The organism is Burkholderia sp. L27(2015), assembly GCF_009765705.1.
In the GTDB taxonomy this organism is placed as follows: Bacteria; Pseudomonadota; Gammaproteobacteria; order Burkholderiales; family Burkholderiaceae; genus LMUX01.
Map to the genome: position 1 here is coordinate 973,156 of NZ_LMUX01000016.1, position 57,315 is coordinate 1,030,470.

General features: G+C 60.7%; 53 protein-coding genes and 1 tRNA gene (1 of these 54 only partly in view). 35 read left to right on the plus strand and 19 right to left on the minus strand.

Translation table 11 applies throughout. The features are described from left to right. Positions 1-31: 31 nt before the first annotated feature. Both gspE and gspF read left to right on the plus strand, forming a co-directional pair. On the plus strand, positions 32-1,501 hold the full coding sequence (gspE, locus tag GSQ77_RS12325) for a type II secretion system ATPase GspE (RefSeq protein WP_158902991.1): 1,470 nt from the start codon (positions 32-34) through the stop codon (positions 1,499-1,501). Positions 1,502-1,503: 2 nt separating this feature from the next. Then, positions 1,504-2,724, plus strand: a complete 1,221-nt coding sequence (gene gspF / locus GSQ77_RS12330; protein WP_158902367.1) for a type II secretion system inner membrane protein GspF — start codon at positions 1,504-1,506, stop codon at positions 2,722-2,724. A gap of 89 nt (positions 2,725-2,813) precedes the next feature. On the opposite strand, the gene GSQ77_RS12335 is transcribed toward gspF, so the two are convergent. Further along, positions 2,814-3,344, minus strand: a complete 531-nt coding sequence (locus GSQ77_RS12335; protein ID WP_158902369.1) for a general secretion pathway protein GspC — start codon at positions 3,342-3,344, stop codon at positions 2,814-2,816. A 165-nt stretch (positions 3,345-3,509) separates the two neighbouring features. Between GSQ77_RS12335 and gspG the strand changes: the two genes are divergently transcribed. The 8 genes from gspG (at position 3,510) to gspN (ending at position 9,818) form a co-directional block, all read left to right on the plus strand. Further along, the gene (gene gspG / locus GSQ77_RS12340; protein WP_301951153.1) at positions 3,510-3,986 is read left to right on the plus strand and encodes a type II secretion system major pseudopilin GspG; all 477 of its coding nucleotides are present in this window, start codon (positions 3,510-3,512) and stop codon (positions 3,984-3,986) included. Between the two features lie 9 nt (positions 3,987-3,995). Continuing rightward, the gene (locus GSQ77_RS12345; protein WP_158902373.1) at positions 3,996-4,502 is read left to right on the plus strand and encodes a GspH/FimT family pseudopilin; all 507 of its coding nucleotides are present in this window, start codon (positions 3,996-3,998) and stop codon (positions 4,500-4,502) included. A 1-nt stretch (position 4,503) separates the two neighbouring features. Then, positions 4,504-4,941 (plus strand): type II secretion system minor pseudopilin GspI, encoded by a 438-nt coding sequence (gene gspI / locus GSQ77_RS12350; protein ID WP_158902375.1) that lies wholly within the window; start codon positions 4,504-4,506, stop codon positions 4,939-4,941. Next, complete coding sequence (locus GSQ77_RS12355; protein WP_158902377.1) at positions 4,931-5,677, plus strand: type II secretion system protein J; 747 nt, start codon at positions 4,931-4,933, stop codon at positions 5,675-5,677. The genes gspI and GSQ77_RS12355 overlap by 11 nt, the downstream gene beginning before the upstream one ends. A 70-nt stretch (positions 5,678-5,747) precedes the next feature. Continuing rightward, entirely contained in the window at positions 5,748-6,911 is a 1,164-nt protein-coding gene (gspK, locus tag GSQ77_RS12360; RefSeq protein ID WP_158902379.1) for a type II secretion system minor pseudopilin GspK, read from the plus strand. A gap of 9 nt (positions 6,912-6,920) precedes the next feature. Then, a complete protein-coding gene (gene gspL / locus GSQ77_RS12365; RefSeq protein ID WP_254067564.1) occupies positions 6,921-8,519 on the plus strand; it encodes a type II secretion system protein GspL in 1,599 nt (532 codons plus the stop codon). Next, the gene (gene gspM, locus GSQ77_RS12370) at positions 8,516-9,004 is read left to right on the plus strand and encodes a type II secretion system protein GspM (protein ID WP_158902381.1); all 489 of its coding nucleotides are present in this window, start codon (positions 8,516-8,518) and stop codon (positions 9,002-9,004) included. Before gspL ends, gspM begins: the two co-directional genes overlap by 4 nt. Before the next feature lie 10 nt (positions 9,005-9,014). After that, positions 9,015-9,818: a type II secretion system protein N gene (gene gspN, locus GSQ77_RS12375; RefSeq protein ID WP_158902384.1), complete on the plus strand. Its 804-nt coding sequence runs from the start codon at positions 9,015-9,017 to the stop codon at positions 9,816-9,818. Positions 9,819-10,018: 200 nt separating this feature from the next. On the opposite strand, the gene GSQ77_RS12380 is transcribed toward gspN, so the two are convergent. After that, positions 10,019-10,411, minus strand: coding sequence for a M24 family metallopeptidase (locus GSQ77_RS12380; protein WP_254067565.1), 393 nt, complete (start codon positions 10,409-10,411; stop codon positions 10,019-10,021). Positions 10,412-10,618: 207 nt separating this feature from the next. On the opposite strand from GSQ77_RS12380, the gene GSQ77_RS12385 reads away from it, so the two are divergent. Next, on the plus strand, positions 10,619-11,635 hold the full coding sequence (locus tag GSQ77_RS12385) for a hypothetical protein (RefSeq protein ID WP_158902386.1): 1,017 nt from the start codon (positions 10,619-10,621) through the stop codon (positions 11,633-11,635). Positions 11,636-11,919: 284 nt separating this feature from the next. Further along, a complete protein-coding gene (locus tag GSQ77_RS29470) occupies positions 11,920-12,261 on the plus strand; it encodes a hypothetical protein (protein ID WP_254067566.1) in 342 nt (113 codons plus the stop codon). A gap of 213 nt (positions 12,262-12,474) precedes the next feature. Here GSQ77_RS29470 and GSQ77_RS12395 read toward each other — a convergent pair. The 5 genes from GSQ77_RS12395 to imuA all read right to left on the minus strand — a co-directional run bounded on the left by GSQ77_RS12395 (position 12,475) and on the right by imuA (position 18,556). Beyond that, a tRNA-Met gene (locus GSQ77_RS12395) sits at positions 12,475-12,551 on the minus strand. A gap of 54 nt (positions 12,552-12,605) precedes the next feature. Beyond that, on the minus strand, positions 12,606-13,064 hold the full coding sequence (locus GSQ77_RS12400) for a PH domain-containing protein (protein WP_158902388.1): 459 nt from the start codon (positions 13,062-13,064) through the stop codon (positions 12,606-12,608). A gap of 121 nt (positions 13,065-13,185) precedes the next feature. Then, entirely contained in the window at positions 13,186-16,398 is a 3,213-nt protein-coding gene (locus GSQ77_RS12405; protein WP_158902390.1) for an error-prone DNA polymerase, read from the minus strand. 6 nt (positions 16,399-16,404) lie between these two features. After that, entirely contained in the window at positions 16,405-17,919 is a 1,515-nt protein-coding gene (locus GSQ77_RS12410) for a DNA polymerase Y family protein (RefSeq protein WP_158902392.1), read from the minus strand. Next, on the minus strand, positions 17,849-18,556 hold the full coding sequence (gene imuA, locus GSQ77_RS12415; protein WP_158902394.1) for a translesion DNA synthesis-associated protein ImuA: 708 nt from the start codon (positions 18,554-18,556) through the stop codon (positions 17,849-17,851). The genes GSQ77_RS12410 and imuA overlap by 71 nt, the downstream gene beginning before the upstream one ends. Positions 18,557-18,804: 248 nt before the next feature. Here imuA and GSQ77_RS12420 point away from each other — a divergent pair, with 248 nt between their 5' ends. Beyond that, entirely contained in the window at positions 18,805-19,863 is a 1,059-nt protein-coding gene (locus tag GSQ77_RS12420) for an alpha/beta fold hydrolase (RefSeq protein WP_216854885.1), read from the plus strand. 49 nt (positions 19,864-19,912) lie between these two features. Then, complete coding sequence (locus GSQ77_RS12425) at positions 19,913-20,710, plus strand: substrate-binding domain-containing protein (protein WP_158902396.1); 798 nt, start codon at positions 19,913-19,915, stop codon at positions 20,708-20,710. A 283-nt stretch (positions 20,711-20,993) separates the two neighbouring features. Here the strand turns inward: GSQ77_RS12425 and GSQ77_RS12430 are convergent, their stop codons facing one another. Continuing rightward, positions 20,994-21,260: a DUF4148 domain-containing protein gene (locus GSQ77_RS12430; protein ID WP_158902398.1), complete on the minus strand. Its 267-nt coding sequence runs from the start codon at positions 21,258-21,260 to the stop codon at positions 20,994-20,996. A 132-nt stretch (positions 21,261-21,392) separates the two neighbouring features. Here GSQ77_RS12430 and GSQ77_RS12435 point away from each other — a divergent pair, with 132 nt between their 5' ends. The 4 genes from GSQ77_RS12435 to GSQ77_RS12450 all read left to right on the plus strand — a co-directional run bounded on the left by GSQ77_RS12435 (position 21,393) and on the right by GSQ77_RS12450 (position 26,894). Then, positions 21,393-22,784, plus strand: a complete 1,392-nt coding sequence (locus GSQ77_RS12435) for an ATP-binding protein (protein WP_158902400.1) — start codon at positions 21,393-21,395, stop codon at positions 22,782-22,784. A 606-nt stretch (positions 22,785-23,390) separates the two neighbouring features. Continuing rightward, positions 23,391-24,536 (plus strand): porin, encoded by a 1,146-nt coding sequence (locus tag GSQ77_RS12440; RefSeq protein WP_158902402.1) that lies wholly within the window; start codon positions 23,391-23,393, stop codon positions 24,534-24,536. A 118-nt stretch (positions 24,537-24,654) separates the two neighbouring features. Continuing rightward, a complete protein-coding gene (locus GSQ77_RS12445) occupies positions 24,655-25,746 on the plus strand; it encodes a YncE family protein (RefSeq protein WP_158902404.1) in 1,092 nt (363 codons plus the stop codon). Between the two features lie 206 nt (positions 25,747-25,952). After that, positions 25,953-26,894: a tryptophan 2,3-dioxygenase gene (locus GSQ77_RS12450; protein WP_158902406.1), complete on the plus strand. Its 942-nt coding sequence runs from the start codon at positions 25,953-25,955 to the stop codon at positions 26,892-26,894. Positions 26,895-26,978: 84 nt separating this feature from the next. Here GSQ77_RS12450 and GSQ77_RS12455 read toward each other — a convergent pair whose 3' ends face one another. Then, positions 26,979-27,917, minus strand: a complete 939-nt coding sequence (locus tag GSQ77_RS12455) for a LysR family transcriptional regulator (RefSeq protein WP_158902408.1) — start codon at positions 27,915-27,917, stop codon at positions 26,979-26,981. Positions 27,918-28,028: 111 nt separating this feature from the next. On the opposite strand from GSQ77_RS12455, the gene GSQ77_RS12460 reads away from it, so the two are divergent. The 3 genes from GSQ77_RS12460 to GSQ77_RS12470 all read left to right on the plus strand — a co-directional run bounded on the left by GSQ77_RS12460 (position 28,029) and on the right by GSQ77_RS12470 (position 30,654). Then, complete coding sequence (locus GSQ77_RS12460) at positions 28,029-28,421, plus strand: tautomerase family protein (RefSeq protein WP_158902410.1); 393 nt, start codon at positions 28,029-28,031, stop codon at positions 28,419-28,421. Between the two features lie 131 nt (positions 28,422-28,552). After that, positions 28,553-29,716 (plus strand): DNA polymerase IV, encoded by a 1,164-nt coding sequence (gene dinB / locus GSQ77_RS12465; RefSeq protein ID WP_158902412.1) that lies wholly within the window; start codon positions 28,553-28,555, stop codon positions 29,714-29,716. A 143-nt stretch (positions 29,717-29,859) separates the two neighbouring features. Continuing rightward, positions 29,860-30,654 carry a sulfite exporter TauE/SafE family protein gene (locus tag GSQ77_RS12470; RefSeq protein WP_158902414.1) on the plus strand — a complete coding sequence of 265 codons (795 nt, stop codon included), beginning with the start codon at positions 29,860-29,862 and terminating at the stop codon, positions 30,652-30,654. Positions 30,655-30,660: 6 nt separating this feature from the next. On the opposite strand, the gene GSQ77_RS12475 is transcribed toward GSQ77_RS12470, so the two are convergent. After that, positions 30,661-32,751, minus strand: coding sequence for a pyridoxamine 5'-phosphate oxidase family protein (locus tag GSQ77_RS12475; RefSeq protein ID WP_158902416.1), 2,091 nt, complete (start codon positions 32,749-32,751; stop codon positions 30,661-30,663). A gap of 312 nt (positions 32,752-33,063) precedes the next feature. On the opposite strand from GSQ77_RS12475, the gene GSQ77_RS12480 reads away from it, so the two are divergent. Then, on the plus strand, positions 33,064-33,882 hold the full coding sequence (locus tag GSQ77_RS12480) for an alpha/beta fold hydrolase (RefSeq protein ID WP_158902418.1): 819 nt from the start codon (positions 33,064-33,066) through the stop codon (positions 33,880-33,882). A 19-nt stretch (positions 33,883-33,901) separates the two neighbouring features. Here GSQ77_RS12480 and gndA read toward each other — a convergent pair whose 3' ends face one another. The 3 genes from gndA to GSQ77_RS12495 all read right to left on the minus strand — a co-directional run bounded on the left by gndA (position 33,902) and on the right by GSQ77_RS12495 (position 38,536). Beyond that, positions 33,902-35,308, minus strand: a complete 1,407-nt coding sequence (gndA, locus tag GSQ77_RS12485) for an NADP-dependent phosphogluconate dehydrogenase (RefSeq protein ID WP_158902420.1) — start codon at positions 35,306-35,308, stop codon at positions 33,902-33,904. Between the two features lie 163 nt (positions 35,309-35,471). Then, the gene (locus GSQ77_RS12490) at positions 35,472-37,574 is read right to left on the minus strand and encodes a phosphocholine-specific phospholipase C (RefSeq protein WP_158902422.1); all 2,103 of its coding nucleotides are present in this window, start codon (positions 37,572-37,574) and stop codon (positions 35,472-35,474) included. Positions 37,575-37,789: 215 nt separating this feature from the next. Next, positions 37,790-38,536 (minus strand): SDR family oxidoreductase, encoded by a 747-nt coding sequence (locus GSQ77_RS12495; RefSeq protein WP_158902424.1) that lies wholly within the window; start codon positions 38,534-38,536, stop codon positions 37,790-37,792. A 192-nt stretch (positions 38,537-38,728) separates the two neighbouring features. Between GSQ77_RS12495 and GSQ77_RS12500 the strand changes: the two genes are divergently transcribed. From GSQ77_RS12500 to GSQ77_RS12530, 7 genes are all read left to right on the plus strand, one after another. Further along, entirely contained in the window at positions 38,729-39,700 is a 972-nt protein-coding gene (locus GSQ77_RS12500; RefSeq protein WP_158902426.1) for a LysR substrate-binding domain-containing protein, read from the plus strand. A 5-nt stretch (positions 39,701-39,705) separates the two neighbouring features. After that, entirely contained in the window at positions 39,706-40,617 is a 912-nt protein-coding gene (locus tag GSQ77_RS12505) for a LysR family transcriptional regulator (RefSeq protein ID WP_158902428.1), read from the plus strand. A gap of 266 nt (positions 40,618-40,883) precedes the next feature. Next, positions 40,884-41,345, plus strand: a complete 462-nt coding sequence (locus GSQ77_RS12510) for a RidA family protein (RefSeq protein WP_158902430.1) — start codon at positions 40,884-40,886, stop codon at positions 41,343-41,345. Between the two features lie 56 nt (positions 41,346-41,401). Then, the gene (locus tag GSQ77_RS12515) at positions 41,402-42,304 is read left to right on the plus strand and encodes an EcsC family protein (RefSeq protein WP_216854886.1); all 903 of its coding nucleotides are present in this window, start codon (positions 41,402-41,404) and stop codon (positions 42,302-42,304) included. 100 nt (positions 42,305-42,404) lie between these two features. Next, complete coding sequence (locus GSQ77_RS12520) at positions 42,405-42,869, plus strand: DUF2501 domain-containing protein (protein WP_254067614.1); 465 nt, start codon at positions 42,405-42,407, stop codon at positions 42,867-42,869. Positions 42,870-42,883: 14 nt separating this feature from the next. Further along, positions 42,884-43,222: a hypothetical protein gene (locus tag GSQ77_RS12525; RefSeq protein ID WP_174246424.1), complete on the plus strand. Its 339-nt coding sequence runs from the start codon at positions 42,884-42,886 to the stop codon at positions 43,220-43,222. 204 nt (positions 43,223-43,426) lie between these two features. Further along, positions 43,427-44,725, plus strand: coding sequence for a TAXI family TRAP transporter solute-binding subunit (locus GSQ77_RS12530; protein ID WP_174246425.1), 1,299 nt, complete (start codon positions 43,427-43,429; stop codon positions 44,723-44,725). Between the two features lie 115 nt (positions 44,726-44,840). Here the strand turns inward: GSQ77_RS12530 and gltS are convergent, their stop codons facing one another. Both gltS and nhaA read right to left on the minus strand, forming a co-directional pair. Continuing rightward, on the minus strand, positions 44,841-46,037 hold the full coding sequence (gltS, locus tag GSQ77_RS12535) for a sodium/glutamate symporter (protein ID WP_158902434.1): 1,197 nt from the start codon (positions 46,035-46,037) through the stop codon (positions 44,841-44,843). 25 nt (positions 46,038-46,062) lie between these two features. Then, a complete protein-coding gene (nhaA, locus tag GSQ77_RS12540; RefSeq protein WP_158903005.1) occupies positions 46,063-47,277 on the minus strand; it encodes a Na+/H+ antiporter NhaA in 1,215 nt (404 codons plus the stop codon). Positions 47,278-47,669: 392 nt separating this feature from the next. Between nhaA and GSQ77_RS29180 the strand changes: the two genes are divergently transcribed. Further along, entirely contained in the window at positions 47,670-48,191 is a 522-nt protein-coding gene (locus tag GSQ77_RS29180) for a hypothetical protein (RefSeq protein ID WP_174246426.1), read from the plus strand. A gap of 142 nt (positions 48,192-48,333) precedes the next feature. Further along, complete coding sequence (locus tag GSQ77_RS12545; protein WP_158902436.1) at positions 48,334-48,645, plus strand: DUF4148 domain-containing protein; 312 nt, start codon at positions 48,334-48,336, stop codon at positions 48,643-48,645. A 127-nt stretch (positions 48,646-48,772) separates the two neighbouring features. On the opposite strand, the gene GSQ77_RS12550 is transcribed toward GSQ77_RS12545, so the two are convergent. Beyond that, positions 48,773-50,245, minus strand: a complete 1,473-nt coding sequence (locus tag GSQ77_RS12550) for an MDR family MFS transporter (RefSeq protein ID WP_158902438.1) — start codon at positions 50,243-50,245, stop codon at positions 48,773-48,775. 246 nt (positions 50,246-50,491) lie between these two features. Beyond that, positions 50,492-51,271, minus strand: coding sequence for an alpha/beta hydrolase (locus GSQ77_RS12555; protein ID WP_158902440.1), 780 nt, complete (start codon positions 51,269-51,271; stop codon positions 50,492-50,494). A gap of 184 nt (positions 51,272-51,455) precedes the next feature. Here GSQ77_RS12555 and GSQ77_RS12560 point away from each other — a divergent pair, with 184 nt between their 5' ends. Next, complete coding sequence (locus GSQ77_RS12560) at positions 51,456-52,922, plus strand: HD domain-containing phosphohydrolase (RefSeq protein ID WP_158903007.1); 1,467 nt, start codon at positions 51,456-51,458, stop codon at positions 52,920-52,922. Between the two features lie 31 nt (positions 52,923-52,953). Here the strand turns inward: GSQ77_RS12560 and GSQ77_RS12565 are convergent, their stop codons facing one another. Next, positions 52,954-53,271 (minus strand): hypothetical protein, encoded by a 318-nt coding sequence (locus tag GSQ77_RS12565; protein ID WP_158902442.1) that lies wholly within the window; start codon positions 53,269-53,271, stop codon positions 52,954-52,956. Between the two features lie 191 nt (positions 53,272-53,462). Between GSQ77_RS12565 and GSQ77_RS12570 the strand changes: the two genes are divergently transcribed. The 3 genes from GSQ77_RS12570 (at position 53,463) to GSQ77_RS12580 (ending at position 56,398) form a co-directional block, all read left to right on the plus strand. Then, positions 53,463-54,284: an alpha/beta fold hydrolase gene (locus GSQ77_RS12570; protein ID WP_158902444.1), complete on the plus strand. Its 822-nt coding sequence runs from the start codon at positions 53,463-53,465 to the stop codon at positions 54,282-54,284. Between the two features lie 126 nt (positions 54,285-54,410). Next, positions 54,411-55,607 (plus strand): acyl-CoA dehydrogenase family protein, encoded by a 1,197-nt coding sequence (locus GSQ77_RS12575; RefSeq protein ID WP_158902446.1) that lies wholly within the window; start codon positions 54,411-54,413, stop codon positions 55,605-55,607. A 53-nt stretch (positions 55,608-55,660) separates the two neighbouring features. Next, complete coding sequence (locus GSQ77_RS12580) at positions 55,661-56,398, plus strand: DUF2459 domain-containing protein (RefSeq protein WP_254067567.1); 738 nt, start codon at positions 55,661-55,663, stop codon at positions 56,396-56,398. Positions 56,399-56,709: 311 nt separating this feature from the next. On the opposite strand, the gene GSQ77_RS12585 is transcribed toward GSQ77_RS12580, so the two are convergent. Continuing rightward, a protein-coding gene (locus GSQ77_RS12585; RefSeq protein WP_254067568.1) for a PLP-dependent aminotransferase family protein crosses the window boundary here: on the minus strand, positions 56,710-57,315 show its final stretch. Its footprint extends 789 nt past the window's final position; 606 of the gene's 1,395 nt are visible here — the last part of the coding sequence; its start codon lies off the right edge, out of view; it ends in the stop codon at positions 56,710-56,712.

Genomic DNA, 57,315 nt, shown 5'->3' on the forward strand with positions numbered 1-57,315 from the left:
AACGGCACTCGATCATTCCGGCCAAGCGGCGATGCTCGACGGCCTGGTTTCGGCCGACGTGCAAGCGCCGCCCTCGGGCGTCGCCGCGCGGTTTCTGCCTTATGGTTTTGCCCGCGCGAACCAGATCCTGATCGCACACCATCGGCCGGACGGACTCGAAGTGTGGATCAGCGACCGTACGCCGCCGCAGGCGCTTGCGGAAGTCGCGCGCAACTTTACCGCGCTGATCGTGGTACGCAAGCCGGCCGAAGAATTGGCCGAGGTGCTCAGCCATACGTATGCGACGCAAAGCGGCAGCGCCGCGCAGGTGGTGGGCGAAGTTGAAGGCGAGGTCGACCTGTCCCGGCTGATGCAGGACATCCCCGAAATCGAGGATTTGCTCGAAGCCGAAGACGACGCGCCCATCATCCGCATGATCAACGCGCTGCTGACGCAGGCCGCGCGCGAAGGGGCATCGGATATCCATATCGAGTCGTTCGAAAATGCTTCGGTGGTGCGCTTTCGCGTCGATGGCACGTTGCGCGACGTAGTGCGACCCAAGAAGGCGCTGCATGGCGCGTTGATCTCGCGCATCAAGATCATGGCCCAGCTCGATATTGCCGAGAAGCGCCTGCCACAGGATGGTCGCATTACGTTGCGCGTCGGTGGCCGGCCGGTTGATGTGCGGGTATCGACCTTGCCGACCGGACACGGTGAACGGGCGGTGCTGCGCTTGCTGGAGAAAGACGCCACGCGCCTGAACTTGACCGCGCTGGGCATGGCCTCCGATACGCTGGCGCGCTTCGATAAGTTGATCGCGCGACCGCACGGCATCGTGCTGGTGACCGGACCGACCGGGTCGGGCAAGACCACGACGCTTTACGCTGCGATCTCGCGGCTCGAAACCGCGTCATCCAACATCATGACGGTAGAAGATCCGATCGAGTATGACCTGTCCGGCATTGGCCAGACGCAGGTCAACGAGCGCATTGGCATGAGCTTCGCGCGCGCGTTACGCGCCATCCTGCGGCAGGATCCGGACATCATCATGATCGGTGAGATCCGCGACCTGGAAACCGCGCAGATCGCCGTGCAGGCCTCGCTGACCGGTCATCTCGTGCTGGCCACGCTGCATACCAACGATGCGGCCTCGGCCGTCACGCGGCTGACCGATATGGGTGTCGAGCCGTATCTGCTGGCCTCCAGCCTACTTGGCGTGATGGCGCAGCGGCTAGTGCGTCAATTGTGTCCCACCTGCCGCAGCGAAAGCGACGGCGTGTGGCGCCCGGTCGGTTGTACTGCGTGCGGCCACAGTGGCTATCGCGGCCGGCGCGGTATCTACGAATTGCTCGAAATCGACGACGCGATGCGTGCGCTGATCCACCGTCAGGCTGCCGAAGCCGAGCTGGCCGAACACGCGCAGCGCGCGGGCATGCGCACTTTGCGCGACGATGCAGGGCGCTGGCTGACGGACGGTATCACCTCGCTCGAAGAAGTGATTCGCGTCACCGGGACAGCCTGATCATGGCGGCATTTCGTTTCGAAGCGCTCGATACGGCCGGTCGGCCACAACGCGGCGGGATCGAGGCGGAAAGTGCGCGTGCTGCGCGCGGGCTATTGCGCAGCCAAGGGCTGACGCCTTTACATGTCGAGCCTGCCGGCCGAGCGGCGAGCGGGGTTGGTCGCACGCGTCGGCCGTCGTTGCGCCGCGGCTTGTCGTCGCGCGAGCAGGCGTTGATCACGCGGCAGATCGCCAGCCTGCTGGTGGCGGGCTTGCCGTTGGACGAAGTGCTGGCGATTCTTGCAGAGCAGTCCGAACGCGATGGCGTGCGCGAATTGCTGGAGGCGATCCGCTCGGAAGTGCTGGGCGGCCAATCGCTGGGCGGTGCGTTGGCGCTACACCCGCGCGACTTTCCGGAAATCTACCGGGCGCTGGTGACGGCCGGCGAGCATACCGGCAAGCTGGGGCTGGTGCTCACGCGTCTGGCCGACTATATCGAGCAACGCAACGCGCTCAAGCAGAAAATCCAGCTCGCGTTTACGTATCCGGCCGTGGTCACGGTGGTGGCCTTCGGCATCATCAGTTTCTTGCTGACTTATGTCGTGCCGCAGGTGGTGAACGTCTTCGTTTCGACCAAGCAGCAATTGCCCTTCATCACGGTGCTGATGTTGTGGCTCTCCGATTTTGTTAGACATTTCTGGTGGGCGTTGCTGGGCGGTTTCGCGGTGTCGATCTGGCTTGCGCGGCGCATCCTCGCGGTGCCCGGGCCGCAGATGGCCGTGCATCGCTGGCTGTTGGGCACGCCGCTGCTGGGCCGGCTCATGCGCGGCTACAACACGGTGCGCTTCGCCAGTACGCTGGCCATCCTCACGGCGGCGGGCGTGCCGATTCTGCGCGCGCTGCAGGCGGCCAGCGAAACCTTGAGCAACGTGGCGATGCGCGCAGTCATCGAGCAATCGATCGGACGCGTGCGGGAAGGTACGTCGCTGTCGCGCGCGCTGGCCGGGACGCGGATTTTTCCGCCGGTGCTGGTGCATTTGATTCGCTCGGGCGAGGCGACTGGCGATGTGACCACCATGCTTGACCGGGCTGCAGCGGGCGAAGCGATGGAGCTCGAGCGACGCACGCTGTTTCTGACCAGCTTGCTGGAACCGCTGCTGATACTCGCGATGGGTGGAATCGTGCTGACCATCGTGCTGGCGGTGATGCTGCCGATCATCGATTTGAATCAGATGGTGCAGTGAGTGCAGTGAGTGCAGGAAGTGCAGGAAGTGCAGTGGGTGCGATGGGTGCGGCAGGCACGGCCGACCCAGAACCGCACCGGGCGATGTTGTCAGTGCATGTAGATGGTTGGGCCGCCGCCACTCGCCGGCAGGAACACCTCGCTGCGCACGCCGTGCAGGTCGACGACGACCGAATGAGCGCGGACCTCGGCGAGCGTGCCGAAGCTGCCCAGCGCGGCGTTCAGGCCGACCACGCGCGGCGGTGCGTCACCGATGCCGATGATGGCGGCCGTGCCGCCGCCCTGGAACGACAGCAGGCCCACGAGGTGAAGCTGGCGCCCCACGGCGAGTTCGCTGTGGCCGCCGAGCAAATTGGCGGCAGCGCCCGAATCCGGCAGGGTCCGGGCGGCCGGGGCTACGTCGGGGGGCGCACTGGCGGTGTCGTGCAGCGTGATGCCCCACCACGTGAGCGTCGCGCACAGCATGGCGAACAGCGCGATCGACGCAAGCCGGGGCGCGCCCGGATGGGCCAAGGTCGGTTGGGTCGATGGGCCGGACAGCGAAGTGCGGCGCAGAGCAAAAGTCGGAAGCGTCATGAGGGTAGCGGCAATTAAGAATGGCGTTTGTCGTAAAACTGGCACCGATTATAGAGACACTGTGCGAACTAAATTTGTCAGTCAGCACGGTCGAGCTAGTCGGGCATGCCGATTTTTTTAATTATTTTCTGTTGAAGGTGTCGTCGGATGAAACTCTCAGCCAGTCATCAATTTTGCCGCGGCACGGCGAGCCAGCCGCGCCTGCTGCGTCTGCCGTATGAGGTAACAGCGGACGTAACAGCCACAGCCACAGCCACAGCCACAGCCCCACGCAAGCAACGCGGATTTACGCTGATCGAAATGATGGTCGTGATCGCGATCATCGGCATCCTGGCCGCACTGATCGTGCCTAAAATCATGAGCCGACCGGACGAGGCACGTCGGGTCGCGGCGAAGCAGGACATCGCGACCGTCATGCAAGCGCTCAAGCTATACCGCCTCGACAACGGCAGCTATCCGAGCCAGGACCAGGGTTTGCGCGCGCTGGTCGAAAAGCCGGCGGCCGATCCGCAACTGGCCAACTGGAAGGACGGCGGTTACCTGGAGCGTTTGCCCAACGATCCGTGGGCCCATCCGTATCAATACCTGAACCCTGGCGTGCACGGCGAGATCGATGTCTTTAGCTACGGTGCGGACGGCAAGGCCGGCGGCGAGGGCAACGACGCCGATATCGGCTCCTGGCAGTAGGACGCAGCGATGCGCCAGCACACCACGATAGCAACCGGTTCGCCGCGCACTGCGCGCGCGGCGGGCTTTACGCTGATCGAGATGATGGTGGTGCTGCTGATTGCCGGCATACTCGCCGCGGCCGCGACAGTCACCATGACGCGCAACCCGCATACCGACCTCAAGGAAGATGCTCAGCGTCTGGCTTTGCTGTTCGAAACCGCGAGCGACGAGGCGCAACTGCGCGACCATCCGCTGGCGTGGGAACCCGATGCGAACGGCTGGCATTTTGTCGAGCGCCTGCGCGGGCCAGCCGGCGACAGCTGGGTTCCGCTTGCTGACAACCTGTTCGCGCCGCAGGCGTGGAAGGATGGCGTATCCGGCGTGGCGATTCATTTTGCGGGCAGCTCGCAGACAGCGGGCCGGGTGCTATTCGGCGTGGAAAGTATTTCGGCCCCGGTGGTGGTGACGCTTTATTCGGACGCCGGTGCCGTGCAGATCGACGGCAACGGCAATGGCCGCTACACGGTGCGTTGACATGAAAGCCACTCGTGTACCTTCGCGTGTAACTCCGCGTGTAACTCCGCGTGTAACTCATCACGCACACCAGCGCGGCGTCACCTTGATCGAAGTACTGATCGCATTGGCGATCGTCGCGATCGCGTTGGCCGCCGCGTTGCGGGCGGTAGGCAGCCTCGCCGCAACATCGGGCGCCTTGCATCAACGGTTGCTGGCCGGCTGGAGCGCGGACAGCGAGCTGGCCCGGCTCGAACTCGAACAAGGTTGGCCCGACACGGGCACGCGGCGCTTTAACTGCGCGCAGGGCGCGCTGGCGCTAACCTGCGTGGAAACCGTCAGCGCGACGCCTAATAATTTATTACGCCGGGTCGATGTGTCGGTCTATCGCGGCGATAGCAGCGAACGGCTCGTGCAGCGAGTGACGGTGCTGGCTGACGAGACGCGCCGTGCGCTGTAAACGCTCGCCCGCGTCGTCCGCCGCTTTGCTCGCGCAAGGTCGGCGCGCTATGCAATGCCAGAACGCTATCAGAGAAGCACGTAACGCTCGGGGCTTTACGCTGATCGAGCTGCTGGTGGCGATTGCGTTGTTGGCGGTGCTGGCGGTGTTGGCCTGGCGCGGGCTCGATCAGATTGTGCGCGGCCGCGAGATATTGACGCGCTCGATGGAAAGCGAGCGCACGTTGTCGCAATTGTTCGACCAGGTGCAGGCAGACTTGCAGCGCAGCGCGCGTGATGATGCGGTCGGCGGCCCAGCCGTGCGGATTGCGGCGGGAGTAGACAGCGCAGGCGGCGAATTGACGATCGTTCGCACGCTCGCACTCGATGGCCAACCGCAGCGTTTGCAAGTGGTGCGCTATCGCTTGCAGAACGGGCATCTCCTGCGCATCGCGTCGCCGGGCGTGGCCAGTGTCGGGCAACTGCGCGCCACGCTCGACAGGGGCAGCGAAGCAGGTAGCAGCACGGTCGATCTCGTGAGCCCGGCAGGTGCGCTGCTGCTACGAGCCTACGCGCCTGGCCAAGGTTGGGTCGATGGCATGAGTGGGATCGACCGCGCATACAAGAGCAATCTTGCTGTGCTCAATATTCCGAACGGCGGCGGCCCAATACGCGGCAGCGTCACGGGCGTGGAATTGCGGCTCGTGCTACAGGGGCAAGCCGGCGTGTATAGCCGCGTTTTCCTGGTGGGGCAGTGAGATGCGGCGTACCTCCATCACGCACCTTGTGCCGACGCACACGCCCCCGCTGATGCACCGACGTCGGCACATGGCACGGTCCTCATCCGCGCCCGCCACGGCGGCGGCATCCCGCTCGACCCGATCGCAGGGGTTCGACAATGGCGGCGGTGATACGTCACGCCCGCGTTCCCAGCGTGGCGCGGCGATCGTCACGGCCCTGCTGGTCGTTGCGCTTTCCGCCATTTTGGTGTCGGGCCTCTTGTGGCGCCAGCAGATCCAGGTGCGTCGCCTCGAAAACGAGCGGCTACGCGATCAGGCCGCATGGGTCGTGCGAGGCGCGGTCAACTGGACGCGGCTGGTGCTGCGCAACGCGGCGGATGTCAGCAATATCGATTACCTGGGTGGGGCTTGGGCAGTGCCGATTGCGCCGACCCGTTTGTCGGACTTGATCGGCAGCGCAGGCGACGGGGGGGGCGACAGTGCCAGCGGCATCGGTGCGGCGCTGGTGTCGGGTTCCATCGAAGACGCGCAAGCGCGATTCAATTTGCGCAATCTGGTGTGGGCGCCACCGCCGGGTGCGTTGCAGGTCGACCCGGCGCAGACGCGCCACTTCCAGCGCTTGCTGCAGTTGGTCGGTCTGGACACGCAATTGGCGGATGTCACCGCGCAACGCCTGCGTGCGGCTTTACAAAATCAACCGACTCGCTTTCAGACGGCACCCGGCAGTGCCAGCGCGATAGCTGGCGGCGTCGCCGTGCAACCGACGGATGGCGGGGCGTTCAGCGCGCAACCGGGGCTAGCCGACGATCAGGATGATAACGAGGACCGCCCCTTGCCGCCGCTCGATGTCGATTGGCTGCTCGACGTGCCGGGCTTCACTGCGGCGATGGTCGAACGCTTGCGTCCATTCGTCACGGTGTTACCGCTGCCCACGCTGGTCAACGTCAACACGGCGTCGCCCGAAGTGCTGGCCGCGATGATACCCGGGCTCAACATCGGCCAGGCGCAAACCCTTGTGAGCGGGCGCGACCGAGCTTGGTTCGTCAATATCGGTGACCTGAGCAACCGGATCGGCGGCGGCAGCAGCCAAGCACCGCAGCCTGACAGCAGCGAGCTCGATATCCATAGTAATTTTTTTGTGCTGCACGGCGAGGTTCGTTACGAGCGTGCGGTACTGCGCCGCGACACGCTGATTTTCCGCGATAACTTGACGCATGCAACGCGCATCGTCAGCGTGCGCGATATTGAATAAGGCCCTGCATTGAGTACCCTGATCGTCCTACTACCGCCTCGCGATCCTGCCGTGCCCGCGCAAGAATGGCAATGGCCCGAGCTTCCCTTCATGCTGCTCGATCGCCGTCGTCAGGTCGTGCGGGCCGGTCGTGCCGCGCTGTCGTCGCTGCCGCCTGCCGGCACGCTGATCCTCCAATTCGCCGCGCGCGATCTATTGATGCTGCGCGTGGCATTGCCGCCGGTGAAGGGGGCGCGGCTGATGCAGGCGTTGCCCAATATCATCGAAGACCACCTGATCCAGGATGCCCAGACCTGCCACATCGCGGTCGACCCGATGCCGCCCACGCATGGGGCCGACGACGCCGAGCGCATCGTGGCGGTGGTCGATCGCAACTGGTTCCGCTTCGTGCTCGCTGCCTTTGCCGAGGCGGGTTATCGGCAGATTCGCGCGGTGCCGCTAACGCGTTGTTTGCCGGCTGCGGATAAGGCTGGCGATGCATCGACTGAAGCATCGGCTATTGCATCCACAGAGCGGGCGCATGGTGTCGATCTTCCGGACGTGGCCGGCGCGCTTGATCAATCGACCGCAGCCCCGCAAATGAAACTGGTCGTGTTGATCGTGGGCGCGACCGTTGCGAATGCTGCCGTCGACTCGTCTCTCTATGCGCTGGGTGGCACGGCCCCGCAGTTCGGCGCGTCGGGCATCGAGTTGGCGCTGGCGCGCGGCGCATTGGGCGAGGGCGTATCGATACCGCTCACGCAAGGTCTGTCGATGCCGCTCGCTGATGGCCTGGTTGCTCCGGGTGAGTTCGTGAGTGGATCCTCGGGTGGATTAGAATTCGCGCTGTCGCGGGCCGGGCTCGAGCGCAGTCTCGCGACGCTGTCGGGTGGTGTGCCGTACGTGCTGTATCGGCTGCAGGAGCCGGGGAGCGACGTACGCTTGGCGCCGAGCATGGCGGCGTACGCCGCAAGCGATGCAGGCAGCGCAGGGAACGTAAGTAGCGCAGACAGCATAAGGAACGCAGGCGGCACAGAGAGCGTAGGCGGTGCGGGACATGCAGGCAATCCACACGACATACGGCCCTTACCCTTCGAAACGCTTGCGCGAAATGCGCTCGCGTGCGGCTTCGATCTGTGCCAGTTCGAATTCGCCAAGCCGCCGCTGCGGCTCGATCGTGCGACGCTGACGCGCTGGCGCTGGCCGATCGCGCTGGTGCTCGCTTCGCTGCTGGTGGCGGTCGTGGGAAATAACGTGCAATGGCTGATGCTGAGCAAACGCTACGACGCGTTGCTGGACCGTCAAACGGAGCTGTTGATGACCGCATTCCCGAAGACCGGCGCGGTGCTCGACGCGCCCGCGCAGATGACGCGTCAGGTCGACCAGTTGCGTACGGCATCGGGCGAACTGGCGCCTAACGATTTCCTCGCACTGGCCGATGCGCTCTCGCGTTCGCTCGCGCCGTTGCCACCCACGGCGATTGCACAACTGGATTATCACGAGCGCACGCTGACGGTGACGTTCACGCCTGCCGTCAACGTGGACGATGCGCTCGTACGACGCCTCGAAGCGAATGGCGTGGGCGCCAAAGCCGACGGCAATCGCTGGACACTGCGGAGTCTGCAATGAACACCATGATCGAAGCCGTCTGGGCCAACTGCTCGCCGCGCGAAAAAACGTTGTTGAGCAGTGGCGCCATTCTCTTGTCGTTGGCGCTTATCTACGGCGTGCTGTGGGCGCCGGGCGCGAGTGGGCGTCAACGCTTGCTCGACGATATACCGCAGTTGCAGACCCAGCTCGCACAAATGACGCGTCAGGCAGAGGAAGCGCATGCGCTGCAGTCGGGCGCACAGGGGGTGCCTGTGAGCGGCACTGCACTGCGCGATGCGCTCGCTTCGTCGCTCGCCCGGCGCGGGTTGCAGAACGCGCAACTCAACAGCGCGGGGCAGGGGTTTCAACTGCAGCTCAAGAACGTCAATTTCGCCGATTACGTGGGATGGCTCGACGAAATCCGGCACGCGGATAAAGTGCAGATCGTCGATGCTCATGTGAGCGTGTTGCCGAGTGCGGGGCAAGTGGACGTCACTGCGACGTTGCAAAGTGTCTCGCGTTAAGGTTGGCACGATGAGCGAGCGCGAAGCCGGTTTCCTTAGCATGAGCGGGTGGTGGATCCGTCGCGCGCTGCCGTGGGTTGCGGCGGCTGTGCTATCGATAGGGGCGACGCTGTTGACCATGCTGCCGGTTGCATGGCTCGCTCCGGTGCTGGCTTACGCGAGCCATGAGCAAGTCGAATTGGCTGGCCCCGAGGGTTCGCTATGGGATGGGCAGGCCAACTTGGTGCTCGCAGCCGCCGAGGATCCGACGGCGCGTACCGAGTTGCCTGCGCGCATCCACTGGCATACCGCATTCTGGCCGCTATTGGTTGGGCACTTGCGCGTGCGCGTCGATGCTAACGATGCGTTGCCGCAGGCGGTCGAATTCGACGCGAGCTTGCGCCGCAGCACGGTGTCGGCTGGCACGCTGAACATACCTGCGAGTCTTTTGAGTGGGCTTGGCGCGCCGTTCAACACGCTGGGCCTGGAAGGCCGGATGCGACTCGAATGGGCCGCCTGCAGCGCGGTCGGGCAGTCGCCGTTCTGCCAAATGACCTTAAGCGCGACTCAACTGTCATCGCGCATGTCGCGAGTGCGACCGCTGGGCAGTTATCGATTCGATGTGGTGTTGAATGGGCAGACGATGGGGCTCGTGCTGAAAACGACTGAAGGTCCGCTGCGGCTGGACGGCAACGGTGGTCTCGATGGCGGACGGTTTCAGTTCAATGGCCGGGCGCAGTCGGACCCGAGTGCGGGTGCAAGCCTTGCTGGCTTGTTGAGCCTGTTGGGCATGCGCCAGCCGGACGGCAGTTACGCATTGACGTTCGCGCGGTAGAAAACAGTTTTAAGTGAAAATTTCCGCAAGCGGCTTTGACCTGCAAGACGACGTTGATCGTTAATAACGATGGAGTTACTATTGCAAGTGAGTCGGGAGTGCTGATGCTTCGGTGCGATGGACGATTGCTCCACTTGGCTTACCGTATATCTCAAACGGACCGCATATGCGGTCCGTTTCCTTTTATGAACTAACGTGCTTTAAAGAAGCAAGTCTTCGTAAAACGCACCGAAGGGTCTGGTCAGATGAGCAAGCTGGATCTCCAAAATCCAGAGACCAATATCGGGGCAACGATCGAAATCTCCAAGATCGCCGGCTTGATAAATGGCATGTGGAAAATCCGACACGCGATGTCCCTTGATGTGCAGATTGAGGCGCCAGCCCAGTTCCGTCGCGCGCTGATCCGCGAAGGCATAGAGCGCGGTGCCTGATGCGCCGGCTGCCTGCCATTGATGCTTGACCTCGTCATACAAGGTTTGTGCGGCGCGCGCGCACGCTTTCATTTCATCGTCGTGCCCAACCACAAACGTTGTGCCGGCATCGCCTTCGTGCCCGTTCCAGACCACCCCGATGTCGATGGGAAGAATTGCCAAACTTTTTTAGAAGAGGAAAATTTTTAGGACTGCATCGGGGTATCGGAATTTGAAGGCAAAATGTAAAGTTCGGTGGTTTTTCTGGCTGTGTGTGCAGCTAATGAGCTGGGCGAGGTCCAATGCGACCCGCCTTGTTTATGGGAGCGCAACGCAGGTTGATGACGTGGCGCGCGATGAAAACAAAATTAAACCGAATGAGTCAGTGTTATGCCATGCGCCGATCCTAAGTGCCCTATTTGTCGCCCGAACTGGCAGGAGGACGAGGCCACCGCGAAAAAGCGCGCGGAAGAAGACAAACAGGATTGCATCAACTGCTGGCGCTTTTATCAGCAGAAAGCTGAGGCCATCGTATCCGTTGGCGATCCGATTACGCGCAACCGACGTATCAATGCTGCCTATGCGCAACTGTGGCTGGACGATCATCGTTTCCAGTGGGCGGGATTGGCAGCGTTTGCGTCGAAGCAGGTCGGCTGTGGCCTGCTCAATGCTGCCAGCATGATCGGCAAGTCCAATCGGCAGCGTGATGCCTATCAGCAGTGGGAGCGACAAAGTTCGCCGCTGGAGAGATTGTCGCCTTACGCGTCACCGCGCATGCCTATCCCGGATCAAGCAATGGGTGCCGGAGGTGAAACGGTCTATCAAATGCTGGCACAAGGCAACACAGCGGTGTTTCTCGACATGTGGCGGCTGCATATGTTTTACAAAGAGTTCGGGCTGAAACGGCTCAAGCGGTGTTTGCCTGAGCGGAAACAACTGCGCGGGTCAGTCATATGGCCGATCTCAAAAAGTGTCGAATTTGGCGAAGTAAAGATTGAGGTCTCGCAGGGATTTGAAGCAATCGACTCAGGTAACCTCACTGGAGGTGTCCTGCAATTGGCCAGGCATGAGCAATTTAATATCCTCCAGCCTGCCATGTACGACGACCCGGCCTTTGCCGTATTGATGCGAGCCGACCAGTTCGCCTGGGCGCTAAACATCCCGACTGGATCGGCACAGGAAATTCAGTTGACGTTTGCCAATCAATGCACGGTTACGGGCGGCAACGCGCGGCATGAGGTGTTTAGCAAAGAGCCTCTGGCGAATCTGGCTGATGCAGAGCAGAGAATGGCTTTCGTCGGACGTGCTGCAGAGCGTTTCGATCAGCTACTACGTCATCCGTTGGATCGCTATTCCGTCGAAAATTCCCTGTTCCTCATGGCACACCCTCCGCGGAGTAGCCGATGATCGCAATCAGTCGAATCAACACGTGCTGGCGTATCGTCGGCGCAATCCTTGGACTCTCTGCCATGTGGGGAGTCTATGCGGTGCTACGACCGGTCGACGAAGTAGTATTAACGATTGGAGAGTCCTACGAGCACGTACGCCAGCAGTCACGGTCAACTCTGCCTGCAGTCACGCCTTACAACATTTTCTGTCCTTACGTGCGACGCCCGGCCACTCTACGATTTAGCGACCCTCAGTATGGATTCACGACCCCAGCCGCAAAATTCCTGGCCATATGCGCCGACATGAACGGCAAAGTCGAGCAGCTCACTCTATCGCCACAGGTCGAAACTCTGCCGCTTGATGAGACGATGGCAATCCTCGTTGATTTACAGAATCAACTTCGCCGCGGAGGATGGCGACCCACTCTCGTTGTCGACAATCCATTGGTCGTAGACACACCGGCCACGCGAGCCGAGATACGCAACTTTGGCATCCGCCAAACCTTCTGGCTCGCCAGCGACAAATATCAGGCCTTTCTCAGTGTTCGCCGTTTCGTGCACGAGAACCGCCCAAACGACGAGCGTTATCTGATCACTCTGCAACTGAGTGGGCCACCCTTTCTGGTCGATCTTTCCGGTGGTTGAGAGTTTCCGCCTCGAAGTTATTTTAAGGGCGTCCCGACTGTCCCTGGGCGCACACTCGGCGCGGGGTAACCGATGACCGCAATCAGGAAAATCAAAGCGCGCGGGCTTATCGCCGACACAATCCTCGTTGCGCAGTAAAAAGCCGTTCCGTTGACGGCAGAGCACCCGCAAAACGAAAAGCCCGCTAGGCTTTCGCTTTGCGGGCTTGCGTATTGGTTGCGGGGATAGGATTTGAACCTATGACCTTCGGGTTATGAGCCCGACGAGCTGCCAGACTGCTCCACCCCGCGGACGGGAGTGTAATCGCTTAAGCGAATCGGAGCAATCTAAACTTTACAATTACCTTATTTCCGCAGAGCCAGCATCGCATCTTCAAGCGCTAGTCGCAGCTGTTCCGCCCCTCTGATGCCAGGCAGGCGGCGCTGTGGGTGAGCTGGATCGCTGGTCATGATGATCAGCGACGCGGTGCCGAACAAGCGCTGCCACCACGGCTGGATACAGGTGATGCTGCGGATCGCGGACAGTTCCAGGCTCGAAGCGCGGCTTTTGAAGACGCCCTGGCGCCAGATAATCCGTTCCGTATCGATGACGATTTCGGTGAACGCGGTTTTGATAAAGGGCAACACGGCGCCCGCCATGACGGCAACCGCTTGTATAAGCAAGACAAACCAGTTGAGCGCAAAGCTTTTCGACGCGTAAAGATGTATCGCGCCAATGAGCACGATGACAGCGCCTGCTTTCAATAACGCAGGAAGATTAATGACTTGCGAAGGCGCGCCATCGAAAATCAGATGTTTAGACATCTTGTTTTGCCTCATTGCAGGATATATACATTCGGTGTCAGCCCGGCGGTAATCGGAGCAGGGCTAGCACGTCGGCTTCGTCGAGCCATGTAGTCAATATAGCAATAAACCGACCCGACTATCAGAAGAAATCCCGACTGACCGCCGGCAGCCGCCCCAGCAGGTGCGACATATCGACAAGCCGCTGCGCGACCAGGTGCCTGACCTCACCCTGGCATTGCCAAGTGCCGAACACCGCCAGCAAAGTCGACCCTAGCGCTTCGCGGCGCTGTTTCTCCAGCAGACTGGGCCACACGATCACATTCACGTTGCCGGTTTCGTCCTCGAGCGTCACGAACATCACGCCTTTTGCGGTGCCAGGCCGTTGACGCACGGTAACGAGACCGCATCCGCGCGCCAACTGACCATCGCGAAAAGCACGCAACATGGACGCCGGCATCAAGCGCCGCGCAAGTAACTGGGGGCGTAGTAGTTCCAGCGGGTGCCGCCCCAGCGTCAAACCGGTTGACCGGTAGTCGCTGATGATTTCGTCGGCCTCGCACGGTGTGCCCAACGTGGGCGTGTCGTCGCCCAGTTGGGCCGCCGCGAGCATGTCCCTGTCGGGAACCGCGGCTAGCGATTGCCAGAGCGCTTCGCGCCGGTTGCCCGCCAGCGACGACAAGGCATTGGCGGCAGCCAGCACCTGCAAGTCGTGCCGGTCCAACTGGGCGCGCAGCGCCAGGTCGCCGACGCTGTCAAACGGGCGCACGGCCCTGGCCGTCTCGATGCGCTCAGCGGACCCGTCGCGCATGCCGCGCAACAGCGAAAGACCAAGGCGCACAGCGGGTGGGCTGCCGCATTCCTCGCATTTATCGGATTCGCCGCATCCGTCGCGCCCATTTCGTCCATCGCACCCGTCGCGCTTTAGAGGCTCCAGAGCCGAATCCCAACCGCTGATCGTCACATCCGCCGGCAAGACCTCCACGCCATGACGCTTGGCGTCCTGCACGAGCTGCGATGGCGAATAAAAGCCCATCGGCTGGCTATTGAGCAATGCCATTAAAAACGCCGCCGGCTCATGTCGTTTGAGCCAACTGCTCGCATAGACCAGCAAGGCGAAACTGGCCGCATGGCTCTCCGGAAAACCGTATTCGCCAAACCCCTTGATCTGCTCGAAGATCGCCTCGGCAAACTGTTTTTCATAGCCGCGCGCGGTCATGCCGTCGACGATACGGTCGTAATATTTTTCCAGGCCGCCTTTGCGCTTCCATGCCGCCATGGCGCGCCTGAGCTCATCGGCCTCACCGGCGCTGAAGCCCGCGGCGATCATGGCGATCTGCATGACCTGTTCCTGGAAAATCGGCACGCCCAGCGTGCGCTCCAGAGCCACCTTCAACGCCTCTTGCGGATAGCTGACCGGCTCAATGCGCTGCCGCCGGCGCAGGTAAGGGTGCACGGCGCCGCCTTGAATTGGGCCAGGGCGCACGATAGCGACTTCGATCACGAGGTCGTAAAAGGTCTGGGGCCGCAACCGCGGCAGCATCGACATCTGCGCGCGCGACTCGATCTGGAACACGCCTATGGTGTCCGCCTGCGAAATCATCGCGTAGGTGGCGGGATCTTCCGCGGGAATGTCCTGCATCTCGAACCGCTCGCCGCGCTGCTCCGAAACAATGTCGAGGGCGCGACGAATGACCGATAGCATGCCGAGCGCGAGCACGTCGATCTTCAACAGCCCCAGCGCCTCCAGATCATCCTTGTCCCACTGGATGACGCTGCGCTCCACCATCGCGGCGTTTTCCACCGGTACCAGCCGTGTGAGCTTGCCGCGGCTGATAACGAAGCCGCCCGAGTGCTGGGACAAATGTCGCGGAAAATTCAGCAATTGCGCCGCCAGCGACGCCCAGCTTTTGATCAGCGGTGTGTCCGGATCCAGCCCCGAGTCGGCGAAGCGCTGGAGCAGGTCATGACTGTTATCGAACCAATGATGCGACTTGGCCACGCGGTCGACGATTTGCGCGTCTACGCCCAGCGCCTTGCCGGTTTCGCGCAATGCGCCGCGCGGTCGATAGGTCGAGATTGCCGCGGCAATGGCGGCCCGGTCGCGCCCATATTTGCGGTAAATGTATTGGATCACTTCTTCGCGTCGCTGGTGCTCGAAGTCGACATCGATATCGGGTGGCTCGCCGCGTTCCTTGCTGATAAAGCGCTCGAAGAGCATGTTGCCGCGTTCGGGGTCGACTTCCGTCACGCCCAGGCAGTAGCAAACGGCCGAGTTGGCTGCGGAGCCGCGTCCCTGGCAGAGAATCTGCTGGCTGCGTGCATATCGGACGATGTCGTACACCGTCAAGAAGTAGGCGTCGTATTCCATCTCCTCGATGAGGTCGAGCTCGTGTTCGATCTGTGCCTGGATCTTGTGCGGGATGCCGGTGGGGAACCGGCGATGGGCCCCGACGTACGTTTCCTGACGCAGATACTGCGCGTGGGTATAGCCTTCGGGAACCAATTCATCGGGGTATTCGTATTTCAGCTCATCGAGCGAAAACGTGCAGCGCTTGAGCACGTTCAAGGTCTCGCTCAGCGTGTATTCCGGATACAGATTGGTGAGCCGCAAGCGCGAGCGCAAGTGCTGCTCGGCATTGGGCGCCAGTGCATAGCCGCATTCCGCGATCGGCCGGCCGATGCGGATTGCCGTCATCGTGTCGTGCAACGGTTTGCGCGAACGCACATGCATCACGACCTTGCCGGTCGCGACCACCGGCACGGCGTGGCGCACGGCGACACGTTCGACGACGCCGCGATGAATGTCGTCGAGCGCGCGCTGATGCAAGGTCAGTCCGACCCAGGCCCGAGCGGGAAAGGTCGCATCCAGCCACTCCAGTTGCGCATCCAGTTTTTCTTCATGCGCCGGAAAATCGGGCGCAAGAATGGCGAGGCAGTCCGGCATGCCGCGCAGGTGCGCATATTCGGCCTCGGGGCGGGAGAGGTCATGCGGCGTGAGCAGGTAAGCGCCTTTCTGTGCGCGCATACGCGCGAGCGTCACGAGCTCGCACAAGTTTCCGTAGCCTTCTCGGTTTTGCGCCAGAAGAATCAAACCGAATGCCGGTGTCTTGTCCGCATGCACCAACTGGAAGTACGAGCCGATGATCAGCGGCAGTTCCTCTTTCTTGGCCTGCACATGCGCGCGCACGACGCCGGCCAGCGAGCACTCGTCGGTAATCGCCAGGCCCGCATAGCCGAGTTGCTTGGCGCGCGCGACCAGCTCTTCTCCACGCGATGCACCCTGGAGAAAGCTGAAATTGGAAAGCGCAAAAAGCTCCGCATACGCGGGCAGCATGGAGAACGTCGTATCCACGATTCGTCATCCAAATAGGCCGTGAAGAAACCAGCGCGTGTCGTCGGCATCGGCGCTGCTCGGGCGCTCCCGGAAAATCCAATAGCAGCTCTGGTCGCTTGCCTGTGCGACAAAATAATCGCGGCTGGCCGACGCGCCATCGAACCATCCTCCTTCTATCCTTTCGCCGGTCGATACCAGTTTCAACGGCGAGCTGTAAAACGGACGATTGCTCTTCATCATCAATGGCAGCGGCTTTTCGAGCAGCCAAGTCGGACGCGGCAGATCGGACGGCGGCACCTCGGCGCGGCGTGGGTCGTGCATGGGCACCCAGCGATTCGCGTGCTCAGGGCGATGGTCGGCCCTGGGTGCGGGCCGAAGCACGTTGTCGACGCCCAGGCGCGCAACCAGCAATTCCAGCAGCCGGTTATGGTCGTCGGCCGAGCCGCCCGGTTCCGGGAACAGCGCTTCGGTCGAAGGCTGCGCCGGTTGCGCCTGGGTCACGCTCAGCCTGACCGCGATTACGGCGGCAGTCAGCTCCGTGCGCCCAAGCCGCTCCTTCAACAAGCGCACAAGATGGTCTTCGCGCCAGGTGGGCTCGGCCAACGCCAGGTCGATAACAGTCGGCGCAATGGCGGCGCGCCCGCGCTCGTGTTCCAGCGCGATCGAAGCATGAGTCAACGCAAGTTGCTGCGCCCCGAGCCAGCCGCACAGTTGCACGATAAGCCGGCGTGCGCAGAACAGAATCGCGTCCGCATGTTCGACCCGGTCGGGCAACTCCACGCGAGCACTGAAGGTGGGCGGCACGGCGAGCCATTCATAGAGTTCCGGCGCGAGTCCGTAGGCGCGGTCCAGTGTATCGAGCAAGGCCACGCCGCAGCGCCTTTTGAGGCCTGCGCGCGGCAAGCGTCGAATGTCGCTCAGCGTTTTGCATCCGAGGCCGGTGAACCAGTCCGTGAACGCGCGCACTTCGGGCGCAGCCAGAAAAGGCAGGCCGCCGAGCGTGCGCTCCAGCGATGTCATTTTCAAAACGCGTTGCCTTCTCCCTGTTTGCGCCGTTTGCGTTCCTGCCGCGGTTCCCCCCGTTCTTCGCTGTTTTGCCAGCAGCCATGCGCCTTGCCCCGTCGGCGCCGTGCTCATGCGGGCCGTCACGCCGATCGCATCGACGACCTCACGGATGTGGTGACACACGCGGACAATGCCGCCGAAGAGCCGCAAGCTTGCCGTGACGTCCATCACGAGGGTGGCTTCCTCACACAACGCCACCATCGGCGAGAACCGCATCAGCGCGAAAGCGACCTCGCGCAGCATGAGGTTTTCGCGCAGTGGGTCGCGCTCGTGCATGAGGGTGTGCGGCGACAGCGTCAGCACGCCACCGCGCTTCATGCCCACGCGCACGCCGGCCTCGCGTGCCATCGGGTCCGCGATAAAGACTTTGTCTTTCTCCAGTACAACGCAACCATGCTCCGGTCTAGGTGACCAGCGCGGGCGAAATACTTCGAGCGACAGACGGGGCAGGTGCATGCCGACGAATACGGCCATACGGACTCAACAAGATCGGTGAAGGTTGCAATGTGATCGCCAACGTTTCGGTGCGTATCGGGCCTTTACGCTTCACCACGTCGACGACAATTCCGTCGCCTGCCGGCCTCACGCCCAGCCGCAGCGTTGCCGGCGACGAATCGGACGCGCAGGTCAACGGCCGCACCATTAAAAACAAGGTTTCGGAAGATTGCGCTGCGAGGTGCAAGCGGCGCAGCGATTCGGAGCGCACAGGATGCTGCCAAAAAATGAGCGCTCCGCAACTGCCGGCTTTCAAAATCTGTTCCGCGCACCAAAGCGCATCGGCACTCTTGGGCGCGCGCAGCATCATGAGCTGTTCGACCGGAATACCCAGATACCCGAAGCCCAGCGCGTTGGGGAGATGTGGCGGCATCACCAGTGCGATGGTGCGCTGGCTCAGTGCCGCGAGGGCCGGCCGCAGCAGCCGTAGCTCGCCGATGCCGGGCTGCTGGACAAGCAATTCAACGAGTGTGCCGAGCGGCCAGCCGCCGCCGGGCAATTCGGCGGATAGGGCGGCATAGCCCGTATCCACGGTTTTGCCATAGTTCGCCGCGAGCTGAGACCCTCGCCATAAGGCGGGGTGGATGTCTTCAACGTGTGCGGGCAGGGCTTGCATGGGTCAATTACTGTATGGATGTACAGTATCGTATCTCTAAATTGGGGTTTGTGCACTGCCCCTTTTTGCACCGTGGAATCCTAAATAAGGATAAATAAGCGCAAGACGTCGCTGCGCCATATAGAAATCAATTGTTGACAGTTGACTGAGAGCGTGCCTGCATGTAGATTGTCGGCAATATTCAATACATAAATAAAATTCTGACGCTCATCGCGGTTTTCGCGCGGGCTTCAGACAAGGGAGATTAGATGGCCAAGCAGGGAGATGTCGAAGGTTCTGTTGTTGAAGGTTCCGCTTCAGTTTCTAACTTACGTACAGTGAATCGGCGCGGCTTTATGCAGCGCACGGCGATGGTTCTCGCGGCCACCACCGGAGTTGGCGCTGTGCCTACCATTGCCCGCGCGGCTTCAGACGGGATAGTCGCCGAGGAATACTGGGCGAAAAAGGGCGACGTTAACCTCTACCTCTACAGAAAACGGATGACGGGCGGAAGCGCTGTCAAACCCGTGCTGTTTCTCGTGCACGGATCCTCGTTCTCGGGGCGTGGCGGCTTCGATCTCGATGTACCGGGTCACCCGAATTACTCTTTCATGGATGAATTCGCCGGTTACGGTTTCGACGTATGGACGATGGACCACGAGAACTACGGCCGGTCGTCCAAAACCACTTCCAACTCGGATATCCGATCCGGTGTCGAGGATTTGAAGGCGGCCATGCCGGTGGTTGAACGCGTGAGCGGCCAGAAAAAGTTCATGTTCTATGGGCAGTCGGGCGGTTCGGTTCGCCTCGGTGTGCTGGCGATGGAAGCGCCGGAGCGCATCGATCGCATGGTGCTGGATGCCTTTACCTATACCGGCGAGGGTGCCCCCGAAATCATGAAAAGACGGGCCCAGGTACAGAGCTATCAAACCAGCAATTTTCGGCCCTCGTCGCAGGCGAGCTTCGATGCCATCTTTAGCCGCGACGATCCTTCCACATTCGAGCCGGCTGTCCCCAAGGCATTGGGGGATTACGAATTGAAGCTGACCGACCGCACGCCCAACGGCACTTACCTGGACATGGCCATTCACATGCCCCTGGTCGATCCGAAAAAAATTCAGTGTTCGGTCTGCATAACGAGAGCCGAGCACGACGGCAACGCGACGGATGCGGAGCTGCTCGATTTCTTTAACCAATTGCCCAATAAGGACAAGGAGTTCTGCATGATCAAGGGCGTCGCTCACGTGGCGGTACTCGGGATTAATCGTCACCGCATCTGGCATGCGATGCACGCTTTTTTCACCATGCCGCCGCAGCGTAGTGCTTAAGATCATCGCATCAGTGCCGTAATAGCGTGAACAGGAACGGAGCTCGCTCGTGAAACATAAGTTGGGATTTTTAATCGCATTTATGCTGGTTTTGACTCGGCCCGCGTTTGCAACGGCTCAGGCAACAGATCAGGCATCAGCTCATGCCGCCGATTTGACGGTGCTCTCGGCCGCGGCCATGAAAGGCGTGGTGCAGAAGGTGCCGGATCGTTTTTTTGCTGCGACCGGAGCCCATGTCCATTTTGTATTCGGCACGGCGGGTCAGATACGCGAGAAGGTTCTGGCAGGGGATCGCTTTGACGTTGTGATCCTTCCTCCCGCGTTGCTGAGCGATCTGGCAAAACGCGGGATCGTGGAAGGGGCGTCGATTAAAGACGTTGGTTCGGTACGCATTGGAGCCGCCGTGAAGACGGGTGACCCATTACCGAACATCGGCGATGAAGCGTCGTTCAAACAGACGCTGCTTGGCGCGGTGTCGATCGGTATGGCCGATCCGGCCAGCGGAGCCACGTCGGGAATTTATCTGGCCAAGCTCATGGACCGCCTGGGTGTGACCGAAGCGATTCGTGCCAAGGTCAAATATTATCCGGAAGGTCAGACGGCAATGGAAGCGATGGCCAAGGGTGAGGTGACGCTGGGCATTGGGCAAACCAGCGAGATCATGCCGGTACATGGTGTGACGCTGGTGGGCCCGATTCCGGAAAACCTGCAACTCAAGACTATCTATGCGGCAGGGATAGCGAGCAAGGACTCATCGCAAGTCCTGGCGCAAAAATTCCGGGCCTACGTCACGGGTGCGCAGGTGCGGGCTTCGTTGAAAGCGAATGGTTTCGATCCGGGTTCTTGATCGCGGTACGCGCGGGTGTCATTCAATGAATGAATGCCGGTGCGTACGCTGTCCGAATCGATAAGGGAGTTGTTGTCGTTGTGGTTGGTGCTGTTGCTGTTGTAGAGGTAATTTTATATTCACGTCTTAGCGAGAAGCCGTAGTTAGATGGTGCTGGCATTGCGTCATGCACCATCTTTTTTTATCACGAGCCCCGTTCTGCCCGTGACGTTCGCAACGCGACTTAAAGCCCTGCAACCACTGGGCTTCCCGCTGCGCTTGAAATTCGCAAACGCCCGCGCATTCAGCCTGGCTGCGTGGTATCTGCGGGATGGCTTGCCTGGTAAATCATCCTGTTTCGAGCGATCTGCGATTGATCGAGCGGGTATTCGTTTTTATCCCCGGGAATGATGCCGCTAGCTTCCGCCTGGATCAGTTGCGCTTGCACTTGCGCACGCGTCAGGCCACCGGTACCGGCGTCCATTGAGTCGCTATCCGCAAATGCCGGAGTAACAAGAACCGTGCTCAGCGCGGCGGCGAGAACCAATGCGAGGGGGCGTAAGGGTTTCATTTCAACTCCAAGAAAGAATAGGCTTCGAATCGTTAAATCGTTGCAAACTACGAGCACAGTGTCGCGTGCCGCTACCGTCACGATGCTGACGTCGACATTACGATTTTGTTAAGAACGAGGAGTCCTAGCCCTATGACCCGACCTGCCGCGAAATCGATCAGACGACAGTTATTGCGCTGGCTGATAGGCGGCTTGATACTCGCCGTCGTAATCGCGGGGGCCTCGCTTTATGTGCGGGTTCGGCGTGAGGCCAATGAGTTGTTCGACTATGAGTTGCAGATGGTCGCCGTCAACCTACCCGCCGATATTTCCGCTGTCCGGGCCAACACGAAGGGCCCGCGCTTCAAGGACATGGCCGATGACAAGATCATCGTGTCCATCTGGGATCGGCAGGGACATCTTCTTTACCAGTCCTCGGAACGCTTTGCGCTGGACCGTATTCAAGCACCGGGGTTACAAAACACGCGCGCTTATGGACGGCGTTGGCGCGCGTTCGTCGTGGTCGAGCCCGACCGTTACGTTCAAGTGGCTCATCCGACCGCGGTACGCGATGACATGGCAGCACGCATGGCCGTGAATATCGCCTTGCCGATCATTATCTGTTTGCCGCTGGTGGCACTGTTCATCTGGCTGGTGGTGGGCCGCAGCTTACGCCCGCTGGAGATGTTGGCTGCGGCCATCGGTACGCGTAATCCGGATAGTTTGGCGCCGGTGGCGCTGGACCGCGGTGTCCCATTGGAAATCCAACCGCTGGTGGGCGCGCTCAATACTTTGCTCGATCAACTGGTTGCGTCCATGCAGGCGCAACGGCTTTTTGTCGCCGACGCCGCGCATGAGCTGCGCTCGCCGCTCACCGCACTGAAGTTGCAACTGCAGTTGGCACAACGAGAATCCAGCGAAATCACCCGAGCGGCGCTGCTCGTCAAACTCAACGAACGCCTGAATCGCATGATCCACCTGGTGCAGCAACTATTGACGCTGGCGCGCACGGATGCCGGGCTGAGCCTGACACCGGCGCCGGTGGATCTCGAAGCGCTGGCGGGGGAAGTCGTCGGGGAATATGCACCATTGGCCGAGCAAAGGGGGATCGATCTGGGCTTGGTGGTTGTCCGTGCCGGCGACTACCGTGTGTGTGGCGATAGTGCCGCATTGTTCGTCTGCCTGCGAAATCTCGTCGACAATGCGGTGCGCTATGCCGAGGCGCACAGTCGGGTGGACGTGACGCTCAACCGCCAAGACGGCGCGATCGTGCTCGAAGTTCGCGATGAGGGGCCCGGCATCCCCGAGGCCGAACTCGAGCGCGTATTCGATCGATTCTATCGAGGCAAGCAGACTTCGGCATCGACGGGAAGTGGGCTGGGCTTGGCGATCGCACGTCGTATTGCGCAGCACCATGAGGTGAGCCTGCAACTGCACAATCGAGAACGTGTGCGAGAAAGTTCGCAAGAGAGTGCGCAGGAGCAGGGGCCGAGGCAGGTCGCCGGGCTAACCGTAACCTTGACCGGCTGGAAACAATCCGACTGATTCCGAAAGTATGGTCTACCCGCGGGTGTTGCAAAACCGTTGTCTTAAGCAAGCGTTAATGTAAAGCGGCAATCACAGCGCTATTCTTGGTGGCAGGTAGTCCCCGCGCCCGCAACATCGGGCTAGGGATACTACCTATGAAGCGCACCGTGTTCGGGCGCTTTGCCGCGGAAAATCTCTAATTGTGGTGCTGTCGCAGGGATTGTTTCCGTCGGTTTTTTTTGTGCTCGAATAAATTGTCGACAGTTGACTTGAAGAATGCTGACTTTAAGAATGTGGACGATATTCAATATGCAAATTGCCGTGAAGCCTGCATTTGAGTCGGTTTGAAAGGCCGGAGGTTAAAAGCCCCGGGTCAAAAGCCCGGGTCAAAAGCCCGGTTCAAAAGCCCGGTTCAAAGGCCCGGTTCAAAAGCCCCTCCGGTAGTTTTGCAACGCTGTATCTGGCTGGAAGGGCGGCGGAGTGTTACACGGGGTGCCTGAACGGGATTATGAACAGGCTGGTCAATTCATAAAAATGAGGACTACAAATTATTAATTGATAAACGACGGTTACCCTCTTCGCGATGGCCGTATTCGACCTTATAAATATAATTCGGAGATACTTATGAAACGCCTGGTGATTTCTAGCTTGACCCTGGCTACGCTAGCCGCAGCCTCATCGGCTCAAGCGCAAAGCAGCGTTACGCTTTACGGTGAGCTTGACAATGCAATTGCCTATTACAACAACGTGGGGCATGCCTCTTTGCTCGAGCTGCAGGGTGCGGATCTGACGGCAAACCAGTGGGGCTTGAAAGGCAAGGAAGATCTGGGCGGAGGTCTTCACGCGATTTTCAACCTCGAAAACGGTTTTAACGTTGAGAGCGGCAAATTCAGCCAAGGTGGGCGCGAGTTCGGTAAAAACGCATACGTGGGGTTGGCAAGCGAATCCTTGGGTACGATCGTGTTCGGACGTATGCTGGATCCGACGGTGGACTTGGTTCAACCGCTTACGGCCGATGGCTACGGCCCCGCATTTTCGACGCCGGGCGACGCCGACAATAACGACAATACGTTCCGTGTGCAAAATGCGGCCAAGTACACCAGCCCGGACTACAACGGCCTGCAATATGAATTGATGTACGGCCTGGGCGGTGTTGCGGGCAGTATAGCGTCGCAGCAAAGCACCTCCGCAGCCGTGGCGTACAACCACGGCAATTTCAGCGTGGCTGGGGGCTATGTCTATGCCAAGAACGATGGCGCCGGCGGAGTCGGCACGGCTGACCAGACCCAGAACAACTCGGTCACACCACTGTTTGGCAGCGTTGCATTTACCGGGTCGCGCTTGATCAGCCAAGTCGCGGCTCAGTACGTGTTCGACAAATTTACGGCCAACGTGCGCTATAGCAATGCGCAATGGAAGCCGGGTGCGGCGTTCGCCGCCTTCAACCGCACAGAGACCTTCAATACCGGCGCGACGTCGCTCGCCTACCTGATGACGCCGTCGATTCAGATGGATGTCGGCTATACCTATACGCGCTCCAGTGGTGCATCGTCGGCCACGTATCACACGGTTGCCGCGGGCGCGGAATACTTCCTGTCCAAGCGCACGACGCTCTACGCGATCGGCGGCTACTCGCACGCACGGGGCACCACCTTCAGTCAAGACGGCAACAGCATTGTGGCCGCCGGTGGCACGGTGGGCGACCTGACGTCGAGCTCGAGCACGCCCAACCAGTTGGCCTTCATGCTGGGCATGACGACCAAATTCTGACGCACTGGCACGCAAATAGTGGAAACCATTGCCGCAGCCATGCGCGAGATTTCCCTGTTGTATCCGACCCGAACACTCGTAAAACACGGGTAGTAATTCCAAAACAAGGATGGAGACCATGTCACGCAAACTCAAGTCGCTCACGCTGCTCGGCAGCTTATTTTCCAGCATATTTTTCTGCTTACCGGTGGCCCATGCCGGCGCGGCCGAACTCAAGATGATTTCCAAGGTGGAGATTCCGGGCACACCGCTCGATTCGTTCGACATCAGCTATGTCGATCAGAAAACAAACCGGTATTACCTGGCCGATCGTAGCAATAACGCGGTTGATATCGTCGACGGCACGAGCGGGAAAGTCGTTGGCCAGGTGCACGGTTTTGTCGGCGTCAACAAGGACAACGACCTGGCCGGCCCAAACGGTGTGCTCGTGATCGGCGATGAAGCGTGGGCCGGGGATGGCGACAGTTCGGTCAAGGTCATCGACCTCAAGACTCAAACGGTCGTCGATACCATCAAGACCGGCGGCACCAAGCGCGCTGACGAAATGGCCTACGATCCCAAGCATCAGATCTTTCTGGTCGCCAACGATGCGGACGATCCGCCGTTCGTCACGCTGATCTCGACCAAGCCGGGGCATAAGATTCTGAAGAAAATCGTGATCAATGACGCGACTGACGGCATCGAGCAGTCGATCTACTACGCCCCCAAAGGCATTTTCCTGATGTCGATTCCCGAGCTCAAAGGTGACAAGGCTACGGGCGGCGTCGCGCTGATCGATCCGGTCAAGGGCGAAATCACGCATGTCATGAAGGTATCGAACTGCGAACCCGCAGGGCTTGCGCGTGGGCCGGGACATAACCTGATAATCGGCTGCAACGCGGGCGGCAAGAAATCGCCGCTCAAACCCGTCACCATGGTGATCAACGGCGATAGCGGCGCAGTCGTGGCTGCCATCCCCGATATGGGCGCCGCCGACGAAGTGGCTTACAGCGCGAAAAATGGCCAGTACTACATCACTGGACGGCAGATGCCCAATGGTCCGGTGCTGGGCGTGATCGACGCCAAGACCAACACGCTCTTGCAGAGCATTCCGACCGGAGGTAACGCGCATTCGGTTGCTACGAGCGATTCGACCGGACACGTATTTGTACCGTTGCCGAAAACGGGTGGTCCGTGCGGCGGGTGCATCGCCGTCTACAGCACGCAATAAGCGTGTAGCGCTGCGGCCGCTTTTAGCGGCTGAAGCCAGCGAACGCGTGGAGGTCGGTGGCCCCCACGCGTAACAGATCATCCACTCGCCCCGAAAGGATGTAGCAGGACAACACTTCTTCGATCATTTCCCGCTTTACAATGGCCTTTATCCCCCTCTGGATGGAGGCGCTCAATGTGTCTGGAAATTTTCCTGGAAGAGAAAGCATGAAAACATCACGTAAGCGCGTCGTCCCTGAAGTGCGCGATCGGGCGCTGGAGCTGTCGCTAGTCAGAGAAGTGGAAAACTCGACGAATGAGAGCCGCGAGGAAACGGTAAAGACCACGGCCGGTGAGCCGATGGTTGCGTTTGCGGGCAAGAGCAATCCGTTTATCGACTATCACCGCAATGACCTGTTGCTCAGCCTGCAGAACATGCGTAGCGAAGGGCACGACGAGATGGTCTTCATCTTGATGGCTCAATGCAAGGAATTGACGTTCAAGGCCATCCATTATGAAGCCTATAACATGCAGCTGCGCCTCAAGGCGGACGATCTCGTAGGCGCACTCGCGCTGGCGCCACGCATCAAGCGGCTCTTTGAATACCTGGTGAAGACCTGGGATGTGCTATCGACCATCACGACCAGCGGCTTCAACGAATTCCGCGATTGTCTGGGCGTGTCTTCGGGCCAGCAGTCGTATATGTACCGCCACGTCGAGTTTATTCTCGGGAACAAATCGGTGCGCCTGGCCCAGGCCCATGCCAATAACCCCGACGTCTATCCGTATATCGAGCAATCGTTGCATGCGCCCAGTCTCTACGACGACGTGCTGGCTTTGCTGCATCGCCGCGGTCTGGCGATCCCGGCGCGCGCGCTCGAGCGCGACTGGTCGGAAACCTATGAAGCGGACCCCGATGTCGAAAAGGCATGGCTGGAAGTTTATGCCGACCCCACGCCGGAAAACGATCTGTATGTGCTGGGCGAAGCATTGATCGAAATCGCCGATCTTTTTTCGCAATACCGCTGGCGCCATTTCACTTCGGTAGAACGCATCCTGGGCTTTAAGCCGGGCACAGGCGGCTCCGCTGGAGTGGGCTGGCTCAAACACGTTGTCGACCATCGCTTTTTCCCCGAGCTTTGGGCGATACGCACGGTGCTGGGCGCTTAGGTTCGCGTGGCCGATCAGCGTTGCGACTCGGCGTTGTCGTTCACCGTCATCGGGCAGGCTGCTTTGTGCCGAGCGCCCGTGACGTTAGCGCTGCGCCTTGTTGGCGGCAGATTTTCGTCCCACTGGTTTGGCGAATGCGGAGAATCCTTCGGCCACGGTATGACCCAAGACTTCGGCGGCACGTTTCAGGTTGCCGAGTTGGCGGGGATGCGCCAGCCAGATATCCAGGCTGAGCGCAAAATCTTCAACATCGACTATCGATAGATCGTTGTAGTGAGCGCTGCGGCGCAGCACGGTACGGGGCACAAGGCCCAGCCCCAGGCCGGCGGCAACCAGGCGCAACTGTTTTTCCGTGTCGTAGGTGTCTACCACCAGGCGCAGATTGCGGCCGTGGTTTTCCATCGCGCGCTCCAGCGCCGCCCGATATCCGCACCCCATTGGGTTGAGTATCCAGTCTTGGCCTGCCAGGGCCTTGATCGTGGTGCGCCGATCGACCGACGCTTTATGCTTGCTCTGCACCACGACGACGTCGAAGGTGGTGATCCGCATGCCGGAAATGTCCTCGGGCAGGGCCGTCCCGGATGGCAGCATCAACGTTGCCGCGTCGAGGGCGCCCAGGCCGATTTGTTGTTGGAGTTCCGGACTCCAGGCAGTACGCAGTTGTATATCGAGTGCCGGAAATGCCTCCGTCATGCGCGTGATCGTATCGACCAGAACCACATCCGCGATCACCTGGGTGAATCCCAAGCGGAATATCCCACTGGGTGCCGCGTCCTCACGCGCAATTTCAAGCAGATGACCGGCGCCGCGCAGCAGCGGAACCGCTTGCTCATAGATTCGATGCGCAAGCGCAGTGGCTTTCGGCGGCTTGCTTGCGCGATCGAACAGATCGGCGCCGAGCAGTTCTTCCAGATGCTGGATCCGGCGCGAAACCGCCGATTGCGTCAGCGACAGGACAGCCGCCGCGCGAGTGAGCGAGTTGTGGTCGACTACCGCGACGAACGCTTTGAGGTCGTCTAACATTATGCTTACCTATCATGATTTACATGAGAATAATGCGCTTGTGACAACACCTTGGCTAGTCTAATCTTGAAACAGGCCGTGTTCCCTACACTTTTATCTGAGAGGTTAGCTATGCCATTCGTCAGAATCGATTTATCCCAGGCGGCTCCGGCCGAACTCGCATCGACCGTGAGCGAGGTCGTCTATGAAGCGATGGTCCAAGTGGCCAATGTGCCGCAACATGACAAATTCCAGGTTATTACGCGGCATGCGCCGCAAGAGCTGATCTACCCGGCCGAGGGTTACCTGGGCAACAAGTACTCGCCGGATATTATTTTCATCCAGGTCACGTGGGTGGCGGGCAGAAGCGTCGATGTGAAGAAGGCGTTCTACCGGAAAATCGCCGACGATCTTCACGCCCGGGCAGGCATCCGGAAGGAAGACGTGTGGATCAGCCTGGTCGACTCGAAGCGCGAGGACTGGTCGTTCGGTGGTGGCGATATGCAATACGCACCGACCGAGTAAGGGGAATGGCGCGAGGGCGGCGCTTAGTTCCTAGTTAATACGCACTGAGGCGTATTATCCGGTTGAGATGCCGATTCAAAGGGCAGCTTGCTTCGGTCCGGTCCGACCGAAGCCATCACAACCGAAGGAACATGATTTCTGGCAATCGTCGCATTGCTCACCTGGATATGGATGCGTTCTACGCATCGGTCGAGCTATTGCGCTATCCCGAGTTACGCGGCAAGCCGGTTGTCATCGGCGGCGGACGTAACGCAATACCCGAGGTCCTGGATGACGGCAGCCGCCGCTTTGCGCGGCTGCGCGATTATGTCGGGCGCGGTGTCGTCACCACCTCGACTTATGAGGCGCGCGCGCTGGGAGTGTTCTCGGCGATGGGCATGATGAAGGCGGCGGCGCTCGCGCCGGACGCGGTCCTGTTGCCGACCGACTTCGAATCGTACCGGCATTACTCGCGGCTGTTCAAGGCATCGGTGGCCGCCTTCACAACGCAGATCGAGGATCGCGGAATCGACGAAATCTATATCGACCTGACCGAGGTGGAGGGCGAGGTCGTCGACATCGCGTCGCGTATCAAGCAAGCGGTGAGGGACGCGACGGGGCTGTCGTGCTCGATTTGCGTGGCGCCGAACAAGCTGATGGCAAAAATCGGCTCCGAACTCGACAAGCCGGATGGCCTGACCATTTTGACGCCGGCCGACATGGCGGGGCGGATCTGGCCGCTGGCGGTGCGCAAGGTGAATGGGATCGGCCCGAAGGCGACCGAGAAACTCGCCGAGCTGAGCATCGTTACCGTGGGCGATCTGGCGAGCGCGGATCTGGGATTGCTGCAGACGCATTTCGGCCGCAGTTATTCGGCGTGGCTCGCGGAGGTCGCGCAAGGTGTCGACGAGCGGCCAGTGGTGGTGAGTTCGGAGCCGAAGTCGATCAGCCGCGAGACGACATTCGAGCGCGACCTGCATCCGCGCCATGATCGCCCGGCGCTGTCGGCGGTGTTCTCGGACTTGTGCGTGCGCGTGGCGCAAGACTTGCGGCGCAAAGGCTACGTGGGGCGTACGGTGGGCATCAAGCTGCGTTTCGACGACTTTCATACGGTGACACGCGATTTGACCTTACCTGAGCCGACGGCCGACGCCATCGCGATACGTCGTGCTGCTACCGAGTGTTTGAAACGCGTGACCTTGGACCGCAAGCTGCGCTTGCTGGGCGTGCGCGTTACCGCGTTGCTGACCATGGGGAGCGAATCCGACGCGCCTGGCCCGGTTCAATCCGAACTGCCCTTTGCCAAGGACGAATAAGCCGACTGAGGTATCATGCGGCAGCCGCATCGACGGCCCGCCGAGCGTGGGCTAGCCGGTGCTTCTATACCCTAACGATAAGCGTTCCACTGCGTGTTGGCCTGGCCCCAAGCATGCGCAGTCGTAGCGCGCGGATCCCTCTGATGTTTGACGTCTATCTCTCTCATAGCCTGCTGGGTTCCAGCCTCCAGGCTCTCAGTCTATATGCGTTGTTGGGCATTGTTGCCGCGCTGGTGCTGGGCGGCATGGTCAAAGGTGTCGTCAGTATCGGCGTGCCGCTGGTCGCGATGCCTATCCTCACGCACTTCCTGCCGGTCAAGGAGTCGGTGCTGCTGCTGTCGATGCCTATCATCCTGGGCAATATCCCGCAGGCGTTCGAAGGCGGCGAGATGCTGAGCACAGTGCGCCGGATCGCAGCGCCCCTTGTGGGCACGGTGCTGGGCAATATCGTGGGCGTTACCGTGCTGATATCGCTGGCGCCGCACCGGGCGCAGGCGGCGGCCGGCGGCTTGCTGATCTTCGCTGTCGTACTGATGCTGGCGACGCCCAGGTTCAAGCTCTCACCCACGTGGGCCAAGCCGGTCGGGTTCGGGCTTGGGTTTGGCGCAGCCGTCATGGAAAGCATCGCTTCCATTCCCGGTCCGCTGCTGGCGATGTACCTGATCGCATCCGGCGCCACCGGCCGCGCATTTACCAAGCAGATCGCCATCATTCTGGTGGTCTCGATCATCACGCTGATTGCAACGTTCAGTGGTGGGCGTCAAGCGAGCTGGGTCGACCTGGTCATTTCTGCGGCTGCTAGCATTCCTGTGATTGCCGGCATAGTGCTGGTGCGCCCGCTGCGCGACAAACTGCCGCCGCAGGTTTTCCGCACGCTGGTATTGGTGTTCGTGCTGTTTGCCGCGGCGCAGATGATCTGGAAGTCGGGCGTACTGTAGAGACGATCAAAGATCGAGCAGCAAGCGCTGATTGTCTCCGCTTTGCGATTCAGCGGGAACAGCGCAGCAAATCAGCGCTTCGTCATCCGGCACCATGAACGAGGGCGCAATGGGATAAGCCACAGCGCCTTCCACAATACGCGTGCGACAGGTTCCGCAGCTGCCGCCGCGGCATCCAAACTCGGGCGCCAGCCCGCGCGCTTCTGCCAGTTTGAGCAGCGATCCGTCTTGCGGTTCCCACCGCGCTTCCTTGCCGGATTTGACAAAGGCGACGGGCACGGGCGATTGAGCTGGTGCACGCTCAGGTGTCGCGGCCGGTATCGTTTCGCTGCGCGCATCACGTTTTCGTTGCAGCCCTGCGGGCCCGAACGATTCGGCGTGGATGCGAGCATCGGCGATATTCAGCTCGCGCAAGCCGTCATAGATCGACTGCATGAACGCAGCCGGGCCACACAGATAAAAGTCATAGTCGTCCAACGGCAGTATGCTGCGCAGCATCTCGATGTCGATGCGGCCCGCGCGATCGTAATCCCGGCCTCGCACGGCGCCCTCGGTATCGGATAAGGTCCGGATCACCTCGACGGCGCCGCTGACATCACCGGCCAATTCGGCAATCTCCGCCGAGAAGGCACGATCGGCCAGCGTGCGGGCCGAGTGGAAAAACCAGGTAGGCCGCACGCGCCGAATGCGCAAACCTTCATAGACAATCTGCCGCAGCATCGCGAGCATCGGCGTCACGCCCACACCGGCGGCCAACAGGACGGCCGGCCGATGCTCTTTCGCGTCGATCGTAAATTGGCCTGCGGGCGCCCGCGCTTCGATCACGTCGCCCACGCGCAGCGTGTCGTGCAGGTGGTGGGACACCAAGCCTTCGCGTTTCACACTGATGCGATACACGCCGTCGGCCGGACCTACCGACAAGGTGTAGGTCCGAATGACGGCCTGGCCGCCGTCGGTCGGCGTGACGCGGATCGGCAGGTGCTGGCCGGCCGCATGCGCGACCAAGCCGGCGCCGTCCAGAGGTTCGAGGTAGAACGATCGGATCACCGCGCTCTCGTCGACGATTTTCGTAATGCTGAAGCGCCGCCATGCATTGGCCAACGCCGCTGCCTTCAGCCGAGCTTCAACCTCTTGCCAATTGCCGGTCATCAGCGCATTGGGCGACCAGCCGTTTTGCCGGAACGTCCAATGCAATGGCAGCGCACCGGCACGGTAGACGATATGGCGTGGCGTGAAGCGCCACAAGCGCTCAGCCCCCTGGAACGCGGCGATCTCCGGCGATTGCAAAATCACCTCGGCGCTGCCTGAGAGCTGCAATAGATCGCCGGTCTCAAAGTCGGTAAAGACCAAGCCCGCTTTGGGATTGATCAGAAAATTGCCCAAGGTGGCAAAGAACAGGTTGCCGGCAAACTCCGGAATCGTCAGAACGCCGTCGTCACCCAGACGCACGAACCCGGTATTGCCGCCGCGATGCGATACGTCGACTTGCCGCTCACCGGCATCGTTATCAACATAGGAGGCTACGAAGAACGTGTCTGCGCGTGTAATCATCGCCCGGGCCCGTTCGGACAGTTCGTGCAGGCGTACGGCACGCTGCTCGGGCGCGATCGCCGGATCGCGGACCAACTCAAAATCGCGCACCTGGATGTATTGCGGGCAATTGCCGAAGCTTTGGCCAACGTTTACGCTGAAGCCCGCGGCGCTGCTGCCTCGAACCACGCCGTTCATGCGGTTGCGGCGGCGCGTGTGCAGTTCTATGCCGAGCAGGCCGACCGCCGCACCGTTGTCGAGCCCGCTACCTGCCGGATCATCCGAGTAGGGTTTGGCGGCTATGTTCAACCTGTAGGGGGAAGGCGATTGTATGAACCCCGGCTTGTTTGCCAGCAAGGTCGCCCACGGGTTGCCATCCGTGTCGACGGCCCCGAGCGCCACGAACGGCAGTTTTTCGAAGAATGCCCGATGCTGATCGGGCATGAAGTCGCGAATCGCGCGGCGTCCGAGGTCGTCCATTCTTTCAGCGACGCCGACCGCTTTTTGAAGTGTCAGCTCGCCCGCATGCCAGGGGGAGCGTGTCCTTTCTTCCAAGAGTGTGTCCATGATCGAGTGCTTTCCAACAATGTGATGAGGCGGGGCTCCAGACACCCAAGTCTGAGCGCTAAAGAGGCTCAGGTAAATACACCAACGGCTCACTTCAGTGTCCACTATTGACGGACAATCGAGAGGGGAGGGAAGCGGCAGGGATGGCATTGGGCGGGCGGGCGCACGCCGATCGGTTCGCACGATGGAATAAATTGACCGTTTCGGCGTTGTCATGGGTAGCATTCGATATGACGGCGCACACATACGCACATACGCACGCACGTGCACTCGCCTTTGCTCACCTTGGACTTACCTTTTACAGAACCGAAAATGCCATTCATTACGATCGAAGGACAATCGCTTCATTACCAGATACAAGGCACGGGATACCCGGTGCTGCTCGGTCACAGCTATCTCTGGGATTCATCGATGTGGGCCCCGCAGATAGAAGCGTTGTCCGCGTCCTACCAAGTCATCGCACCGGATCTGTGGGGGCACGGGCAATCGGGGCCGGTTCCGGACAACACCCGTACGCTGGGCGACCTGGCCGCTCAGATGAGCCGCTTGCTCGACGCGCTTGGCATAGAACGCTGTGCGGTCGTCGGCCTGTCCGTCGGTGGGATGTGGGGGGCTGAGCTGGCTTTGAGCGAACCGCAGCGCGTGAGCACCCTGGTGATGATGGATACCTACCTGGGCGCGGAGCCCGAGGCAACGCACGCGCGATACTTCAAGATGCTGGACACGATCGAGGCGCTCGGTACGATTCCGCCGCCGATGCTCGACGCCATCGTGCCATTGTTTTTCAAACCCGGCGTGGCATTGGACGGTTCATTAGCGACCTCGTTTCGCCGGGCGCTCGCCGGGTTCTCCGCCACGCAACTGCGCGAGTCCATCGTCCCATTGGGGCGGCTGATTTTCGGGCGACCCGACGCGGTTTCACGCCTGGCGGGGCTGGATCCCGCTCGCACGCTCCTGATGTGCGGCGCGCTCGACTTTACGCGCACGCCGGCCGAGACCATCGAGATGGCCACCGCGATCGGTTGTCGGCATGTGCTCATACCGGAGGCGGGGCATATCTCGAATCTGGAAAACCCCGCGGTCGTGACCGATAGCTTGCTCAAATGGCTAGGACAGCAGGTCGGGTCGTAAAGCCATCGCTACACGCCATCTACGACCAGTTGGCGTGGAAGCTGCCCTTCTTGTCGGTGCGCTCGAAGGTATGCGCGCCGAAGAAATCGCGTTGCGCCTGCACCAGGTTCGCGGGCAGGTTGGCGCTGCGGTAGCTGTCGAAATACGCGATGGCTGACGAGAAGGCCGGTACCGGCACGCCGGCCTTTACCGCCGCGACGACCACATCGCGCAGCGCGTCCTGATACTGGGTCGCGATGTCCTTGAAGTACGGGGCGAGTAGCAGGTTGGCCAGCGCGGGCTCGTTCGCGTAAGCCTCGGTGATCTTTTGCAGGAAGCCCGCGCGGATAATGCAGCCGGCGCGGAAGATCTTGGCGATCGTGCCGTACTGCAAGTCCCATTTGTATTCGTCGGAGGCCGCGCGTAACTGCGCAAAGCCCTGCGCGTAGGAAACGATCTTGCTCAGGTATAGCGCGCGACGTACCGCTTCGATGAACTTTTCGCGATCGCCGTCGAACTTCGGGGTTGGCCCGCTGAGCTGCTTGCTGGCGGCAACGCGCTGATCCTTCAGCGACGACAGCACGCGTGCGAACACGGCTTCGGTGATGAGCGGCAGCGGTGCGCCAAGGTCGAGCGCGTTCTGGCTGGTCCACTTGCCCGTGCCTTTTTGTGCAGCGCGGTCGAGGATCATGTCGACCAGATCCTTGCCCGTGTCCTCATCCTTCTTGGCGAAGATCTTAGCCGTGATCTCGATCAGGTAGCTGTCTAACTCGCCCTTGTTCCACTCCACGTACACGCGGCCGAGTTCCTGGTTCGACAGGCCCACGACGCGCTTGAGCACATCGTAGCTTTCGGCGATCAGTTGCATGTCGCCGTATTCGATGCCGTTGTGGACCATCTTCACAAAGTGACCGGCGCCATCCGGGCCCATGTAGGCGACGCACGGTTCCCCATCCGGGGCCTTTGCGGCGATTTCCGTCAGAATAGGTGCGACCAGATCATAAGCTTCGCGCTGGCCGCCCGGCATGATGGACGGCCCCTTCAGCGCACCTTCCTCACCGCCCGATACGCCCGTGCCGATGAAATGCAGCCCCGACTTGGCGAGATCCTGGTTGCGGCGGATGGTGTCGGTGAAATGGGTGTTGCCGCCATCGATGAGGATGTCGCCTTTGCTCAGCAGCGGGCGCAGCGCGTCTATCGTGGCGTCGGTGCCTGCCCCCGCCTTGACCATCAACAGGATGCGGCGCGGTTTTTCCAGCGACTCGACGAATTCTTCCAGCGTGTAAGCCGGAACCAGTTTCTTGTCGGGGCAGTCCGCGATCAGCTCATCCGTTTTTTCCCGGCTGCGGTTATAGACCGATACGGCGTGGCCGCGGCTTTCGATGTTCAAAGCGAGGTTGCGACCCATGACGGCCAGACCGACCACGCCGATAGCTTGTTTGCTCATGCTGACTCTCCGATGGACTTGCGCGAGCCGATGCTGCGCATAGAGGACTGACAAGGAAGTCCGAGACAGGTTCAGAGTAACACTTCGAAACGGGGGACGCAGTCGATGGCGCACGAGAGCCCCACGTCCAGCCAATCGGCCGCTGAACGTGGGGCCGTTCGTCTTAAAGACCGAGCGCCGGGTCGGACATACTGTCTTGGCCGGTTTCCACGTGGCCGCCGAGTCGCCGCAAGAAACTCGGGTCGACGTCGACCGTCACGGTCAGGTCGTACCAGCCGAAGGAGCTGCGCAAATCGACCGTCAGATCTGCAGAGTCGCCACCGCGTACCGTGCGCGTGGTGTTGGCCTGGGTATCGTAGGCATTGGCGATGGTGAAGGTGCAGCGATCCTTGCCATTGTTCGTCAAACGCAGTTGCACGTTGCCGTTTCCGACGTCGTAGCCTTCGACGATTTCGAGCGCTGTCGGCTCTTTTTTACTCGCCACGGTTGCCGTGCCGACGAAGCGGCGCAGGAAGCCGTTCGGACCGAACACCGAGAAATCGTAAGCGCCACCGGCGGCCACGGACAACTTGTCGGAAAGGTCTTTGCCGGCTTGGACCGTATAACTGCGCGGCAGATCTTGCGGATTGCCCGAATAAACGAGGAAGTTGGCGCCCAGGTGCCCCGTGTTCACGAGATGCAGGTCGAACGAGCCGCCGTTCTCGACGACCTTGCCGCGCGCCACGAACTCGTAAGCCAATGCGCGAGCGGGGCGTACGCCTTGCTCCTGTTTCGGCAACGCCTGAGACGCGGGCACGACGGGCACGACGTTCGGATGACGCAGTTTGTCCGGCGGAATGAACGGGGTCGTGCTCGGCAGTTGTGGAAACGCGTCGTTGGGGTTCTTGAAGTTGAATGCCGACGTCAAGTCGCCGCATACGGCGCGGCGCCACGGCGTGATATTGGGCTCGTGCAGATCGCCGCCGCGTCCGAAACGTTGTTGTATGAAGCGGATGATCGATGTATGGTCGAACACTTCCGAACACACGTAGCCGCCCTTGGACCACGGCGAAATCGCGATCATCGGCACGCGCGGACCGAGGCCGTAGGGGCCCGCCGGGTTGGCGCTGTTGCCGGCGAAGAACTCGTTGCTGGTATCGACGGTCGACATGCCGGTGGCGCTGGTCGACGAGGCATACGGCGGCGCTACGTGATCGAAGAGTCCGTCGTTCTCGTCGTAGGTCAGCAGCAGGACCGTCTTGCTCCACACTTCCGGGTTTGACGTGAGTACTTGCAGGACCTGGTCGACATACCACGCGCCGAAGTTCGGCGGCCAGTTACCGTGCTCGGAATAGGCCTCGGGCGCCACGATCCATGAAACCTGCGGCAGCGTATTGTTCTGCACATCCTTCGTGAGAATGTCGAAGTAATTTCCCGAGACCGCCACATTGGTGCCGGTGCAGGCCTTTTGAAACAGCGGGCTGCCGGGCGTCGCGTTGCGGTACTGGTTGAAGTACAACAGTGAGTTGTCGCCGAAGTTGCCGATGAAGGCATTCTGGGTATCACCCCAGGCGCCTTGTGCATTCAGGCCGATGCCGATGTCCTGATAGATCTTCCACGAAATGCCCGCGCTCTCGAGTTTTTCCGGATACGTCGACCACGAATAACCGAGCTCCGCGTTATCGATCACCGGGCCGCCACCGAGGCCGTCGTTACCGATCCAGCCCGTCCACATATAGTAGCGATTCGGATCCGTGGGCATCATCCCTGAGCAATGATAGGCGTCGCAGATCGTGAACGAATCGGCGAGCTGATAGTGAAACGGAATATCCTCACGCGTCATATAGAACATCGTCGTCGATCCCTTGGCGGGGACCCACTGGTCATAACGGCCACTGTTCCACGCCGCATGCGTGGTGACCCAGCCATGGTCGAGATCCTGCACGAACTGCAAGCCCAGATTGGGCAGGTTGGGGCGAAACGGCAAGACGTAGCCGTCTGCATTGTTGGCCGGTTGAAAAAATACCGGCTTGCCGCTGGGCAGAGTGATCGCGCGCGTGTCGCCAAAGCCGCGCACGCCCCTGAGCGAGCCAAAATAATTATCGAACGAACGGTTTTCTTGCATCAGGACAACGATGTGCTGCACATCCTCGATACTGCCCGTGGCATTGTTCGCGGGAATCGCGAGCGCGTTGCGAATACCAAGAGGTATCGCTCCGAGTGCCGTGGCTGCGCCGGCCGCTTGTGCGGCCGCGCGCAGAAAGTCGCGTCTGCTGTTGGTGGTCATGTCTGATCTTTTCACTTGGCATGGGTGAGGGGCGCGCCTAAAAAAAATATAAAAACTGACGACGCGGGCCACAGCGATGGTGCGTGCTGACCTATTCAGGCGATGATCAGAATGACCACGGAACATGTCGGCTCCGTGGCAGAAAAGTGAAGCTTGTGGACGCGAGCGACGGGTTAGTGTTGCTCGGGCTAGATTTGCTAGATTTGCTAGATCGGCTAAATCTGCGATAAGCCACCGTCGACAACGAGCTCGGTGCCGGTCACGAACGAAGCGTCGTCGCTTGCGAGGAAGAGCACCGCCTTCGCGATTTCTTCGGCTTCACCAAAGCGTTGCAGCGGGACTTGTCCTTCGATGGCCGTGGCCACTTCCTTGAGTTGATTTTCCGACAGCCCGAGCTTGCCGTGAAACGGCGTGCTGATCGGGCCTGGGCTGACCGCGTTGACGCGAATGCCGCGCGGGGCGAGTTCAGCGCCGAGCGAGCGCGCCAAAGACCGGACTGCGGCCTTGGTTGCCGAGAGTATCGAGAGGCCCGGTGTGCCGACCGCATTCAGAAACGATGTGGTCAGCACGACGCTGCTGCCTTTGGTCAGCAGCGGTGCGGCTTTTTGCACCGTGAAGAAGATCCCTTTGAAGTTCAGCGCGAACTGGTCGTCGATCTGTTCTTCGGTGACGGCGTCCAATGGTGATGTCGCGCCGGCGCCCGCATTCGCGAACACAATGTCGAGTCGGCCATGGCGCTTGGCGATCGCGGCGATCACTTGATCGAGCGCCGCCGGTTCGCGCAGATCGGCGCGCAGCACCATGGCGTCCGGGCCGAGATGGTGGGAGGCTTCTTCGAGGCGGCGTGCATCGATGCCGGTCACGATGACGTGCGCGCCCTCGGCGCGGAACAATCGTGCGGTGGCCAGGCCGATGCCCGAGGTTCCGCCGGTAATCAATGCGATTTTGTTGATCAGCTTCATGGTGATGCTCCTTAAATTTGTGGAGACAAGCTGTGGACTCAAGTTGTGGACTCGAGCTGTAACTCAGCTTGTCGGTTACAGCGTGGCCGCGATGCGCGCCGTGGAAGAACTATCGTTCTTGACGCCCTGGCTGCCAACTGAGAAGATCTGCTGCCGCGAGATAGAAAAACTTGTTTGGGGGACAATGAGGGCGTGAGAGCTCCAAACCACCTGAATGCGCTGCGCGCGTTCGAAGCTGCGGCCCGCCATCTCAGCTACGTTGCTGCGGCGGATGAGCTGAATGTGACTCCGGCCGCAGTGGGGCAACTCGTGCGCAAACTCGAAGGCGCGCTAGGCGTAGAACTGTTCCGTCGCTCGGCAGCCGGTCTCGCAAGGCTAGAGCTGACCGACAGCGCGCGGATCATCCTTCCCGAACTGCAGGCCGGCTTCGATCTGCTTGCTGTCGCGGTAAAGCGGCTCTCTCATGAAGGACAACACACGGTCGTTACCGTTACGGTGCCGCCGGCGTTCGCAGACAAATGGTTGCTGCCCCGTGTCGAGCGATTTCAGAGCCGGCATCCGGGCTACGACTTGCGCATCGACACGAACGGCCGGCTCGTCGATTTCACTGTCGATGCGGTGGACGTAGGCATACGCTATGGCGCCGGCCGCTGGCCTGGATTGAAGGCCACGTTTTTGCTGGAGGACGAGTTCTTTCCGGTATGTAGCCCGGCGTTGCTGAGAGCGTCGCATCCGCTGGACGACCTATCCGCGCTGCGACACTACCCGCTGATCCACGACATGTCGATGTCATCCGAGAGTGGTTTTCCGACATGGCGTTCATGGCTGGATCATGCCGCTCAGACCCACGCCGCTCAGACCCACGCCGCTCAGACTCATGTGGCCAAGACTCATGCAAGTCATGCCGACATCCCATACGATGGCGGCATGCGTATCAACGACTCGGCCGCGGTGATCCAGGCAGCCATTGCGGGCAATGGTGTCGCGCTCGGCCGCACGACACTGGTCGCGGCCGACATCGCCGCCGGCAGGCTGGTGCGGCCGTTCGACGATGCGTTGAGTTGCGATCTCGCTTACTACATCGTCCACAAGGCGCAGAAAAACGACGCGCCATTCATACTCGCGTTCACAGAATGGCTGCTTGACGAAGCGCAGGAGCAATAAAAACAATGCAACGCCAATTCGACGATCTTTTGCTCGGCAGCATCGAGCTTTTTTGCATGGCTGCGGATCTGGGCAGCTTTACGCGCGCTGCGACCGCCGCGAGTGTCACGCCTGCCGCGGTGAGCCGTTCGGTAGCTCGACTCGAAGAGCGGCTCGGCGTACGCCTGTTCGTGCGTACCACGCGCCAAATTCGCTTGACCGATGCGGGGCGCACCTACTTCGAGCAGTGCCGCAACGCGTTGACTCAACTGGTGGATGCCGAGCGCGAGGTGAGTGGCCAGCAAACGAGCCCTGCCGGTGTCTTGCGCATCAGCGTGCCGACCCCTTACGGCCACTATCGCTTGCTGCCGCTACTGCCTGAATTTCGTGCTCGCCATCCGCACGTCGAGGTGGAGGCGCATTTGAGCAATCGCAATATCGACTTTGGGTACGAGGGTTTCGACTTGGCAATTCGCGGGCGAGCACCGGACGACTCGAATTTGATTGCACGCAAACTCGAGGACGCGGAGCTGGTGGTCGTGGCGACGCCCGAGTATCTGAAGCGCGCGGGCGTGCCGAAATCGCCGGCCGATCTGGCTCAACACGAATGTATCCAGTTCGAGCTTCCCAGTAGCGGACGAAATCTGATTTGGCAGTTTGGCGGCTCGACCGAGCCGGTCGATATCGCGACGATAGGCGGCTATCGGACCTCGGGCGACGCGCTTGCCGGAGTGACGCTTGCGCGCAGCGGTGCGGGCTTGTTTCAAACATACCGGTTTATCGTCGAGCGCGATCTTGCAAGCGGTGCGTTGGTCGAAGTGCTGCGCGAGCATGGCGGTTGTTCGCGGCCCTTCATCCTGCTTTATCCGCATGGCCGTCATCTGTCGTCACGGGTACGCAGTTTTGTCGATTTCCTGGTCGACAAGCTGCGACCCTAGTCTCTGCGCTGACGGTGGTGTTCACGATGCGGTCTGTCGTGGCGTCGATATAGGCCAAGCGTGCGAATTTCTCGCTGTTCATTACACCGCGTACAAACTGAAGTGCGGTGCACGGCTTTATTCGGGGGGCGCATCTGCCGTATATTGACTCAACCCGCGATCCAACCCGTGACTCAACCCGTTGATTCAAAGTCATTGGGTGTACACGCGGTTTGTCCCGAGACGTTTAGCCACTCGCGCCCGCGCACCGAAAATTGGAGGTCACCATGTCAGTCGAACAAAAGCTTCAGGATCTGGGTCTGAGTCTACCCAACCCACCGCAGCCGCTTGGCGCTTACACCGCAGTCAGCGAGGCTGGCGATCTGTTGTTCATATCCGGCCAGGTGCCGTTGCGCGACGGAAAGTTGATGTACACCGGCAAAGTGGGCGACACGCAGACGCTCGAGGAAGGGCAGCAGGCGGCCCAACTCACGGCGCTCAACGTACTTGCGCAAATCCGCAAGCACCTCGGCGGCTTCGATCGGCTAGACCACATCGTTCGCGTCGAAGGGCACGTTAGTTGTGTTGACGGATTCTACGCACAGCCGGCCGTGCTCGATGGTGCGTCCGAGCTTTTCGCCAAGGTGCTGGGCGACAAAGCGGGCCACGCGCGATCGGCGTTTTCACACTCCCAATTGCCCGCGAATGCGACCGTAATATTGGTCGTGATTGCGCAGATCCGACGCTGATCCGCCTTGGTGCAGGCCGGGGACGCTTCTCGTCAATGGGCGTGCGGTGGCTATTTGTGCCGCAAACCGATATTCTTGATCCGATGTTCGAATCAATAACGAAATCAGCGATGACGCTCTCGCAAGCCGATCTCAAGGCCCTCCAGGCCGCGAAGAACATTCTTGAGAACCCCGGTCTTGCCGCGCAACTGACTAGCGTGGTTGGAACACCTATCCAGGCGGGCCTGAAACGACTGCCCGCGAAAATTCATCAACGGCTAGGCACAGTCCTCGAAGCCGTCCTGTTGAAGGTCGCCAGAACGGCGACGGTGACCATGGCAGAGGATTTCGACGATAGGCCACGGGGTACGTCGCACGGTGAGGCAGGGCGTGAACCACGAGGTGAACCCCGGGGTAAGCCACACAACCGGTTGCATACGCTGGGAGTGGTGGTTTCCGGAGGCGTCGGCGGATTCTTCGGGCCATGGGCGATGCTCGCGGAAATTCCGGTTACGACCGGCATCATATTTCGATCCATCGCCGATATTGCTCGTAGCGAGGGAGAGTCGATCAAGAGTGAGGCTACCATCCTGGCTTGCGTCGAAGTGTTCGCCTTTGGCGGGAAAACCGAAGGGGACGACGCGGCGGAATCGGGCTATTACATGGTGCGAGCCGCCCTCGCTCAGCAAGCCAAAACCGCATCGGATTTTTTAGCGAAGTCGGCCTCGGATAGGGCTGCGCCGCATTTGGTTGCGCTGATAAAGAAGGTGGTCGAACGCTTAGGTGTGCAGTACACGGAGAAGCTCGGCGCGCAACTGGTGCCGGTGATCGGCGCGGTGGGCGGGGCTGCGATCAACACCATCTTTATCAGCCACTTCCAGGCGATGGCCAAGGGGCATTTTACGGTTTTGAGGCTGGAGCGCAAATACACCAAGGAAATCGTGGAAACGGCGTATAAACTACTGCCGAAAAGAGGGTAGGAAGAGTAGCATGTTCAGGGGTACTCCCAGACAGCCGAAGGGGTTCGACATGAAAACCAACGCATACTGCACTCAAACCCGCATTCAAATCCGCACGCAAGTGCGCGCTCAAATCCACACTCAATTCCACATTCAGGCCGCAGCCATTCTGAGCGCGATGTTGCTGCTGCCTGTTCCGGCTGCCCACGCGCAACTCGGCGGCCTGCTTAACGGCGCAGGCTCCAGCGGATCGGGTGGTGGCGTGGGCAATCTCGGCGGGATGCTGTCGGGACAGTCGATGAGTTCCGGCAGTGCGGGCAATGTCGCCGGCATATTGCAATTCTGCATCAAGAACAACTATCTCGGCGGCAGCAGCGCGTCGTCGGCGGCCTCGGTCAAGGATACGCTGATGGGCAAGCTCCAAGGCGGTACGCCTACTTCGGACAAAGGCTATGCCGATGGCGCCAAGGGCATCCTGAACAGCAGCAGCGGCCAGAAATTGGACTTGAGCGGTGGCGGCATGAAGGAGCAGGTCACCAAACAAGTCTGCGACAAGATTCTTGCTCAAGGCAAGTCCATGCTGTGACGGGGGGTCAGACGATGCGATTTCATTTTCCCTTTCGGGCCGTCTCGCTGCTCGCGACGACGATGCTGGTGGCCGCATGCGCACAAACGGGCCCAGTCGAATTTTCGACGGGCGGTGCGGATTCCCCCGCGTTGTCGTCGAATCCCGATGCACTCGATTTTGGACCGATGGATCGGTCGATTGCCGACTGCAAGGCCGCAGCCAAAGCGGCACCGCCCGGACAGTGTGCGAGGGTTCGAGCGTACGAATCGTGTATGAAAGGCCGCGGTTACATAACAGTGCTCGGGCCTGAGAACCCGGCCGGGTGTGGTCAGCCGGCCTGGGAAGCGGACGTACGCAAATGGCTGCGCTGAAGCCGTCGAATGCGTTGTACGCCGCGGCGTTCAGGGCAGTAGCAAAAGCTTGCGGGTCGTGCGTCGCGATTCGATGTCGCTGTGCGTTCGGGGCCCTCCCAGAGTCCGCCCCACACCGCAGAGGCCTGACAAGAGAGGCCTAACAAGAGGGGCCGCCCCATGGTCAGGCACAACCCAGCGCTTCACCGTAGCCAGAAAGCCCCCATGACACCAGGGCGCCGGCGGCTTCTCGTCATCGGCGCGATACTGCTGCTGGCCGCGCTAGGTTGGGTGCTGGCGGCAGTACTCAAGCCCGCCATCCAGCACACGATCGTCATCACAACCGGGGCGAACGAGGGTATCTATCGCGGCTTTGCGGATCGCTATGCCCCCATCCTGAAGCGCGACGGCATCACGCTTGATATCCGCAGTTCTTCCGGTTCGGTCGAAAATTATCAGCGGCTGAAAAATCCTGACAGCGAATATGAAGTGGGCTTTATCCAATCAGGCACCACCAGTCCGAAAGAAACAGACCATCTGCAGACCATCGCTGCGGTCTCGTATGAACCGATCTGGGTGTTTTACCGTGATGACACCACCATCAACCGGCTGGCACAGCTGCGCGGCAAAAGGGTGGCCATAGGCGTTCCCGGCAGCGGCCTGCTCAACGTCTCCCGCGTATTGCTCGCCTATAGCGGCATCACCGGCGACAATACCGCGCTGCTGGAGATGGATGCAGTCTCGGCATATCAAGGCCTCGAACATGGCGGGCTGGATGCGGCGTTCTTCATCGGCAGGCCCGATGCCCCGATGCAAGAAACACTACTGAACAGCAATCTTAAGCTGATGAGCTTTGCCCAGGCCGATGCCTTGGTGCAAAAATTCCCGTCACTCTCCAAAATTATTTTCCCGCGCGCCTCGACCAGCGTCATCAACGATCTTCCGCGAGCTGATGTCACTTTGCTAGCCGCCACGGCTTTGCTCGTGTCCAAAGACACGCTACACCCGGCCCTCGTCTACCTGCTGCTGAACGCAGCCAAATCCGTCCACGGCGGCGAAGATTACTTCACGCCGCTGGGCGCGTTTCCCAACCTGAACACGGAAGAATTTCCCATCGCCGACGAAAGCACGCGCTACTTCAAATCCGGTCGTCCCTTCCTGCAGCGCTACCTTCCATTCTGGCTGGCCAGCTTTATCGAAAGGCGCCTGCTGATCCTGCTGCCTTTCATGGCTTTGCTGCTAGGCTTGCTGCAGGCGTTGCCGCGCATGATGGAGGCGCGGATGAAACGTCGACTCGTGGTTTGGTATCACGAAATCAAATCGCTGGAAGATGAAATATGGAGAACCCAGCAACCGACCCTGGACCAGATTGCGCGATGGCGCGACGAAATCGAAAGCGTTGATGCGCATGCCAGCGAGATACGGATTCCGGCGCGCTATTTCCAAGATGTTTACGCTCTCAAGCAGGCGATTGGCGTCGTACGGCAACGGATCGTCCAAGCGGCCGGGAAGGTGGAGGAATAGCCGGGCGGCGGATCAAGTCACTCGCCGCGCCTTTATTAAAATTCGCATACCTAATCAACAACTTGTTTCGTCCGTATAGGCTAGCCTCATATTGCGGCCAGCGAATCCGCCTTCATCAGTAAATTGGCAGGAGCAGGAACAACTTGATGACGATCGCATTCGCGATGTCAATAAAAAACGCTCCCACCATCGGCACCACCAAAAAAGCCAGATGAGAGGGGCCGAACCGATCCGTAATGGCTTGCATGTTGGCGATCGCGGTGGGCGTCGCCCCAAGGCCAAAGCCGCAGTGTCCGGCAGCTAGCACTGCTGCGTCATAGTTGCGTCCCATCACGCGAAAGGTGACGAAAATGGCATATACCGCCATAGCGATTGCCTGCACTGCCAGGATTGCGAGCAGCGGCAATGCAAGCGAGGCCAAGTCCCATAAACGCAGGCTCATCAGCGCGATGGCGAGAAAAAGCCCGAGGCTCACATTACCGAGCAGCGACACTGCGGGCTCGAAGACCTGATACCAACCGGGCACGGCCAGCCCATTTCGCAGAACGACGCCGACGAACAATACACACACGAACGTGGGTAGCTCGAACGCCGTATCGGCCAACCACGACGCCAGCACCGAGCCGACAGCGAGGCAAACGGCGATCAGCGCGATGGTTTCGATGACGACCTCCGCCGTGATCGTGCGAACCGCTTTGGGTTGCTCGAAACCGCTCGCGCTAGCAACATCGGACTGCGGGTTGGGAGTCAGCCGATAGTGCGTGATCAGAAAACGCGCGACCGGGCCGCCGACCAATCCCCCGAGTATCAAGCCGAACGTGGCACAAGCAATCGCAATCTCCGTCGCTGATGCGAGTCCGTGACGCTCTGCGAACACCTTCCCCCACGCTGCGCCCGTGCCATGACCGCCTGAGAGCGTCACCGATGCCCCGAGCAAGCCGAGCAGTCGCTCTTGCCCCAACGCCCAAGCCAGGCCAATGCCGAGCGCATTTTGCATCACGAGCAAGCCGACCACGACACCGAGAAAGACCATCAGCGAACGTCCGCCCGCTTTCAGCCCGGCCAGATCTGCGTTCAGGCCGATGGTGGCAAAAAAAGTGAGCATCAGTGGCGCTTGAAGCGTTGTGTCGAACTGGACCTCGATGTGCGCGTAGTTGCGTAGCGCGAAAACCAGCACCGCAACGAGTAGGCCGCCGACAACCGGCTCGGGAATGCTGTAAGTTCTCAGTAGGGCTGTCCGGGCGAGTATTTGCCGCCCGAGCAGAAGAACAAGGGCCGCGGCCATCAGCGTTTCCAGCGTGTCGAGGTTCATGACGCTCGGCTCCAGTTGATATCGATTAATCAACCCCGTGCGAGGAGGGCTTGGAATGACCCGACGCGAACCTGAGCAATAAATAACCGGTAACGCCCGATAGGACTGAGCCCGCAATCACCCCCAGCCGGAGGGGCGTGAAATATTCGGGGCCTTCGAAAGCGAGGGAGCCGATGAACAGACTCATGGTGAAGCCGACGCCACAGAGTGCCGCGACGCCAACCAGTTGGCACCAGCTTGCGCCCTCGGGCAGCTTGGCCAGACCGAACCGAACGAGCACGGCGCTCGCCCCGCACACGCCTACGGACTTTCCGATGAAAAGCCCTGCGGCGATACCGAGCGGCAGCGGCTGTGCCAGCGCCTCGAGCGTAACGCCAGCGAACGAGACGCCCGCATTGGCAAAAGCGAAGATCGGCAAAACACCGAAGGCCACCCAAGGGTGGAGGCCGTGTTCAAGCTGGTGCAGAGGAGCGTTCCCGTTGGCATCCCGAGCCTTGAGCGGCACGGCGAAAGCGATTGCAACGCCTGCGAGCGTTGCGTGAACGCCGGACTTCAGAACGAATACCCACAAGATCACGCCGACGATAATGTAAGGCGCGATTCGCGTGATGTTCCGCAGATTCAAGGCGATCAGTACCGCGATGGCCACGGCCGCCCCGAATAGCATTGCTAGGGAAAGGTCGGCGGTATAAAACAGCGCGATGATAACGATCGCGCCCAAATCGTCGGCAATTGCCACCGCGGTCAGGAATATTTTCAGCGACATCGGGACTCGTTTGCCCAGCAGGGAGAGAACGCCCAGCGCAAATGCGATGTCCGTGGCCGTGGGGATCGCCCAGCCATTCGAGGCCGCGCCGTTTCCGTGGTTAAACAGGATATAGATGAGTGCGGGCACTACCATTCCACCCAAGCCGGCCACGACCGGTAGCACGATCTGTGCGGGTGTGGACAGTTCACCTTCAATCACCTCGCGCTTGACCTCCAGTCCGACGAGAAGGAAAAAGATCGCCATCAAACCATCGTTGATCCACAGTAGCAGCGGCTTCGCGACGGCGAAGGATCCAACGCGCACCTCCACAGGAATTTTCAGCAAGTCGTCGTACGCGTGTCGCAGCGGCGAGTTACTGCAGATCAGCGCGAGTACTGCCGCAGCCGCGAGCAGCAACCCACCCGCCGACTCCAGCTTGAGGAAGTCGGAAATGCCATCAGTTGCCTTGCGTATCGTATGGTCGATCACAATGCCCAGTCCGTTGTCTGCGCATCCACTCCGACGGTCTCAACCTGCGCCAGTAGCCGTGTTGAGCCGGGCATTCTCGACCGTGGCTTCGGGTATCCCATTCACGCACACCCCGGCGCGTGGGATAACCCTCTGCCCATGGTATGCGCAGAGCAGCTCGCGGAATATGGGACTTTGGTCCTATTTGCTCCTGCTTCGCTCCTGCTTCGCAGGCAAACGCGGCCATATCGGGCTCTTTGCTCAATGGGTCGGAGCGCTCGGCAAGGAAGACGGCAGAATGCCTAAGGAAGTCATACACTTGTGAGTAGCCAGTCCTGATTCAGGGCCGCCTTTCCTCGCACAAAATTCGGCTCGGGGGCAAATCTGAATCGGCGCGGACTGTCGAGGAGAGCATCATGAATGGGCGTAGAGTGTGCCAGCTATTGCTGGTATTGGCGGCCTTGGGCGCTAGCGGCGCAGCAGTGGCCGGCGGGGGAGGCGGGGGTGGTCATGGTGGCGGTGGCTGGGGCGGCGGGGGTGGCTCTCATGGCGGCGGTGGCTGGGGCGGCGGAGGTAGCTGGGGCCACGGCGGCTGGGGCCACGGCGGGCACTGCTGCGGCGGGTCCGTCGGTTTCTATTTCGGCCCGGGTTTTGGCTATGGCTATGGCTATGGCTATCCATATCCGTATCCGTATCCGTACGCCTACCCGTATGCCTATCCGTATCCGTACTACTCCGGCTACTACCCTAACTGGCCTGCGGCGGCAGGCGTGGCCCCGACTCAGTACCAAGAGCAGGCGCAGACGGACATGGGCGGTGGCGGCGTGCCGCAAATGGCCTACTGGTATCACTGCGGCAAGCCCAATGGCTATTACCCGTATGTCAAGGCCTGCCCCAGTGGCTGGCAGAGGGTGCCGGCGCAACCGCCCGGCGGATGATCCTGCGGCACGCCCCGCGGCAGGTTAAATGTACCTCGGCAGCAACGCTGCGGCGGCGCATATGAGTGCAGACTGACAATCCTTACTGATCGTAATGGTATTGTTGATGGCCGGCGATTGTCGGCCTACCTGGAGATCACTCATGTCGAAACTTCGTCTTGCCGTCGTGGCTGTCAGTATGTGTGTTGGACTCGCCCTGGTTTATGGCCCGGTTGCCGTTGCGCAAACAACACCGGATACGGCCGCGTCTACGCCCAAGCAAGTCCACAAGGCCAATCGCAAGGCGGCAAGCAAAGCGGCTAGGGCGAAGAAAAACGCCGAACTGAAGGCTCTGGAGAAGAACGGCTACAGCCCCGGAGGCAACCAGGTAAATTATCCGCAGAACCTACAGGACGCCCAGCGCAAGGTCGATGCAGAAAAAGCCGCACAAGGCAAGCCCGCCTCGGCGCCATAAGCGCCGATTCCACGGCACGGCGCGGGTGACGAGAGGTGACACGCGCGGTGCCGTGCAAAGCGAGGCGAGGTGACGTGAAGGCTAACGTGCCGCCTGGCGTCGACTCCAAGCGCGAGCACACGCCCGATCAGCGGGCCGCGGCTTCGCGTATACGTTCAAGCGCCTTCGCGGGAACCAGCATGGCCGACACTACAATCGCCAGCGAGATCACCAGCATAGCCACAAACGTGAGATGCAGCGATTGCTGAAGCGCGAGCCGAACGAGTGCGTCGCTCCCGACATGGTTAGGCGGCGTTTCGAGAACCTGCCGTAGTTGATCTGACGTGACCACGCCGATACCTTGGGCATGCGTCAGGCCGTAATTGAGCACCGCGCCGAACATGGTCGCGCCCAGCGTACTGCCGAGGTTGCGTGAGAACAGGTTCGAGGCCGTCGCACTGCCACGCTGCGAAGGGTGAACGAGTTCCTGGATCAGAACGAGTGCGCTCACACTCGACGTCCCCATGCCGAAGCCCATGATCAGCGAGCCGATGGCCGCGAAAACCGGTGAGCTATCCGGTGTCAGCAGTACGAACACGACCGCCCCTATCGGCAAGAACACACTGCCGACGACCAATATCTGCCGCAATCCGAAGCGATGGAACGACCGTGCTGCCAGCGTCGCGCCAGTCGGCCAGCCGAGCATCACCATGGTCAGCGCGAATCCGGCGACGACCGGCGAGCGGTGCAACACGCCTTGCACATACATGGGCAGGAATGTGGTCAATCCCATCAGCGCCATGCCAGCGAGTACGGTTGCGGCGTTAGATGCGGCAATTGGCCGGTGACCCCACAGCGAGAACGAAATCATCGGATCGGGTGCGCGCCGCTCCTGCGCCACGAACAGCCCCGAACACACGCAGAACAGGCCGAATTCGAGTACGGCCCGAGTATTGTCGGAGGTGCCGATATCGGTGAGCGCCATCAGCAAAGACGCGATAGCGATCGTGAACAATGCCGCGCCGGCAATGTCGAGCGCGGGGCGGTCATGCCGCTCCTTTTCGTGCAGAAAGGCAATGAAGCCGGCGGCCGAAGCCAGGCCGATCGGAATGTTGAGCCAGAAAATCCACGCCCACGACAGGTCGCGGATGATCAAGCCGCCCACGACCGGGCCGACCACCGCGGAGAACGCCCACACGCTGGCGAGATAACCCTGGATCTTGCCGCGCTCGTGCGCGGGGTACAGGTCAGCCACGATCGTCATGGTGACGGGCTGGATCGCACCGGCGCCCACGCCCTGGATCAGCCGGAAGACTATCATCGCGGGCATCGACCAGGCAAAGCCGGCCAGCACCGACCCGACGAGAAACACCGCAATGCCGATCAGCATCACCGGTTTGCGACCGTACAAGTCCGCCAGCTTGCCGAAGACAACCGTCATGGCGGTCTGCGTCAGCAGGAACGACGAGAAGACCCAGCTATAAAGGTGCAGGCCGCCGAGTTGCGTCACGATTTGCGGCATGGCGGTCGAGACGATCGTCGCCTCGATGGCGACCATGGCCATGGAGGCCATCACAGAGGCAATAACGAACGGGCGGGTTGATTTCGGCGTGAAAGACATGGTGTCCAAAAGAGGTGCTGCGTCAAATCACTAAGCGAATCGCTCGGTGAATCACTAAGCGGCGCGTAGGCGACTTATTCAATCGGCCGCGCGTGGGTCTCGCGCCGGCCGGTGAAATTATGAAGCTTTTCCCATAAATGTGCACCGATTGTAAGCGGCCGCTACAAAAGAAAAATGCGGCCCGTCGGATAGGTCCGACGGGCCGCATCGTTTTCAATCGATTGCGTTACATGCGCGACGAGCTAGTTACTTGACGTTTTCCGCTGCAGCAATAATCGCGGCGGCGACCTGCTGAGGCTGGGACAGCATCGCGACGTGGCTCGCATCCACGTTCACGACAGTCGCACCGATATTCTTGGCCATGGCGGCCTGCAGCCTCGGGTCGATCATGTGGTCGCGGCCGGTAATGACGAATACCGACGGCTTGGTGTGCCATGCTGCCTGGGTCACTTTGTCATCGAAATAGCCGCCGAACAAGGGGCCTTGGGTTGCGGCGATGAGGCGGGCTTGGGCCACGGGAAGGTCTGACGCGAAGTCGTGGATGATCGCATCGTCGGACAGGGTCAAGTATCCTGCGGAGTCTTTGCGCAGTTGGCTGGCCCACGCCGGCGCCGGGAGTCCTTTCAGAAGGTCGTTGATAGACTGGCCGCTATCGGGGGCGAAGGCCGCCACATAAACCAGTGACTTCACCTTGTCATCATTGCCGGCTTGACTGATGGCTACGCCTGCCGCCGAATGTCCGACCAGAATCACGGGACCGGTCTGCTGCTCGATCACGCGGCGCGTGGCCGATACGTCGTCGGCCAGCGAGGACAGCGGATTCTGCACGGCCACGACATGCAAACCTTTGGCTTCCAGAATCGGCACCACCTTGTCCCAGCTCGATCCGTCGGCAAAGGCACCGTGAACCAGCACGACGTTCTTGCCTTTGAGATCGGCGCTGGGTGCTGCGCTCGCGTTCAATGCGGGAAGCACGGCGCCAACCATGGCCAACGACAACAGACATTTTTTCAGCAGCGTATTCATAATGCAGTTCCTTTTAGGTTATCGAAACGGGTATTGAGCGGGATTACTGGTTGAGTGACCGAAGAATAAGATGGCGGGGCTCGCCTGCCTATCGGTCGAATGACCGATGCTGCCGAATCCGATGACGGCCACCATGAGGGTGGAAAAAGCGGCGGAAACGCGCCAATTTGCGTGTGAGGATGAGATGGAAGAAGAAGCGGACATCCGTGTTCTGGACGTTGCCAAGGCGCTGGCGTTCATTGGCGACCTGAGCATGGGCCAACCCACGGATCACTCGGTGCGCACCGCCTGGCTGGCCGCGCAAGTCGCCGCCGACGCCGGCTACGGCACCAACCAGTGCGACGTGGTCAAACATGTGTCGCTGTTGCGGTGGTCCGGCTGCACGGCCAACGCGCATGGATTCGCGGAGCTGATCGGCGACGATGTGGCCGGGCGCGAAGCGATGCTTGCGAGGCGGCCCGATTCCCCGGTCGCGGCAGTGTTTGCCCGCGGCGAGGGCGCTTCGATTTCCGGCCTCGCGCAGATTCACTGCGAGGTTTCGGGCGAGATCGCGCGGATGCTGGCGCTCGATCACGACACCGAAGTGGCGCTGCGAAATATCTTCGAGAACCGAGACGGCAGCGGCTTTCCCAATCACGTTGCTGGCGACGGCGTGCCGCAGGCAGTGTCTACGGTGTCGCTGGCCGGCGACTTGGAAATTCTGAGTCGCGTGTACGGCCTCGATGCGGCACTGACGTTGCTCACGAAAGATGCGGGCTCGCGCTATCCCGCCGAGTTGGTTGACCTGGTCGCGAAGCGTGGTCGGCAATGGCATGAGGCACTCGAGCACGAAGCCGATCACGATTTCGATGGTTTTCTGACGACAGACCGAACGCAGCAACTGACCTCGCCGGAGCTTATCGCCGATGTGATCGACCTCAAGCTGCCTTGGATGACGCAGTATTCACGACGCGTCGCGCAGGCCTGTGCGCGGTGCTGTGCTGCGCTTGGCGTCGCCGCAAGTACGCAGCGTCTGGTGTATCGCGCCGGCTTGATTCATGGGATGGGGCGCACATCGGTCTCGAATTCGGTCTGGAATACGAGCGGAAAATTGTCGGCTGCGGCGTGGGAAAAAATTCGACTCGTGCCGTATTGGACGCAACGAGCCGGCAAGAATATCGCGGCGCTGGAACCGGAGGCCGCTATCGCATCGTTTGCCTATGAACGGCTCGATGGATCCGGCTATTTCCGCAGCGCGAGCGGGCGGGAAATCTCTCTCGAGGCGCGCGTGCTTTCCACGGCTGTCGCTTGGATTGCGTTGCGCTCGCCTCGACCGTGGAGAGCGGCACTGAGTTTCGAGGAAGCGGCGCACACTTTGACCAAGGAAGCGCAAGCGGGGCGGTTCGACGCGGACGTGGTCGTAGCCATGACCTCGTCGGAACATGCGGCCTCGGTACGCGCACCGGATCGTGTCAAGCGAGCGACATTGTCGGAGCGGGAAGTCGATGTGCTGCGGCACATCAGCCAAGGCGCCAGCAACAAAGAGGTGGCGCGTACGCTGGGCATCAGCATGAGCACGGTTGGAACGCACGTGGAAAAGGTGTTCCGCAAGCTCGAATGCTCGACACGGGCGGCGGCGACCTTGAAAGCGTCGGCGATGGGTTTGCTTTAGTCTGAGCTGACCCGCCGCTCGCGATGCGCTTTTACCGCCTGGGCCCCTTCATACTTTCCGCTTCCATGGCCGCATGCCATTCCTCGCTGGCCTCGATGGGATCCATGGCGTCGTCGATAGAGGTCATTGCACGCTCGGCGATCCCCATCGTTTCGTCTGGCGGATCGTCAAAATCGCCGTCATCTTCGCTTGGTGGCTCCAGCATGTCCCTGAGCATCGCCTTGAGCTCCGGCGTGTCCCACGGCAGGCCATGTTGCTTTTGAACCTTTATGTAGTGCCGCACTTCGGCGTTCTGCTCCTCGGTCAAAGGCAGCCCACGGAAAGTGCTTTTGGGGTCAAGGTCTGGCATGGCTTTCTCCGAGGTTCCGTTGCCTCCAGTGTAGCGACATTGTGGCGCGTCGTGAGCTAGAAAACGTGTAACACCGACGTCGTTTTATGGGTCGTTCACGCAATAGGAGTACGGTATGCGTTCGCGGTCGCGAAGCGCGGGTCGCGAACTTCCGAGTCTGGCACCATTAAACTACTTGACGGAGTGACACCATGAGTATGTTTGCTACCCAAGATGGAACACGGATTTTTTACAAGGATTGGGGCCGTGGGCAGCCCGTTGTGTTCTCCCACGGCTGGCCGTTGAGCGGCGACGCCTGGGATGCGCAGATGATGTTTCTGGGCGAGCGCGGCTACCGCGTGATCGCGCATGACCGCCGCGGGCATGGTCGCTCCGACCAGCCCTGGGACGGGAACGACATGGATACCTATGCGGACGACCTCGCCCAGTTGATCGATTCGCTCGATCTGAAAGACATGGTGATAGTGGGCCACTCTACGGGCGGTGGTGAAGTTGCGCGCTACATCGGGCGCCACGGCACCAAGCGGGTCGCCAAAGCCGTGTTGCTGGGTGCAGTGCCGCCGCAGATGTTGAAAACCGAGACGAATCCAGGGGGGCTGCCGCGCGAGGTGTTCGACGGCATTCGCGCCGGCGTGCTTGCCGACCGAGCGCAATTCTTCAAGGATCTCACCATGCCGTTCTACGGCTACAACCGGGCCGGCGCGAAAATTTCCGAGGGTGTACGCGATTCGTTCTGGCGCCAGGGCATGCAGGTTGGCATCAAGGGGGCTTACGACTGCATCAAGCAGTTCTCGGAAACGGACTTCACTGCGGATCTCAAGAAATTCGACATCCCCACGCTGATCGTCCACGGCGATGACGATCAGATCGTGCCCATCGGCGCTTCGGGCATGTTGTCGGCGAAGATCGTCCCCAATGCCAAGCTCAAGGTTTATCCGGGCGCTCCGCACGGACTCGCCCAGACGCGGCAGGACGAATTCAATGCTGACTTGCTGGCGTTCATCAAAGGCTGAGCATCGGTAGACAGGAACTTGCCCGGGGATGTCACCCAGGCAAGTCCATTATTTCCACGATATAGTCGTCGCTGGACCTTCACTTTGTTCACAGGGTGATTACGTTAATTTTTTGAGTGATCGAACGTGCAGACACAGGAAATATCGGAACCGCCGACCCAACACCTCGCCACTGACCTGATCGCCGCGGCCGTGGCACTCGGTCCATTGATCGCCGCGCATAAAGAAGCCATCGCGCGGGGTCCCGATATTCCCGAAGAGATCGCCCGAGCGCTCGAAGACGCCGGGCTGACACGGTTGTGGCTGCCGCGCAGTCTCGGCGGAGCAGAACTGGCACCGGTAGATTATTTCCGCGTCATCGAAGCGGTCGCCCGGCACGATGGTTCAGTGGGGTGGTGTGCCGCGATTGCATCCACGGGGTCGCGCGCCATTGGATTGATTCCGAAAGAAGCGGCCGCCGCATTGCTACACCGGGGTGGGCATGTGTCCGGTAGCCTGGCTCCGACCGGTGTCGCGGTCAAAGAGGGAAATGGCTGGCGAGTCAACGGCCGGTGGTCGTGGGGCAGTTTTATTCGCTACAGCACAGTGACACTCGGAGTCTGCATAGAACACGCTGACGGCGTGCCGTGCACCACACTGGCCGGTGCACCGGTGCTGCGCGGCATCATGGTTCCGACACGAGACGTCGAAATCATCGCCAATTGGGACGGCAGCGGACTGCGATCTTCCGGCAGCCACGACTTCGCCATGGCAAATGTGCTGGTGCCCGACGCACACACATTCTCATTGACCGATTTCGTGGTGACACCTCATCAGCCCGGTGCACTCTACGCATTGCCGTTCATCACCATGTTTGCGCTGGGCATTACCGCGGTTTCCCTCGGCGTCGCCCGCGCTTCGATCGACGCGTTGACTGCGCTGGCTGAACAGAAGATCGCAACGGGAACACGCGCACTATTGCGCGAGCAAGTGAGCGTACAGGCCAGCGTTGCCGAAGCGGAAACGCTGCTGCGTGGCGCCCGTGCATTCCTGTTCGAGTCGGTTCAAGCGCTTTGGGACTCCGAGGTAGCAGGGCAACCGCAAGACATGGAGCAACGCGCGCTGGCGCGCATGGCTAGCTGTAACGTGGTTCAAGTAACCAAGAAGGTGGTTGACCTGATGTTTTCGGCAGCAGGCGGCTCCGCTACCCATGAACGCGGTCCGTTCGCCGCTCAAATGCGCGATGCGCAAGCCGCGGCTCAGCATCTGGCGTTTTCGCCGCGGAATATGGAGACTGCGGGGCGTGTTCTGTTGGGCATGGATCCCGGGACTTCGCGCTTCTGATCTTCGATTCCGATCCTTGCTTGTGATCCGCGTTTTTGATCCTTGAGCGTCACGTGCCTTCCTTATCCTGCTTGCGCCTGCTCGGTGTCGTTCGAAGTTATGTGTTCGTGGCCGCGTTTGCGCTTGCCGCTTGTACCTCCTCGCCATCGCTTCTGCCACCGGCAGCACCGCCCGAGCCGATCGCCACGACCATCGCGGTGGTCGAGCGCGGCTGGCACACCGATGTCTGTATTCGCGCCGAGGACGCCGGCCCCTGGCTTCTGGCGCTCGCGCACGGAAACGGCTTCGACGGCGAACGTTTTCTGTGCTTTGGTTTCGGTGAACGGCAATACGTGCTCACGCATGACCACGGCCCGCTAGCGACGCTCTCGGCGCTGCTGCCTAGCCGAGCGGCGCTGTTGATGACGGTACTGCGCGACTCGCCGGGCGCGGCGTTCGGCTCTTCCAATGTGGTCAACCTAGCGATCAGCCGCGCGGGCTTGGCAGGGCTCCAGGCGTTCCTGCAGGCAGCAGTGCAAACCGAGGAGGCGGACCCACCCCAGGCTAATGCTGCTGACAAACCCGATGGCAAATCCGAGGGCAAACCGGTAGGACTCGGCGAGGGCCCTTATCCGGGCAGTGTGTTCTTCGCCGCTACCGACACCTACGACTTGTTCTACACATGCAACACCTGGACCGCGGCTGCGATGCGTTCGGCCGGGCTACCCGTGGACACCACCGTGCTGTTCGCCGGCGGCGTGATGCGTCAGGCACGGCAACTCGCCGCTGCGCAATTAGGCAGCGCGCCCTAGGCCAGCCTTATTGGCAGGGCGCAGGGGAGCAGACTGTCGTGGTGCTGCCTGCAGGCGGCGTCACGACCGTTGTGTTGTTGGGTGGGGGGGGATTGCTGCTGTTCAACGAGAGGCAGCCGGTGAGAACAAACGGCAGCAGGAGTATGACTAACCAGGACCGTTGCATGATCACTTCTCCCTAATTCGACGGTTACACGAAAATAAGCAGACTTCGCTCCATGGCGAACTGCGACACCGGTCTGGTCGAGCGAGAAGATGCCTCTACCCAGTATAGGCAGTGAGATAGGTGGATAGACGCCAAAGTTCCTGTCTCAGCGGGCATTGCGTGCGTCGCGGACATCGCCGCCGCCATTTCCCATGTGTTCGAAAAAGCGGATGGCTCGCGGGTCGCCCACATGGGCGGTATTCATCCGTACCCACGCGCACCGCTCGCCGCCGGGGCGGTAATAGCTACCGGGCGCGAGAGTGATGCCGAACTGCAGTGCCTGCTCCACCAGCACCATGGAATCGTCGATGCCGGGCACGCGGGTCCAGACAAAATTGCCGCCGCTGGGCTCATCGAATATTTCCCACCCGCGTCCTTCAAGATGTTGCACGGCGGTCGAGAGCGCATCGCGAACCCGGCGCCGTAGCCGCTCCAGATATTTTCGATAGGTGCCGCGTTCGAGCAAAGCCGCTACGACGCATTCGCTGAAACGCGAGCCGCCGAGACTGGTGAGCACCTTCACATCGACGAGCCCCTTGATCAACTCGCGCTTGGCCGCGATGTAGCCGATACGTAGCGACGACGAAAGCGTCTTCGACAATCCGCCGACATAGATAACGTGGTCGAGTTGATCGAGCGAACCGAGTCGTTGTGTCGGCGTCGCCTGGAGATCTGCGTAGATATCGTCTTCCACGATCGTGAAGTCGTGTTG

What these genes read in the sequence shown, in the direction of transcription:
- GSQ77_RS12480 (WP_158902418.1), top strand. Translation starts at nt 33,064, where the DNA reads ATGCCATTCATTACGATCGAAGGACAATCGCTTCATTACCAGATACAA.
- gspF (WP_158902367.1), top strand. Translation starts at nt 1,504, where the DNA reads ATGGCGGCATTTCGTTTCGAAGCGCTCGATACGGCCGGTCGGCCACAA.
- GSQ77_RS12545 (WP_158902436.1), top strand. Translation starts at nt 48,334, where the DNA reads ATGTCGAAACTTCGTCTTGCCGTCGTGGCTGTCAGTATGTGTGTTGGA.
- GSQ77_RS12565 (WP_158902442.1), bottom strand. Translation starts at nt 53,271, where the DNA reads ATGCCAGACCTTGACCCCAAAAGCACTTTCCGTGGGCTGCCTTTGACC.
- dinB (WP_158902412.1), top strand. Translation starts at nt 28,553, where the DNA reads ATGATTTCTGGCAATCGTCGCATTGCTCACCTGGATATGGATGCGTTC.
- GSQ77_RS29470 (WP_254067566.1), top strand. Translation starts at nt 11,920, where the DNA reads ATGAACGGCAAAGTCGAGCAGCTCACTCTATCGCCACAGGTCGAAACT.
- GSQ77_RS12460 (WP_158902410.1), top strand. Translation starts at nt 28,029, where the DNA reads ATGCCATTCGTCAGAATCGATTTATCCCAGGCGGCTCCGGCCGAACTC.
- GSQ77_RS12560 (WP_158903007.1), top strand. Translation starts at nt 51,456, where the DNA reads ATGGAAGAAGAAGCGGACATCCGTGTTCTGGACGTTGCCAAGGCGCTG.
- GSQ77_RS12430 (WP_158902398.1), bottom strand. Translation starts at nt 21,260, where the DNA reads ATGAAACCCTTACGCCCCCTCGCATTGGTTCTCGCCGCCGCGCTGAGC.
- GSQ77_RS12490 (WP_158902422.1), bottom strand. Translation starts at nt 37,574, where the DNA reads ATGACCACCAACAGCAGACGCGACTTTCTGCGCGCGGCCGCACAAGCG.
- GSQ77_RS12510 (WP_158902430.1), top strand. Translation starts at nt 40,884, where the DNA reads ATGTCAGTCGAACAAAAGCTTCAGGATCTGGGTCTGAGTCTACCCAAC.
- gspM (WP_158902381.1), top strand. Translation starts at nt 8,516, where the DNA reads ATGAACACCATGATCGAAGCCGTCTGGGCCAACTGCTCGCCGCGCGAA.
- GSQ77_RS12455 (WP_158902408.1), bottom strand. Translation starts at nt 27,917, where the DNA reads ATGTTAGACGACCTCAAAGCGTTCGTCGCGGTAGTCGACCACAACTCG.
- GSQ77_RS12475 (WP_158902416.1), bottom strand. Translation starts at nt 32,751, where the DNA reads ATGGACACACTCTTGGAAGAAAGGACACGCTCCCCCTGGCATGCGGGC.
- GSQ77_RS12445 (WP_158902404.1), top strand. Translation starts at nt 24,655, where the DNA reads ATGTCACGCAAACTCAAGTCGCTCACGCTGCTCGGCAGCTTATTTTCC.
- gspI (WP_158902375.1), top strand. Translation starts at nt 4,504, where the DNA reads ATGAAAGCCACTCGTGTACCTTCGCGTGTAACTCCGCGTGTAACTCCG.
- imuA (WP_158902394.1), bottom strand. Translation starts at nt 18,556, where the DNA reads ATGCAAGCCCTGCCCGCACACGTTGAAGACATCCACCCCGCCTTATGG.
- gspE (WP_158902991.1), top strand. Translation starts at nt 32, where the DNA reads ATGCTCGACGGCCTGGTTTCGGCCGACGTGCAAGCGCCGCCCTCGGGC.
- gspK (WP_158902379.1), top strand. Translation starts at nt 5,748, where the DNA reads ATGGCACGGTCCTCATCCGCGCCCGCCACGGCGGCGGCATCCCGCTCG.
- GSQ77_RS12420 (WP_216854885.1), top strand. Translation starts at nt 18,805, where the DNA reads ATGGCCAAGCAGGGAGATGTCGAAGGTTCTGTTGTTGAAGGTTCCGCT.
- GSQ77_RS12530 (WP_174246425.1), top strand. Translation starts at nt 43,427, where the DNA reads ATGACACCAGGGCGCCGGCGGCTTCTCGTCATCGGCGCGATACTGCTG.
- gspN (WP_158902384.1), top strand. Translation starts at nt 9,015, where the DNA reads ATGAGCGAGCGCGAAGCCGGTTTCCTTAGCATGAGCGGGTGGTGGATC.
- GSQ77_RS12385 (WP_158902386.1), top strand. Translation starts at nt 10,619, where the DNA reads ATGCCATGCGCCGATCCTAAGTGCCCTATTTGTCGCCCGAACTGGCAG.
- gltS (WP_158902434.1), bottom strand. Translation starts at nt 46,037, where the DNA reads ATGAACCTCGACACGCTGGAAACGCTGATGGCCGCGGCCCTTGTTCTT.
- GSQ77_RS12525 (WP_174246424.1), top strand. Translation starts at nt 42,884, where the DNA reads ATGCGATTTCATTTTCCCTTTCGGGCCGTCTCGCTGCTCGCGACGACG.
- GSQ77_RS12570 (WP_158902444.1), top strand. Translation starts at nt 53,463, where the DNA reads ATGAGTATGTTTGCTACCCAAGATGGAACACGGATTTTTTACAAGGAT.
- GSQ77_RS12495 (WP_158902424.1), bottom strand. Translation starts at nt 38,536, where the DNA reads ATGAAGCTGATCAACAAAATCGCATTGATTACCGGCGGAACCTCGGGC.
- GSQ77_RS12555 (WP_158902440.1), bottom strand. Translation starts at nt 51,271, where the DNA reads ATGAATACGCTGCTGAAAAAATGTCTGTTGTCGTTGGCCATGGTTGGC.
- GSQ77_RS12440 (WP_158902402.1), top strand. Translation starts at nt 23,391, where the DNA reads ATGAAACGCCTGGTGATTTCTAGCTTGACCCTGGCTACGCTAGCCGCA.
- GSQ77_RS12435 (WP_158902400.1), top strand. Translation starts at nt 21,393, where the DNA reads ATGACCCGACCTGCCGCGAAATCGATCAGACGACAGTTATTGCGCTGG.
- GSQ77_RS12400 (WP_158902388.1), bottom strand. Translation starts at nt 13,064, where the DNA reads ATGTCTAAACATCTGATTTTCGATGGCGCGCCTTCGCAAGTCATTAAT.
- GSQ77_RS12450 (WP_158902406.1), top strand. Translation starts at nt 25,953, where the DNA reads ATGAAAACATCACGTAAGCGCGTCGTCCCTGAAGTGCGCGATCGGGCG.
- GSQ77_RS12550 (WP_158902438.1), bottom strand. Translation starts at nt 50,245, where the DNA reads ATGTCTTTCACGCCGAAATCAACCCGCCCGTTCGTTATTGCCTCTGTG.
- GSQ77_RS29180 (WP_174246426.1), top strand. Translation starts at nt 47,670, where the DNA reads ATGAATGGGCGTAGAGTGTGCCAGCTATTGCTGGTATTGGCGGCCTTG.
- GSQ77_RS12410 (WP_158902392.1), bottom strand. Translation starts at nt 17,919, where the DNA reads ATGGCCGTATTCGTCGGCATGCACCTGCCCCGTCTGTCGCTCGAAGTA.
- GSQ77_RS12345 (WP_158902373.1), top strand. Translation starts at nt 3,996, where the DNA reads ATGCGCCAGCACACCACGATAGCAACCGGTTCGCCGCGCACTGCGCGC.
- gndA (WP_158902420.1), bottom strand. Translation starts at nt 35,308, where the DNA reads ATGAGCAAACAAGCTATCGGCGTGGTCGGTCTGGCCGTCATGGGTCGC.
- GSQ77_RS12470 (WP_158902414.1), top strand. Translation starts at nt 29,860, where the DNA reads ATGTTTGACGTCTATCTCTCTCATAGCCTGCTGGGTTCCAGCCTCCAG.
- GSQ77_RS12505 (WP_158902428.1), top strand. Translation starts at nt 39,706, where the DNA reads ATGCAACGCCAATTCGACGATCTTTTGCTCGGCAGCATCGAGCTTTTT.